This is a genomic window from Pseudomonas sp. MDT1-85, assembly GCF_054898065.1.
The window spans coordinates 5,558,345-5,614,434 of sequence record NZ_CM142715.1; the positions used below are offsets into that span (position 1 = coordinate 5,558,345).

General features: G+C 59.7%; 54 protein-coding genes (2 of these 54 running past the window's edge). 26 read left to right on the forward strand and 28 right to left on the reverse strand.

The window, feature by feature from the left end:
- The 3 genes from amn to ACYZT2_RS25000 form a co-directional block, all read right to left on the reverse strand.
- Window positions 1-277: the beginning of an AMP nucleosidase gene (gene amn / locus ACYZT2_RS24990; RefSeq protein ID WP_161794734.1), read on the reverse strand. Its footprint begins 1,223 nt before the window's first position; the window shows 277 of its 1,500 coding nt (coding positions 1-277); the start codon lies at window positions 275-277; the stop codon falls past the left edge of the window.
- Window positions 278-455: 178 nt separating this feature from the next.
- Window positions 456-2,105 (reverse strand): acyl-CoA dehydrogenase family protein, encoded by a 1,650-nt coding sequence (locus ACYZT2_RS24995; RefSeq protein ID WP_461968224.1) that lies wholly within the window; start codon window positions 2,103-2,105, stop codon window positions 456-458.
- 74 nt (window positions 2,106-2,179) lie between these two features.
- Window positions 2,180-4,558, reverse strand: a complete 2,379-nt coding sequence (locus ACYZT2_RS25000) for a hybrid sensor histidine kinase/response regulator (protein ID WP_461968226.1) — start codon at window positions 4,556-4,558, stop codon at window positions 2,180-2,182.
- A gap of 368 nt (window positions 4,559-4,926) precedes the next feature.
- Between ACYZT2_RS25000 and ACYZT2_RS25005 the strand changes: the two genes are divergently transcribed.
- From ACYZT2_RS25005 to ACYZT2_RS25020, 4 genes are all read left to right on the forward strand, one after another.
- Window positions 4,927-5,724, forward strand: coding sequence for a hydroxymethylpyrimidine/phosphomethylpyrimidine kinase (locus tag ACYZT2_RS25005; protein ID WP_461968228.1), 798 nt, complete (start codon window positions 4,927-4,929; stop codon window positions 5,722-5,724).
- A 32-nt stretch (window positions 5,725-5,756) separates the two neighbouring features.
- Window positions 5,757-6,380, forward strand: coding sequence for a thiamine phosphate synthase (thiE, locus tag ACYZT2_RS25010; RefSeq protein WP_461968230.1), 624 nt, complete (start codon window positions 5,757-5,759; stop codon window positions 6,378-6,380).
- A 17-nt stretch (window positions 6,381-6,397) separates the two neighbouring features.
- On the forward strand, window positions 6,398-7,681 hold the full coding sequence (gene hemL / locus ACYZT2_RS25015; RefSeq protein ID WP_461968232.1) for a glutamate-1-semialdehyde 2,1-aminomutase: 1,284 nt from the start codon (window positions 6,398-6,400) through the stop codon (window positions 7,679-7,681).
- 224 nt (window positions 7,682-7,905) lie between these two features.
- Window positions 7,906-8,460, forward strand: a complete 555-nt coding sequence (locus ACYZT2_RS25020; protein WP_008070087.1) for a tetratricopeptide repeat protein — start codon at window positions 7,906-7,908, stop codon at window positions 8,458-8,460.
- A 140-nt stretch (window positions 8,461-8,600) separates the two neighbouring features.
- On the opposite strand, the gene ACYZT2_RS25025 is transcribed toward ACYZT2_RS25020, so the two are convergent.
- Window positions 8,601-8,930: a DUF1820 family protein gene (locus tag ACYZT2_RS25025; protein ID WP_007894425.1), complete on the reverse strand. Its 330-nt coding sequence runs from the start codon at window positions 8,928-8,930 to the stop codon at window positions 8,601-8,603.
- A 134-nt stretch (window positions 8,931-9,064) separates the two neighbouring features.
- Here ACYZT2_RS25025 and miaB point away from each other — a divergent pair, with 134 nt between their 5' ends.
- The 5 genes from miaB (at window position 9,065) to lnt (ending at window position 14,464) form a co-directional block, all read left to right on the forward strand.
- Window positions 9,065-10,390 carry a tRNA (N6-isopentenyl adenosine(37)-C2)-methylthiotransferase MiaB gene (miaB, locus tag ACYZT2_RS25030; RefSeq protein WP_461973261.1) on the forward strand — a complete coding sequence of 442 codons (1,326 nt, stop codon included), beginning with the start codon at window positions 9,065-9,067 and terminating at the stop codon, window positions 10,388-10,390.
- Window positions 10,391-10,577: 187 nt separating this feature from the next.
- Complete coding sequence (locus tag ACYZT2_RS25035; protein WP_461968235.1) at window positions 10,578-11,594, forward strand: PhoH family protein; 1,017 nt, start codon at window positions 10,578-10,580, stop codon at window positions 11,592-11,594.
- Window positions 11,587-12,081 (forward strand): rRNA maturation RNase YbeY, encoded by a 495-nt coding sequence (ybeY, locus tag ACYZT2_RS25040; protein WP_052967417.1) that lies wholly within the window; start codon window positions 11,587-11,589, stop codon window positions 12,079-12,081. Before ACYZT2_RS25035 ends, ybeY begins: the two co-directional genes overlap by 8 nt.
- Window positions 12,082-12,086: 5 nt before the next feature.
- On the forward strand, window positions 12,087-12,926 hold the full coding sequence (locus ACYZT2_RS25045; RefSeq protein WP_030129528.1) for an HlyC/CorC family transporter: 840 nt from the start codon (window positions 12,087-12,089) through the stop codon (window positions 12,924-12,926).
- A gap of 14 nt (window positions 12,927-12,940) precedes the next feature.
- Window positions 12,941-14,464, forward strand: coding sequence for an apolipoprotein N-acyltransferase (gene lnt / locus ACYZT2_RS25050; protein ID WP_461968238.1), 1,524 nt, complete (start codon window positions 12,941-12,943; stop codon window positions 14,462-14,464).
- Between the two features lie 118 nt (window positions 14,465-14,582).
- On the opposite strand, the gene ACYZT2_RS25055 is transcribed toward lnt, so the two are convergent.
- A complete protein-coding gene (locus tag ACYZT2_RS25055; protein ID WP_461968240.1) occupies window positions 14,583-15,362 on the reverse strand; it encodes a YdcF family protein in 780 nt (259 codons plus the stop codon).
- A gap of 106 nt (window positions 15,363-15,468) precedes the next feature.
- Window positions 15,469-15,789 (reverse strand): hypothetical protein, encoded by a 321-nt coding sequence (locus ACYZT2_RS25060; protein ID WP_461968242.1) that lies wholly within the window; start codon window positions 15,787-15,789, stop codon window positions 15,469-15,471.
- 280 nt (window positions 15,790-16,069) lie between these two features.
- Here ACYZT2_RS25060 and leuS point away from each other — a divergent pair, with 280 nt between their 5' ends.
- The 4 genes from leuS (at window position 16,070) to arfA (ending at window position 20,802) form a co-directional block, all read left to right on the forward strand.
- Window positions 16,070-18,676 carry a leucine--tRNA ligase gene (gene leuS, locus ACYZT2_RS25065; protein WP_461968244.1) on the forward strand — a complete coding sequence of 869 codons (2,607 nt, stop codon included), beginning with the start codon at window positions 16,070-16,072 and terminating at the stop codon, window positions 18,674-18,676.
- Window positions 18,677-18,765: 89 nt separating this feature from the next.
- Window positions 18,766-19,371 (forward strand): LPS-assembly lipoprotein LptE, encoded by a 606-nt coding sequence (locus ACYZT2_RS25070; protein ID WP_461968246.1) that lies wholly within the window; start codon window positions 18,766-18,768, stop codon window positions 19,369-19,371.
- A gap of 39 nt (window positions 19,372-19,410) precedes the next feature.
- On the forward strand, window positions 19,411-20,448 hold the full coding sequence (gene holA / locus ACYZT2_RS25075; protein WP_461968248.1) for a DNA polymerase III subunit delta: 1,038 nt from the start codon (window positions 19,411-19,413) through the stop codon (window positions 20,446-20,448).
- A gap of 189 nt (window positions 20,449-20,637) precedes the next feature.
- Complete coding sequence (gene arfA / locus ACYZT2_RS25080) at window positions 20,638-20,802, forward strand: alternative ribosome rescue factor ArfA (RefSeq protein ID WP_003176285.1); 165 nt, start codon at window positions 20,638-20,640, stop codon at window positions 20,800-20,802.
- 59 nt (window positions 20,803-20,861) lie between these two features.
- On the opposite strand, the gene ACYZT2_RS25085 is transcribed toward arfA, so the two are convergent.
- Window positions 20,862-21,803 carry a halovibrin HvnA gene (locus ACYZT2_RS25085; protein ID WP_461968250.1) on the reverse strand — a complete coding sequence of 314 codons (942 nt, stop codon included), beginning with the start codon at window positions 21,801-21,803 and terminating at the stop codon, window positions 20,862-20,864.
- Window positions 21,804-22,047: 244 nt separating this feature from the next.
- Between ACYZT2_RS25085 and ACYZT2_RS25090 the strand changes: the two genes are divergently transcribed.
- Window positions 22,048-23,370: a lytic murein transglycosylase gene (locus tag ACYZT2_RS25090; protein WP_461968252.1), complete on the forward strand. Its 1,323-nt coding sequence runs from the start codon at window positions 22,048-22,050 to the stop codon at window positions 23,368-23,370.
- 120 nt (window positions 23,371-23,490) lie between these two features.
- Here ACYZT2_RS25090 and ACYZT2_RS25095 read toward each other — a convergent pair whose 3' ends face one another.
- From ACYZT2_RS25095 to ACYZT2_RS25160, 14 genes are all read right to left on the reverse strand, one after another.
- Window positions 23,491-24,441, reverse strand: a complete 951-nt coding sequence (locus ACYZT2_RS25095; protein ID WP_461968254.1) for a S66 peptidase family protein — start codon at window positions 24,439-24,441, stop codon at window positions 23,491-23,493.
- Between the two features lie 64 nt (window positions 24,442-24,505).
- Entirely contained in the window at window positions 24,506-24,667 is a 162-nt protein-coding gene (locus tag ACYZT2_RS25100; RefSeq protein WP_461968256.1) for a hypothetical protein, read from the reverse strand.
- A gap of 37 nt (window positions 24,668-24,704) precedes the next feature.
- Window positions 24,705-25,727 (reverse strand): lipoyl synthase, encoded by a 1,023-nt coding sequence (gene lipA / locus ACYZT2_RS25105; RefSeq protein ID WP_059402097.1) that lies wholly within the window; start codon window positions 25,725-25,727, stop codon window positions 24,705-24,707.
- Window position 25,728: 1 nt separating this feature from the next.
- Complete coding sequence (gene lipB, locus ACYZT2_RS25110; RefSeq protein WP_461968259.1) at window positions 25,729-26,376, reverse strand: lipoyl(octanoyl) transferase LipB; 648 nt, start codon at window positions 26,374-26,376, stop codon at window positions 25,729-25,731.
- Window positions 26,376-26,651 carry a DUF493 domain-containing protein gene (locus ACYZT2_RS25115; protein WP_461968261.1) on the reverse strand — a complete coding sequence of 92 codons (276 nt, stop codon included), beginning with the start codon at window positions 26,649-26,651 and terminating at the stop codon, window positions 26,376-26,378. Before ACYZT2_RS25115 ends, lipB begins: the two co-directional genes overlap by 1 nt.
- Before the next feature lie 80 nt (window positions 26,652-26,731).
- Window positions 26,732-27,889: a D-alanyl-D-alanine carboxypeptidase family protein gene (locus ACYZT2_RS25120; RefSeq protein WP_052967108.1), complete on the reverse strand. Its 1,158-nt coding sequence runs from the start codon at window positions 27,887-27,889 to the stop codon at window positions 26,732-26,734.
- Between the two features lie 182 nt (window positions 27,890-28,071).
- Window positions 28,072-29,082 (reverse strand): septal ring lytic transglycosylase RlpA family protein, encoded by a 1,011-nt coding sequence (locus tag ACYZT2_RS25125; RefSeq protein WP_461968263.1) that lies wholly within the window; start codon window positions 29,080-29,082, stop codon window positions 28,072-28,074.
- Window positions 29,082-30,092 carry a lytic murein transglycosylase B gene (mltB, locus tag ACYZT2_RS25130; protein WP_461968265.1) on the reverse strand — a complete coding sequence of 337 codons (1,011 nt, stop codon included), beginning with the start codon at window positions 30,090-30,092 and terminating at the stop codon, window positions 29,082-29,084. Before mltB ends, ACYZT2_RS25125 begins: the two co-directional genes overlap by 1 nt.
- A gap of 17 nt (window positions 30,093-30,109) precedes the next feature.
- On the reverse strand, window positions 30,110-31,213 hold the full coding sequence (rodA, locus tag ACYZT2_RS25135) for a rod shape-determining protein RodA (protein WP_050549258.1): 1,104 nt from the start codon (window positions 31,211-31,213) through the stop codon (window positions 30,110-30,112).
- A gap of 31 nt (window positions 31,214-31,244) precedes the next feature.
- Complete coding sequence (gene mrdA / locus ACYZT2_RS25140; RefSeq protein WP_461968267.1) at window positions 31,245-33,140, reverse strand: penicillin-binding protein 2; 1,896 nt, start codon at window positions 33,138-33,140, stop codon at window positions 31,245-31,247.
- 10 nt (window positions 33,141-33,150) lie between these two features.
- Window positions 33,151-33,618, reverse strand: a complete 468-nt coding sequence (gene rlmH, locus ACYZT2_RS25145; protein ID WP_003185785.1) for a 23S rRNA (pseudouridine(1915)-N(3))-methyltransferase RlmH — start codon at window positions 33,616-33,618, stop codon at window positions 33,151-33,153.
- 9 nt (window positions 33,619-33,627) lie between these two features.
- Window positions 33,628-34,122 (reverse strand): ribosome silencing factor, encoded by a 495-nt coding sequence (gene rsfS / locus ACYZT2_RS25150; RefSeq protein ID WP_038981377.1) that lies wholly within the window; start codon window positions 34,120-34,122, stop codon window positions 33,628-33,630.
- Window positions 34,123-34,194: 72 nt separating this feature from the next.
- Window positions 34,195-34,839 carry a nicotinate-nucleotide adenylyltransferase gene (gene nadD / locus ACYZT2_RS25155; protein WP_161794745.1) on the reverse strand — a complete coding sequence of 215 codons (645 nt, stop codon included), beginning with the start codon at window positions 34,837-34,839 and terminating at the stop codon, window positions 34,195-34,197.
- Window positions 34,840-34,885: 46 nt separating this feature from the next.
- Window positions 34,886-36,157 carry a glutamate-5-semialdehyde dehydrogenase gene (locus ACYZT2_RS25160; protein ID WP_461968273.1) on the reverse strand — a complete coding sequence of 424 codons (1,272 nt, stop codon included), beginning with the start codon at window positions 36,155-36,157 and terminating at the stop codon, window positions 34,886-34,888.
- Window positions 36,158-36,346: 189 nt separating this feature from the next.
- On the opposite strand from ACYZT2_RS25160, the gene ACYZT2_RS25165 reads away from it, so the two are divergent.
- Together ACYZT2_RS25165 and ACYZT2_RS25170 are read left to right on the forward strand one after the other, a co-directional pair.
- On the forward strand, window positions 36,347-37,045 hold the full coding sequence (locus ACYZT2_RS25165; protein ID WP_461968275.1) for a DNA-3-methyladenine glycosylase: 699 nt from the start codon (window positions 36,347-36,349) through the stop codon (window positions 37,043-37,045).
- 177 nt (window positions 37,046-37,222) lie between these two features.
- Window positions 37,223-38,539, forward strand: coding sequence for a bifunctional DedA family/phosphatase PAP2 family protein (locus ACYZT2_RS25170; protein WP_461968277.1), 1,317 nt, complete (start codon window positions 37,223-37,225; stop codon window positions 38,537-38,539).
- A 181-nt stretch (window positions 38,540-38,720) separates the two neighbouring features.
- Here ACYZT2_RS25170 and ACYZT2_RS25175 read toward each other — a convergent pair whose 3' ends face one another.
- The 3 genes from ACYZT2_RS25175 to ACYZT2_RS25185 are packed head-to-tail and all read right to left on the reverse strand — an operon-like array spanning window position 38,721 to window position 40,397.
- On the reverse strand, window positions 38,721-39,311 hold the full coding sequence (locus tag ACYZT2_RS25175; RefSeq protein ID WP_461968279.1) for an LON peptidase substrate-binding domain-containing protein: 591 nt from the start codon (window positions 39,309-39,311) through the stop codon (window positions 38,721-38,723).
- 10 nt (window positions 39,312-39,321) lie between these two features.
- Window positions 39,322-40,038, reverse strand: a complete 717-nt coding sequence (locus ACYZT2_RS25180) for an LrgB family protein (protein WP_461968281.1) — start codon at window positions 40,036-40,038, stop codon at window positions 39,322-39,324.
- Window positions 40,035-40,397 carry a CidA/LrgA family protein gene (locus ACYZT2_RS25185; protein ID WP_095633925.1) on the reverse strand — a complete coding sequence of 121 codons (363 nt, stop codon included), beginning with the start codon at window positions 40,395-40,397 and terminating at the stop codon, window positions 40,035-40,037. The genes ACYZT2_RS25180 and ACYZT2_RS25185 overlap by 4 nt, the downstream gene beginning before the upstream one ends.
- A 196-nt stretch (window positions 40,398-40,593) precedes the next feature.
- On the opposite strand from ACYZT2_RS25185, the gene ACYZT2_RS25190 reads away from it, so the two are divergent.
- The 3 genes from ACYZT2_RS25190 (at window position 40,594) to ACYZT2_RS25200 (ending at window position 43,548) form a co-directional block, all read left to right on the forward strand.
- Window positions 40,594-41,049 (forward strand): MaoC family dehydratase, encoded by a 456-nt coding sequence (locus ACYZT2_RS25190; protein WP_461968284.1) that lies wholly within the window; start codon window positions 40,594-40,596, stop codon window positions 41,047-41,049.
- Between the two features lie 114 nt (window positions 41,050-41,163).
- Entirely contained in the window at window positions 41,164-42,879 is a 1,716-nt protein-coding gene (locus tag ACYZT2_RS25195; RefSeq protein ID WP_461968286.1) for a C13 family peptidase, read from the forward strand.
- Window positions 42,880-42,906: 27 nt separating this feature from the next.
- Entirely contained in the window at window positions 42,907-43,548 is a 642-nt protein-coding gene (locus tag ACYZT2_RS25200) for an oxidoreductase (protein ID WP_030129552.1), read from the forward strand.
- Between the two features lie 134 nt (window positions 43,549-43,682).
- On the opposite strand, the gene ACYZT2_RS25205 is transcribed toward ACYZT2_RS25200, so the two are convergent.
- From ACYZT2_RS25205 to mpl, 3 genes are read right to left on the reverse strand one after another with little or no spacing between them, the layout of a single operon-like run.
- Entirely contained in the window at window positions 43,683-43,967 is a 285-nt protein-coding gene (locus tag ACYZT2_RS25205; RefSeq protein WP_461968289.1) for a YceK/YidQ family lipoprotein, read from the reverse strand.
- Window positions 43,960-44,592, reverse strand: a complete 633-nt coding sequence (ubiX, locus tag ACYZT2_RS25210; RefSeq protein WP_461968291.1) for a flavin prenyltransferase UbiX — start codon at window positions 44,590-44,592, stop codon at window positions 43,960-43,962. Before ubiX ends, ACYZT2_RS25205 begins: the two co-directional genes overlap by 8 nt.
- Window positions 44,589-45,938: a UDP-N-acetylmuramate:L-alanyl-gamma-D-glutamyl-meso-diaminopimelate ligase gene (gene mpl, locus ACYZT2_RS25215; protein ID WP_461968293.1), complete on the reverse strand. Its 1,350-nt coding sequence runs from the start codon at window positions 45,936-45,938 to the stop codon at window positions 44,589-44,591. The genes ubiX and mpl overlap by 4 nt, the downstream gene beginning before the upstream one ends.
- A gap of 183 nt (window positions 45,939-46,121) precedes the next feature.
- Here mpl and ACYZT2_RS25220 point away from each other — a divergent pair, with 183 nt between their 5' ends.
- On the forward strand, window positions 46,122-47,237 hold the full coding sequence (locus ACYZT2_RS25220; protein WP_461968295.1) for a molecular chaperone DnaJ: 1,116 nt from the start codon (window positions 46,122-46,124) through the stop codon (window positions 47,235-47,237).
- Between the two features lie 29 nt (window positions 47,238-47,266).
- Here the strand turns inward: ACYZT2_RS25220 and ACYZT2_RS25225 are convergent, their stop codons facing one another.
- Window positions 47,267-49,180, reverse strand: coding sequence for a sigma-54-dependent Fis family transcriptional regulator (locus ACYZT2_RS25225; protein WP_461968297.1), 1,914 nt, complete (start codon window positions 49,178-49,180; stop codon window positions 47,267-47,269).
- 387 nt (window positions 49,181-49,567) lie between these two features.
- Here ACYZT2_RS25225 and exaC point away from each other — a divergent pair, with 387 nt between their 5' ends.
- The 6 genes from exaC to ACYZT2_RS25255 all read left to right on the forward strand — a co-directional run.
- A complete protein-coding gene (gene exaC, locus ACYZT2_RS25230) occupies window positions 49,568-51,088 on the forward strand; it encodes an acetaldehyde dehydrogenase ExaC (protein WP_461968299.1) in 1,521 nt (506 codons plus the stop codon).
- A gap of 132 nt (window positions 51,089-51,220) precedes the next feature.
- Window positions 51,221-52,669 carry an ethanolamine permease gene (gene eat / locus ACYZT2_RS25235; protein WP_038981364.1) on the forward strand — a complete coding sequence of 483 codons (1,449 nt, stop codon included), beginning with the start codon at window positions 51,221-51,223 and terminating at the stop codon, window positions 52,667-52,669.
- 51 nt (window positions 52,670-52,720) lie between these two features.
- Window positions 52,721-54,115, forward strand: a complete 1,395-nt coding sequence (locus tag ACYZT2_RS25240; protein WP_461968301.1) for an ethanolamine ammonia-lyase subunit EutB — start codon at window positions 52,721-52,723, stop codon at window positions 54,113-54,115.
- Window positions 54,116-54,123: 8 nt separating this feature from the next.
- Entirely contained in the window at window positions 54,124-54,948 is an 825-nt protein-coding gene (gene eutC / locus ACYZT2_RS25245; RefSeq protein WP_461968303.1) for an ethanolamine ammonia-lyase subunit EutC, read from the forward strand.
- 112 nt (window positions 54,949-55,060) lie between these two features.
- Window positions 55,061-55,522, forward strand: coding sequence for a GNAT family N-acetyltransferase (locus ACYZT2_RS25250; protein ID WP_461968305.1), 462 nt, complete (start codon window positions 55,061-55,063; stop codon window positions 55,520-55,522).
- A gap of 226 nt (window positions 55,523-55,748) precedes the next feature.
- Window positions 55,749-56,090: the 5' portion of a DedA family protein gene (locus ACYZT2_RS25255; protein ID WP_461968307.1), read on the forward strand. It continues 315 nt past the right edge of the window; 342 of the gene's 657 nt are visible here — the first part of the coding sequence; it begins with the start codon at window positions 55,749-55,751; its stop codon lies off the right edge, out of view.

The following is a 56,090-nucleotide window of genomic DNA, read 5'->3' on the forward strand; positions in this document are numbered from 1 at the left end:
TTCCCGGCAGTTGAACCTTGGCATAGGCGCGAGTGGTCTGTGGGACTTCGCCCTGGCAAAGGTAGGTCAGACGCAACTCGGGATAACGAAACAGAGCACGCTGTTCAGCGTCCGGCTCGACACGATCCTTGAGATAACGCTTGAGCGCCTGATTCAGCGCTGTGGTTGCACGCTCGTGCAAGGCAGCAAGCCGATCCACGGCTTGCTCGGCGGTTTGAACGACAATAAACGCTTCGGTCACGATCAGCTTCCTGTGTTCTGACTTGCAGACCTTCATCTTGCCTGCATCGTCGCTTCACGGGAACAGTGGCGTGTTGGCTGCACACCAATGGCGAAGCGCAGAGGTCCAATGTGGGAGCGAGCCTGCTCGCGATGGCTGAGTAACATCCGACATTGAAGTCGACTGTCACGCCGCTATCGCGAGCAGGCTCGCTCCCACATTGGCTCGGTGTCGATCACAAGCCTTGCGGGGTCGACCGCGCGACAATCGCTTCCACATCCAGCCCGCGCGGCAACGTGCCATACACCCGACCGGCCGAACTGAGGCGACTGGCGATGAAGGCATCACTGACCGCCGCATTCCCCGCCTCCAGCAACAGCTTGGCCTGCAACCCCAACGCGATGTCTTCGGTCAACTGGCGGGCGCGGTATTGAATATCGTCGGTGTCCTTGAACGCGGCCTGCAACTGGCTGATGTGCGTGGCCAGGCGTTTGTCGCCATGACCGTCGCCCAACTCGCTGAACAGCACATCGAGCACACCCGGCTCTTTCGACAATGCGCGCAACACATCGAGGCATTGCACGTTGCCGGAACCTTCCCACGTCGAGTTGACCGGGGCCTCACGGTACAGCCGAGGCAGGATGCTTTCTTCGACATAACCGGCACCGCCCATGCATTCGGCAGCTTCATTGATCATTGCGGGCGCGCGTTTGCAGATCCAGTACTTGCCCACCGCCGTCACCAGTCGGGCGAATTTTGCTTCGTGCTCCTCATCCAGATGATCCAGCGCCCGGCCCATGCGCAAACTCAAGGCCAACGCCGCTTCGCTTTCCAGGGCCAGGTCGGCCAGTACGTTTTGCATCAAGGGCTGCTCGCCGAGCAATTTGCCACCGACCTTGCGATGGGCGCAGTGATGGCTGGCCTGGGTCAGCGCCTGGCGCATCAGCGCGCTGGAGCCGACCATGCAATCGAAGCGGGTCATGGCAACCATTTCGATGATGGTTGGAACACCCCGACCCTCTTCGCCGACCATCCAGGCCAAGGCGCCACGGAACTCCACTTCGCTTGAGGCATTGGACCAGTTGCCGAGTTTGTTCTTCAGCCGCTGTATGTAGAACTGATTGCGCGTGTCGTCCGGGCGATGACGCGGCAGCAGGAAACAGGTCAAGCCTTTGTCGGTCTGGGCCAGGGTCAGGAAGGCATCGCACATCGGCGCCGAGCAGAACCACTTGTGGCCCACCAGTTCATACGCCTGACCGGGACCACTGGCGCCAACCGGATACGCCTTGGTGGTGTTGGCCCGCACGTCGGTGCCGCCCTGCTTCTCGGTCATCGCCATGCCGATGGTGACCCCGGCCTTGTGGGCCATGCCGACGTTACGCGGGTCGTATTCGGTGGAGAGGATTTTCGGCAGCCATTGCTCGGCCAGATTCGGTTGCAGGCGCATCGCCGGGACGCTGGCGAAGGTCATGGTCAGCGGGCAACCGCTGCCGGCTTCAGCCTGACTGTGCAAATAGGTCATGGAGGCGCGGGCAACGTGGGCCCCCGGTTGCGGGTCGGTCCAGGGCAAGCCAGTCAGGCCATGCTCCACCGCCGTGCGCATCAACTCGTGGTAGGCCGGGTGAAATTCCACCAGATCGATGCGATGGCCGTAGCGGTCATGGCTGACGAACACCGGTTTGTTCTGATTGGCCGCAAACCCCGCCTCCATCAACGGCCCTCCGGCCAATGCGCCGTAAGCGTCGATCCGCGACTCGGCCCAACCGGCATCGAAACGCCGCGACCACTCCTGTAAAGGCAGGTCGATGCGATAGAGGTTGGTGCCGTCCAGCGATGGAGGCTGGTTGGTGACTTCGTGGGTTTCGGCGAACTGATGCAGGTTCATGACGGGGCTCCTTTGGTCAGCCAAGGGACTTCAGTTAAGCACCGCCCCGAGGATGAACAAAGTGGCATATCTGCCTAACTGTCGGCGCTTTCGCCTTGCCCTGGACAGAGCACCCGCCGATAGAGCGCCGCCTGCAAGTCTTCGAATTTCACCGGTTTGCTCAGGTAGTCGACCACGGTGTCGCTCGGGCAATAGGCCCGGTCCGCACTCGGGGCAATGATGAACACAGGTAATTCGGCGCAACCCGGCAAGGCGCGGATTCGGCAGCAAATCGAGGCACCGTCCAGTGGCGGCAGCTGACAGTCGAGCAGCACCGCATCAACAGCTTCACGCTGCAAGTGATCGAGCGCAGCGACACCGCTGTCGGCGGTGCGCACGCGGAACCCAAGCTTGAGCAACATGCCGCGCATCACCAATTGATTGATGCTGTTGTCATCGACCAGCAACACCGTGCAGTCCTGAGGTAAACGCAGGCCGGTGGCTTGCCGGGTGATTGAGGGCGCAGATTCCACCACCGGCAACTCGAACTCGACGTCCAGTTGAAAGCGACTGCCGCGACCCGGTTCCGAGCGGTGGCTCAGGCGCCCGCCGAGCAATTCGACCAGTTGCCGACAAATGGCCAGGCCAACGCCCAAACCACCGTACTCACGGGTCATCGAGCCGTCGAGCTGGAAGAAGCGCTGATACAGCGTTGCCTCGTCCAGATCGGTAAAGCCAATGCCGGTGTCGATCACCGCAAAGGACAGCGCCAGCCAATCGGGCGCTACCGGTTTGCCTGTCACCCGCAGCGCCAAACCGCCGACCCGAGTGAATTTGATTGCGTTATCCAGCAGGCATTCCAGGCATTGCGTCAGCTTGCCGCTGTCGCCGTGCAAGCGATCCGGCAGCCCGGATGTCACCTCGACCTTGAAGTCCAGCGACTTGCTCGACACATTGCCATCGAACTGCAGACGCAAAGCCTCGACCACACCGCGCAAACTGAACGTGTCCGGATAGACCTTAAGCTTGCCGGCCTGCAATTCGGTCAGGGTGAGGATGCCGTTGACCATGCGCATCATGTCCCGCGCCGAACCAGCAGCCGTTTGCTGATATTGCTCCAGCTCAGGATTCATCTCGACGGTCTGCATCAGCTCCAGCGAACCGATCACACCGTTCATGGGCGTGCGCAGTTCGTGGGTCAGGGTGGCGAGGAACTCGTCCTTGAGCTTGTTGCTGTGGGCTAGTTGCTGGTTCAGCACTTCGAGCTTCTGGCCTGCATCGAACAGCGTTTGTGCCTGTTGCTCGCGCATGGCGTTGATACGATCGGCCAGGGCCAGGGACAGCAGCGCCACTTCGATCGCCGAGCCGATCTGGCTGGCGTACATGGTAAGGAATACGTTGGGCAAATAACCCAGCACCATCAGGGTGTTGACGATGCCACCGAGCAGGAACGCCGACCAGGCAATGATGAAATACCGCGCAACCCGCAGGCCACGCCACCAGGCGAAAATCCCGGCGGCGAAAATCACTACGGTAAAGACCAACGCCAGCAACGTCGCCAGACGCAGGGCCAGGGCGTAATTGGTCATCAATGACAACCCGACCACCAGCGCACTGAACGCAACCAACCCCAGCAATAATCGGTCAAGCCAGCGACTGAGACTGGCCGTTTGCAAGAAGCTGCGGGCGAACTGGCTGCCGAACAATCCTGAACAGCCGATGAAGAACGGCGTCGCGGCGTTGGCCCACCACGGATTGCTCGGCCAGAAATACTCCACCGCCGCACCATTCACCGACAGCTGATACAAGCCGAACGAGGCGATATAGACGATGTAATAGAGGTAGCTGGTATCGCGCACGCTGAGGAAGATAAACAGGTTGTAGACCAGCATCCCCAGCAACACGCCATAAATCAGCCCCAGCACATAGAGCCGGATCGGCTGCTCTTCAAGGTAAGCGGTGCTCGACCACAAGGTGACGGGCGCCTGAATCGACCCTTGGCTTTGCAGGCGTAAATACACGGTTTGCGCCTGTTCGGGCGCAAAGTTCAGATCAAACAGATAGTTGTTCTGACGGATCTCTCGAGTGGCGAATGGCAATGCATCGCCAGTCTGTCGAACCAATCGATAGTCACCGCCAGCATCGGCCAAGTAGAGATCAAGGTGATCGAGGGGTGGATAGGCCAACTCCAGCAACCAGGTCCGTTGCGCCGACGGGTTGGTCGGGCGGTACTGCAGGTCGATTTTCAGCCAGAACGCCGAACGCGAATAACCGGCGTTCAGGGTGGCTTTATCATGGGATTTGAAGCGCCCGGCCGCCGCTTGCGCACGGACATCGGCGATGGTCGCCTGACCGCCCGCGTCTTCATAAACCTGCATCGTTCGGCCCAGGGGAAGGCTCTGGGTGAACTCGTCGAATTCGACGGCGCTCGCCAGGAGGGGCAAGCACAACAGCAACATCAGCAAATAGCGCATTTAAGCCCCAGCGTGGCCTGTCCGGTTCTGTCAGGAAGCCCCCCATTCCTTTTGAGTAGACGTAAAACCGGTATTACCTGTTATTGATTTGGATCCACTCTAGCATAGCCGTTGATGGCCATTGAACACCATTGAAATTTTTCCTACAAAGGCTCTAGAACAAGCGTTCCAGCGCTATACATTGAGTTAGAGCTGTTGGCTTGGTCAGAAAGATCAAAAGATCGCAGCCTTCGGCAGCTCCTACATTAATCGCCATTCGACGCAAATCCGTAGGAGCTGCCGAAGGCTGCGATCTTTTGATCTTCCCAGCACTTGCACCGATGCGCGCGCGCACCGAAAAAACATGTTTGGTGGTAAGCTCGCGCACCATGAATATCTACAGCTCTCGCCCCGTTGTCCTCTGTCTCTCCGGCCACGACCCAAGTGGTGGCGCCGGCTTGCAGGCAGATATCGAAGCCCTGCTCGCTCAGGGTTGTCATGCGGCTCCGGCCGTCACCGCCCTGACTGTGCAAGATACCGTCAACGTCACTGACTTCCGCGTTCTCGATCGCGAGTGGGTATTGGCCCAAGCCAACGCCGTGCTCAATGACTCCGAAGTCGCCGCCGTCAAACTGGGCATGCTCGGTTCTTTGGAAATGGTCAACACCGTGGTCGAATTGCTTTCAGCGCACCCGCATTTGCCGGTGGTCTGCGACCCGGTGCTGCGCGCTGGCGGCGGCGGACAACTGGGCAAGGACGAAGTCGGCTACGCCATGCGCGAACGCCTGCTGCCGCTGTCGATCATTGCCACCCCCAACCTTCCCGAAGCCCGCATCCTTGCCGAACTGCCCGAAGGCACCGCGGACGAGTGCGCTGAAAAACTCCTGCCGTTCGTCAAACACCTGCTGATCACCGGCGGTCATGGCGACGAACACGAAATACACAATCGCCTGTACAGCCGCGACGGTCGCCGCGAAACTTTTACCTGCCAGCGCTTGCCCGGCAGTTATCACGGTTCCGGTTGCACGTTGGCCAGCGCCCTCGCCGGTCGCCTGGCCCAGGGTGAACACCTCGTCAGTGCCGTACAGAGCGCGCTTGACTACACTTGGCGCACCTTGCGTGACGCGGAGCAACTGGGCAAAGGCCAGTTCGTGCCGCGCCGCTTGCCACTGGACTTCTGTTCGTAACTTTTTATTAGTATTGCGGTGAGGCTTGTCCGATGAAACTACGTGGCCTGTACGCCATTACCGACAGCCAGTTACTGGCCGGTAAATTTCTTTCGTACGTGGAGGCGGCGCTCGAAGGCGGCGTCACCCTGCTGCAATACCGCGACAAGAGCAATGACGAGGCCCGCCGCCTGCGCGAGGCCGAAGCCCTGCGCGATTTGTGCGAACGCTACAAGACTCATTTGATCATCAACGATGACCCCGAACTGGCCGCGCGCCTGAATGTCGGCGTGCACCTGGGCCAGACCGATGGCCCGCTGATGCCGGTTCGCGCACTGCTCGGTCGCCAGGCAATCATTGGCTCGACCTGCCACGCGCAACTCGAACTCGCCGAACAAGCCGCCAAAGAAGGCGCCAGTTACGTCGCCTTCGGCCGCTTCTTCAACTCCAATACCAAACCCGGCGCACCGGCCTGCAGTCTCGAACTGCTTGATCAGGCCCGCAGTAAACTGCACCTGCCGATCTGCGCGATTGGCGGCATCACTCTGGACAACGCTGCGCCGCTGGTGGCCCACGGGGTCGATCTGCTAGCGGTGGTGCATGGTCTGTTTGGCGCCGAGAGCACCGCTGAAGTGACACGCCGTGCCCGCGCCTTTAACGAATTATTCAAATCCTGATTTTTGAGAGCCCGATCATGTCTCGTTCCGAAACCCTGTTTGCCAATGCCCAAAAACACATTCCAGGAGGCGTGAACTCGCCTGTTCGTGCGTTCAAGAGCGTTGGCGGCACGCCGCTGTTCTTCAAACACGCCGAAGGCGCCTACGTCACCGACGAAGACGACAAGCGTTATGTGGATTACGTCGGTTCCTGGGGGCCGATGATTCTCGGCCACAGCCATCCGGACGTGCTGGACGCGGTGCGCAAACAGTTGGAACACGGCCTGTCCTACGGCGCCCCGACCGCGATGGAAACCGAGATGGCCGATCTGGTCTGCTCGATTGTGCCGTCGATGGAAATGGTGCGCATGGTCAGCTCCGGAACCGAAGCGACCATGAGCGCCATCCGTCTGGCTCGTGGCTTCACCGGCCGTGACAGCATCATCAAATTCGAAGGCTGCTACCACGGTCACTCCGACAGCCTGCTGGTCAAGGCCGGTTCCGGCGCCCTGACCCAAGGCGTGCCGAGCTCGGCCGGTGTGCCGGCGGCGTTCGCCAAACACACCCTGACGCTGCCGTTCAACGACATCGATGCGGTAGAAACCATGCTCGCGGACGTCGGCCAGGACGTGGCCTGCATCATCGTCGAGCCGGTGGCCGGCAACATGAACTGCGTACCACCGGCACCAGGTTTCCTCGAAGGCCTGCGGACCCTGTGCGACAAGCATGGCGTGGTGCTGATTTTCGACGAAGTGATGACCGGTTTCCGCGTCGCCCTCGGCGGTGCCCAAGCTCATTACCGCGTCACGCCGGACCTGAGCACCTTCGGCAAGATCATCGGTGGCGGCATGCCGGTTGGCTGCTTCGGCGGCAAACGCAAAATCATGGAGCAAATCGCGCCACTGGGGCCGGTCTACCAGGCGGGTACGTTGTCGGGTAACCCGCTGGCGATGGCGGCGGGCCTGACCACGCTGCGCCTGATCAGTCGTCCTGGTTTCCACGCCGAACTGAGTGATTACACCAGCCGTCTGCTCGATGGTCTGCAACAGCGCGCCGACGCCGCCGGCATTCCGTTCGTGACCACTCAGGCCGGCGGCATGTTCGGCCTGTACTTCAGCGGCGCCGACGACATCGTGACCTTTGAGGATGTGATGGCCAGCGATGCCGGCCTGTTCGGGCGCTTCTTTCACCTGATGCTCGAAGGTGGCGTGTACTTGGCGCCAAGCGCCTTCGAAGCCGGTTTCACCTCGATCGCCCACGGTGAAACCGAGTTGAAATTGACGCTGGACGCCGCCGAGCGTGCGTTCGCCGCATTGAAATAAAGCTGCAACGCTGACGTTGGCCATTGCCAGCGTCAGCTTTCACCTACATCCGCACCCTTTTTCCTACTCATCTGCCAATAATCCCCCGCAAAGTGGGCGATATATTCCCCGCGCAGCAGAAAAACGAGTAAAGACTTTGTAAGGTTGGCCCTGCTTATTTCATAATGCGCGCTTATTGGATCCCTCGATGGGTCCACGCGCCCCTCAGAGGTAAGTCGATTCCCATGAACCGCACCGGCCGCACCCTTGCATTGGGCTGCCTGTTGCTCCTTCAGCCCCTGCTCGCGCTCGCACAAGCAGGCGGCAACTCGTTGTTGATCCCGGCGATGGGTCGCTGCACCCTCAATACTCAGCCGCAAGACCTGACGCAAGCGCTCGCCGCCTGTCAGAAAGCGTCGGATGAAGGGGATGCGCAAGCGCAATACGAGTTGGGTGAGTTCTACTACGACGGCAAAAACGCGCCGCGCGACCTCAATCAAGCCTTGAGCTACTTCGAAAAAGCCTCGCTGCAAGGCCACGCCCAGGCGCAATTCAAACTCGGCACCATGTTTTTCCATGGCGAAGGCGTACCGGCCAATAACGTTCAGGCGTATATCGTGCTGAAAATGGCCGCCGTCAACGGTGCCGAAGAGGCGCTGGACACCGCCGACGAAGTCGCCGAGAAAATGCCCCGCGAAGATCTGGAAGTTGCTACCCAGGTGCTGGGGCAAATTTTCCGTAAATACCTGATGGAATTGCAGAGCGCCGATGGGCGTACGCCGTTTTCGCCCCTTCCCTGATTTCTGCGTTGTTCTGACTGACCCCTTCGCGAGCAGGCTCGCTCCCACAGTTGATCTTTGGCGCACACAAATATTGTGTACGCAGACGATCCGTTGTGGGAGCGAGCCTGCTCGCGAAGGCGGCAACTCGGTCTTGAAGCTTACTTCTCAGGCATCGGCATCGGAAACGGCATGACATTGCCAACCGCACCGCGGGCTTCGCTGATTTTCGGGGTGCCGAGGCGCTCGACCTCGTCGATGCGCACGATCGAATGCATCGGCACAAAACTGCGCACAACGCCTTCGAACTGAGCCTTGAGCTTCTCTTCGCTCGGATCGACGACCACTTGCGTGCGCTCGCCAAAGACGAACTCTTCCACTTCCAGGAAGCCCCACAGATCACTTTGATAGATCTGCTTGGCATACATTTCGTACACCTGGCCTTGGTTGAGGAAAATCACCTTGTAGATTGGAGCTTCACGTTTGGTCATGGTGGGCGGGTAACACATCGGGGATAAAAATGAGGGCGCGAACTATAGCATAGCCGCCGGACGCGCAACGGTAGGAACCTTGGGACATGTTCCCTATAATGCGCGGTTCTTTGAATCACGTGATGACTCTGTCCATGGCCAAGAAGCTTTACATCGAAACCCACGGTTGCCAGATGAACGAGTACGACAGCTCGCGCATGGTCGATCTGCTGGGTGAACATCAGGCCCTGGAAGTCACCGCTCGCGCTGAAGACGCCGACGTGATCCTGCTCAACACCTGCTCGATCCGCGAACGCGCCCAGGACCGGGTGTATTCCCAGCTGGGCCGCTGGCGCGAACTGAAACTGGCTAACCCGGACATGGTCATTGCCGTCGGCGGTTGCGTGGCCAGCCAGGAAGGCGCGGCCATCCGTGATCGCGCGCCGTACGTGGACGTGGTGTTCGGCCCGCAGACCTTGCACCGCCTGCCGGAAATGATTGACGCCGCGCGCCTGACCAAACTGCCGCAAGTTGACGTCTCGTTCCCGGAAATCGAAAAATTCGACCATTTACCCGAGCCGCGCATCGATGGGCCGAGCGCTTACGTGTCGGTGATGGAAGGCTGCAGCAAATACTGCACCTTCTGCGTGGTGCCTTATACACGCGGTGAGGAAGTCAGCCGACCATTCGACGACGTGCTTGCCGAGATCATTCACCTGGCCGAAAACGGCGTGCGCGAAGTGACCTTGCTGGGGCAGAACGTCAATGGTTATCGCGGGACTACTCACGATGGTCGTCTGGCCGATCTGGCCGAACTGATCCGCGTAGTGGCCGCCGTCGATGGCATCGACCGGATTCGCTACACCACCTCGCACCCGCTGGAATTCTCCGACAGCCTGATCCAGGCCCACGCCGACGTGCCGGAGCTGGTGAAACATCTGCATTTGCCGGTGCAATCGGGTTCCGACCGGATCCTCGCGGCGATGAAACGCAATCACACCGCGCTGGAGTACAAATCCAAACTGCGTAAGTTGCGGGCCGCCGTGCCGGGGATCTGCATCAGCTCGGACTTTATCGTCGGTTTCCCGGGCGAGACCGAGAAAGACTTCGAACAGACCATGAAGCTGATCGAAGACGTCGGTTTCGACTTCTCCTACTCGTTCGTCTATAGCCAGCGCCCGGGCACGCCGGCCGCCGATCTGGCCGACGAAACGCCGGAAGCACTGAAAAAAGAACGCCTGAATGCCCTGCAACATCGCCTCAACCAGCAAGGTTTTGAGATCAGCCGACAAATGGTGGGCTCCATTCAGCGGATTCTGGTAACCGATTATTCGAAAAAAGACCCCGGTGAACTGCAAGGTCGGACCGAAAATAATCGTATCGTCAACTTCCGCTGCGACAATCCGACCCTGATCGGCCAGTTCGCCGACGTGCACATCGATGCCGCGCAACCGCACTCGCTGCGGGGCTCGCTGCTGTAGGAGCGATGCTTGCTCGCGAAGGCCACGCCGCTATCTGTCTGACGGATCGCGTTATCGTTCTTCGCGAGCAAGCTTCGCTCCTACAAGGACGGTGTTTGGCCTTGCGATATTTAAGAGCTTTCGCACCCAGGCCACTGGCGTTATCCTTGATTTTATCTTAATTGCCCCAGGGCGGCTAAATACGACCTTGAACGCACCCATAGAACCACATCGTTTCATCCTCGAGCCTTTTGAAGCTCGCCGCTTCGCCAATCTGTGCGGGCAATTCGACGAGCATCTGCGCTTGATCGAACAGCGCCTCTCTATCGAGATCCGCAACCGCGGAAACCAGTTCGAACTGATCGGCGAACCCAAGCACACCACCTCCGCGGAAAACCTGCTGCGTCGCTTGTACCGGGAAACCAAAGGTACCGAGCTGTCGCCGGACATGGTTCACCTGTTCCTGCAGGAATCGGCTGTCGAGGAATTGGACAACCATTCTCCCGCCGAACCGTCCGTCGCCTTGCGCACCAAGAAAGGCATGATTCGCCCTCGCGGCTTGAATCAGCTGCGCTATGTGAAGGAAATCCTCGGTAACGACATCAACTTCGGCATCGGCCCGGCCGGTACCGGCAAGACCTATCTGGCCGTTGCCTGTGCGGTAGATGCGCTGGAGCGTGAGCAGATTCGCCGCATTCTGCTGGTCCGTCCGGCGGTTGAAGCGGGCGAAAAGCTCGGCTTCCTGCCCGGCGACCTGTCCCAGAAAATCGACCCGTACCTGCGCCCGCTCTATGACGCGCTCTACGAAATGCTCGGCTTCGAATACGTCGCCAAGCTGATCGAGCGTCAAGTGATCGAAGTCGCGCCACTGGCTTACATGCGCGGTCGTACGCTGAACAACAGCTTCATCATCCTCGACGAAAGCCAGAACACCACTGTCGAGCAGATGAAAATGTTCCTGACCCGGATCGGCTTTGGCTCGACGGCGGTCATCACCGGTGACATCACCCAGATCGACCTGCCCAAAGGCACCAAATCAGGGCTGATCCACGTGATCGACGTACTCAAGGACGTACCGGGTATCAGCTTCACCCACTTCAAGCCCAAAGACGTGGTGCGCCATCCGTTGGTGCAGCGCATCGTCGAAGCCTATGAACGCTTCGAAAATCGCACAGCCGACGAACCGGCGAAGTTCTCTTCCAAGGACACTCGCCCCGATGCTTGAGCTTGATCTGCAACTGGCTACCGAAGCGTCTGCCCCAAGCGAAGCCGAATTCCGTCAATGGTGCGAACTGGCCCTGCGCCAGCGTACTGCCGACTCCGAAATGACCATCCGTCTGGTCGACGAAGAGGAAGCCCGCGAACTGAACTTCACCTGGCGGCAGAAAGACTACGCCACCAACGTTTTGTCGTTCCCGGCCGATGTCCCCGATGAGTTTCTCGATATTCCCCTGCTCGGCGATCTGGTGATCTGCGTAGCGGTGGTCGAGCGCGAAGCGGCGGAACAAGGCAAGGAATTAAAGGCCCACTGGGCGCATCTGGTCATTCACGGCTGCTTGCATCTGCTTGGTTACGACCATATAGATGACGATGAAGCCGAGGAAATGGAAGCACTGGAACGAACGTTGCTTGCAGAGTTGGGTCATCCAGACCCTTATGCGGACGACGAAACAGACACATCCCCAATCGTAACAACAAAGGATTCAGAGTAATCGCTATGAGCGAAGATCGATCGAGCAACGGGCAGAAGTCATGGCTGGGTAAGCTCACCCAGGCTTTTGCCCACGAGCCGAAAAACCGCCAGGAGCTGCTGGAGCTGCTGCGCGATGCACATCAAAACAAGTTGCTGGACAGCGAAGCACTGGCCATCGTCGAAGGCGCCATCCAGGTTGCAGACCTGCAAGTACGGGACATCATGGTCCCGCGCTCGCAGATGATCAGCATCAAGGCGACCCAGACACCCCGCGAGTTCCTGCCGGCCGTGGTCGACTCGGCCCACTCCCGCTACCCGGTGATCGGCGAAAGCCACGATGACGTGATGGGCGTGTTGCTGGCCAAGGACTTGCTGCCGTTGATCCTCAAGGAAAACGGTGACAGCTTCAACATCAAGGACCTGCTGCGCCCGGCCACGTTCGTGCCCGAGTCCAAGCGCCTGAATGTGCTGCTGCGCGAGTTTCGCGCCAACCATAACCACATGGCCATCGTCATTGACGAATATGGCGGCGTGGCCGGTCTGGTGACCATCGAGGACGTGCTGGAACAGATCGTCGGCGACATCGAAGACGAGCACGACGTCGAAGAAGACAGCTACATCAAGCCACTGCCCAGCGGTGACTTCCTGATCAAGGCCCTGACGCCGATCGATAACTTCAACGAGTTCTTCGACAGCGAATTCTCCGACGACGAATTCGACACCGTCGGCGGCTTGGTGATGAGCGCGTTCGGGCACTTGCCAAAACGCAACGAAATCACTGAAATCGGCGCCTACCGCTTCCGCATCCTCAATGCCGATAGCCGTCGTATTCACTTGCTGCGCCTGTCACCCATTGCCCGGTAATTCTAAGGATTGAAATGCGTCGTCTGACCCGTCCCGGCTGGCCCGGTAATCTGCTGGCCGTGGCGGCTGGCGCACTCACCACTCTCGCTCTGGCGCCGTTCGATATCTGGCCGCTGGCATTGCTGGCGGTCGGTTTCTTTTACGCCGGTTTGCGTGAGCTGAGCCCCCGCCAGGCCTTGGGCCGTGGCTGGTGTTTCGGTTTCGGCCTGTTTGCCGCGGGCACCAGCTGGATCTACTACAGCATTCACAACTTTGGCGGCGCCTCGGTGCTGTTGGCCGGGTTCTTGATGCTGCTTTTCACGGCGGCGATCGCCTGGTTCTTCGCCCTGCCCGCGTGGATTTGGGCGCGCTGGCTGCGCCGTAACGAAGCGCCACTGGCCGATGCCTTGGCATTTGCGGCGTTGTGGGTGGGTCAGGAAGCCTTTCGCGGCTGGTTCCTTACCGGTTTCCCATGGCTCTATTCCGGTTATAGCCAGCTTGATGGTCCACTGACCGGGCTCGCGCCTGTCGGCGGAATGTGGCTGATTTCCTTCACCATGGCCCTGACGGCTGCGCTGATTTACAACGCTGCACGCCTGGTGCGCACTGGCCGTAAAGGCTTCATCGCTGTCGGCGTGTTGCTGCTGGCGGGTCCATGGGTGGCCGGCATGTCGCTCAAGGAACATGCCTGGACCAGCCCGGCGGGCGCGCCACTGAGCGTCGCGGCGATTCAGGGCAACATCGAACAAAGCATGAAGTGGGACCCCTCGCAGCTCAATGCGCAGCTGGCGCTGTACCGCGACATGAGCTTCAGCTCCAAACGCGTCGACCTGCTGATCTGGCCGGAAACCGCGGTCCCGGTGCTCAAGGAGTCCGCCGAGGGCTACCTGAACATGATGGGCAGCTTCGCCGCCGAGCGTAAATCCGCGTTGATCACAGGTGTGCCGATTCGCCAGGAACTCCATCACGAGAAGCGCTTTTTCAATGGCATTACCGTGGTCGGTGAAGGCGATGGCACTTACCTGAAGCAGAAACTGGTGCCGTTCGGCGAATACGTTCCATTGCAGGAAGTCTTGCGCGGTCTGATCGCCTTCTTCGACCTGCCGATGTCTGATTTTGCCCGCGGGCCGGCCGATCAAGCGCTGCTGCAAGCCAAGGGTTATCAGATTGCGCCGTTCATCTGCTACGAAGTGGTCTACCCGGAATTCGCCGCCAGCCTCGCTGCCCGTAGCGATTTGCTGCTGACTATCAGCAACGACACCTGGTTCGGCACCTCGATCGGCCCTTTGCAACATTTGCAGATGGCACAGATGCGCGCACTGGAGGCCGGCCGCTGGATGATCCGCGCCACCAACAACGGCGTGACGGGTCTGATCAACCCGTTTGGCCAGATCACTGCGCAGATCCCGCAGTTCGAACAAGGCATTCTGTATGGCGAAGTGGTGCCGATGCACAACCTGACCCCCTATCTGGAATGGCGCTCGTGGCCGTTGATCATCATTTGCGTGTTGTTGTTTGGGTGGGCGTTGGTTGCGAACAGAATGGCGAAAACCGTTTAAAAGCTTCGCGAGCAAGCCCGCTCCCACATTTGATCTCAGGCGTACACAAATAGTGTGTTCACCGAAGATCCCCTGTGGGAGCGGGCTTGCTCGCGAAGACGGCATCACAAGCACAACATCAATCCGCGTCGACATCACCTCGATAGAACATCCAATACCCGATCTGTCCCACCGCCTCATTCATCAATTGTCCGCTCTGCCAGATCGATTTGAACTCCGGCATCCAGCCGCCCAGCGGCCGGGCATTGTCCACGCCTAAAAACCCCACTGGCGCGGGCACTACTTCAAATCCGGCCTGCTGGAAACTCCAGACCGCTCGCGGCATGTGCCAGGCCTGAGTCACCACCACCACGCGCTTGACCCCCTCTGGCAACAACACCTGGGCGCTGAGTTGCGCGTTTTCCCAGGTCGTACGGCTGCGCCCCTCCTGCCAGCGCACCGTCACGCCAAAATCATCGAGCAATGAGTCCGCCATCAGCTTCGCTTCCGTCGGCGGTGTGCCGTAATGCAGACCACCGCTGGTCAGAATTGGCAAGCCGGACGCCTTGGCCAAGCGCGCGGCATAACGCTCGCGCCCCAGGCCCACGCCGGTCGGCTGGTCGACGCCCCATGCCGGGTCGCCACGCTCACGCCCTGAGCCCAATACAACGATCGCATCGGCGCGACGGCTCAGGGTTGCCCATTCTTCGCGCGCCAGCGGCGGCGATCGCTCCAGGGCCTTGGCACTCCACTCCACCACCACCGGCAGGCTCATCAACCAGAAGCCGCCCACACCCAGAATGAAACACAACCCCGACAGCCTCGGCCGTGAGCGGCGCCACCACCAGGCAAGCACCAGCAGCAGCAATAAAATGCCGGGTGGCAGTAGAAGTTGTTTAATGAAATAACGAAAAGGCATCGGGCATCTCCATAGATGCCCGAAGCCTAGGTGGGTTGTCGCAAGGCGACAACAAATGTGGAAGGACTTTGATTCAAAAAACCATATTCCATGGCTTCAAGTGCCCTTACTTGAATTGCAAAGACCGGACCTTTACCGCGCCTTTGCCGGGTGCCTTATCCTTGAGCCAGATGATCTTGGCCGAACGTGGTGCTTCGAGTTGCTTCACTGCTTCTGACAAGCATCCGTGCGTTTCACGTTCACTACGATCCAGATAGGCCTTGACCAGGTCAAACTCTGCGGGGCTCAAACCACGCAGTTCCAGCTCCAGGGGACGCTCATCACGCAGCCGTCCGGCTGTTTTGGCCGTATCCAGGGCCATTGCGAGACGGTCTATCAGCTTTTCGTACAGCTCCGGTTTTGTAACTTTTTGCTGTGACTCAACCATCCATCACCTCATTGAAGATAAGACTCACTCCCCTTTTAGAGCTTAGCCTCGCTGACAAAACCGGCTGAGTGCCGCGACCAACGGCCCTCGGAGCGGGTATTGACCACGTCCGTGCGTGTAATCAGGGTTTCCCTCGGTAGAGTGCGGTCATGTATGCTACGGCGCTTCCTGTAACTCCACTTCCAGCTCGTCTGGGCACCGAAACGTCGATTTGGCGTTAATCACCGTCCAGCGTGCATTGAAGAGGATTAGGCCACCCCTATTCAGTTCAAAAGTAGCCATGCACGAACAATACCAACCCCGTGAAATCGAAGCCGCCGCCCAGTCGTTCTGGGACGAGCAAAAGTCCTTTGAAGTCAGTGAACAGCCAGGCAAGGAGACGTTCTACTGCCTGTCGATGTTCCCTTACCCCAGCGGCAAGCTACACATGGGGCACGTGCGCAACTACACCATCGGCGACGTGATCTCCCGCTACCAGCGCATGCAAGGCAAGAACGTCCTGCAACCCATGGGTTGGGATGCCTTCGGCATGCCGGCGGAAAACGCCGCGATGAAGAACAACGTAGCGCCCGCCAAGTGGACCTACGAAAACATCGCCTATATGAAAACCCAACTGCGCAGCCTGGGCCTGGCGGTGGACTGGTCCCGTGAAGTGACCACTTGCAAGCCGGATTACTACCGCTGGGAACAATGGCTGTTCACTCGCCTGTTCGAAAAAGGCGTGATCTATCGAAAAAACGGCACCGTGAACTGGGACCCGGTCGACCAGACCGTTCTGGCCAACGAGCAAGTGATCGACGGTCGTGGCTGGCGTTCCGGCGCGCTGATCGAAAAGCGCGAAATCCCGATGTACTACTTCAAGATCACCGCCTACGCGGATGAGCTGCTGGAAAGCCTCGACGAACTGACGGGCTGGCCTGAGCAGGTCAAGACCATGCAGCGCAACTGGATCGGCAAATCCCGCGGCATGGAAGTGCAGTTCCCGTATAACGTCGATTCCATCGGCGAAACCGGCGCACTGAAAGTATTCACTACCCGTCCGGACACCCTGATGGGCGCAACCTACGTTGCGGTGGCCGCCGAACACCATTTGGCTACCCTGGCCGCGCAGAACAACCCTGAGCTGCAAGCGTTCATCGCTGAATGCAAGGGCGGCAGCGTCGCCGAAGCCGACGTCGCCACTCAAGAGAAAAAAGGTCTGCCGACCTCGCTGTTCGTTGAACACCCGCTGACCGGTGAGATACTCCCGGTGTGGGTCGCCAACTACGTGCTGATGCATTACGGCGATGGCGCGGTCATGGCTGTTCCGGCTCACGATGAACGTGATTTCGAGTTCGCCACCAAGTACAACCTGCCGATCAAATCCGTGGTGCGCACAAGTTCCGGAGACACCAATCCGGCCCCTTGGCAGGATGCGTACGGCGAGCACGGCACGCTGATCAACTCCGGCGAATTCGACGGCCTCGACTTCGCAGGCGCCTTCGACGCCATTGAAGTGGCGCTGATCAAGAAAAACCTCGGTGCCTCGCGCACCCAGTTCCGCCTGCGTGACTGGGGCATCAGCCGCCAGCGCTATTGGGGCTGCCCGATCCCGATCATCCACTGCGACACCTGCGGTGATGTGCCGGTCCCGGAAGATCAACTGCCTGTGGTATTGCCGGAAGACGTCGTACCGGACGGCGCCGGTTCGCCGCTGGCGCGCATGCCCGAGTTCTACGAGTGCACCTGCCCGAAATGCGGCGCTGCGGCCAAGCGTGAAACCGACACCATGGACACCTTCGTCGAGTCCTCGTGGTATTACGCCCGCTACGCCTCGCCACATTATGAAGGTGGTCTGGTGGAAAAATCGGCTGCCGACCATTGGTTGCCGGTGGATCAGTACATCGGCGGCATCGAACACGCCATTCTTCACCTGCTTTATGCGCGTTTCTTCCACAAACTGATGCGCGACGAAGGCCTGGTGAGCTCTAACGAGCCGTTCAAGAACCTGCTGACCCAGGGCATGGTAATCGCCGAGACCTACTATCGCCGCGAAGCCAACGGTGCCTATACGTGGTTCAACCCGGCGGACGTCGAACTCGAACGCGACAGCAAGGCCAAGGTCATTAGCGCCAAGCTGATCGCAGACGGCCTGCCGGTGGAAATCGGTGGCACCGAGAAGATGGCCAAGTCCAAGAACAACGGCGTTGACCCACAGTCGATGATTGACCAGTTCGGGGCAGACACCTGCCGCCTGTTCATGATGTTCGCCTCGCCACCTGACATGAGCGCGGAATGGTCCGACTCCGGAGTAGAAGGCTCGCACCGCTTCCTCAAGCGCGTCTGGCGTCTGGCTCAAGCGCACGTCATCCAGAGCCTGCCGGGCAAGCTGGACGTCGCCAGCCTGAACGACGAGCAGAAAGCCATTCGTCGTTCGATCCACCAGGCCATCAAGCAGGCCAGCCACGACATCGGCCAGAACCACAAATTCAACACCGCCATCGCCCAAGTGATGACGCTGATGAACGTGCTGGAAAAAGCCGCGCAAGGCACCGAACAGGATCGCGCACTGATTCACGAAGGTCTGGAAACCGTAGTCCTGCTGCTGGCCCCGATCACCCCCCACATCAGCCACGAACTGTGGCATCGACTGGGCCATGCTGACCCGGTCATCGATGCCGGTTGGCCGGTACTGGACGAAAACGCCCTGGTGCAGGACAGCCTGCAACTGGTCATCCAGGTGAACGGCAAACTGCGCGGCCACATCGAAATGCCGGCCAGCGCCAGCCGCGAAGAAGTCGAAGCTGCCGCACGGACCAACGAAAACGTCCTGCGCTTCGTCGATGGCCTGACTATTCGCAAAGTGATCGTAGTGCCCGGGAAACTGGTCAATATCGTCGCCAGCTAAATTGGATCGGGCGCCAGGTCATGCCTGGCGCCGAGTAAAACCTTTCGGGCCGCTTGACCGGCCCACATGGTTTCAAGGGGAGCAACAAGATGATCAAACGCAATTTGCTGGTGATGGGCCTTGCAGTCCTGCTGAGCGCCTGTGGTTTTCAGCTGCGCGGCACCGGCACCACCGAACTGGCGATCAAGGAACTCGACCTGAGCGCCCGCAATGCCTACGGCGAAACCGTGACGCAATTGCGTCAGGTGCTGGAAAGCAGCGGCGTCAAGGTCTACAGCGGCGCACCTCACAAACTGGTGCTGACCGATGAGCAGGAAAGCCAGCGTATCCTCAGTTACGCAGGCGCCGGTCGTACTGGCGAGTACCAGATGACCATGGTGCTGAACTACGACATCCGGGGCCAGGGCAACCTGCCACTGCTGAGCGACAAGCTCGAAGTGCAGAAAGTCTTCATCAATGACGGCAACAACCTGGTGGGTTCCGACCAGGAAGCCAACGATGCCCGCAAGGAAATGCGTCGTGAACTGGTTCAACGCATGATGCTGCGCCTGCAACAGCTGACCCCGACGCAGTTGGAACAGCTGCAACAGACCGCTGACGCCAGGGCCAAGGCTGAGACCGACGCACTGGAAGCGGCGCAGAAGGCTGAAGCGCAGACTCCGCGTCAGTCGCCTATCGAATTGCCGCAGCAATAAGCCTTACGGGGCGCTCAGGCGCCCCGTTCGCCTCTTCTTATGAAACTCGCCCCCGCCCAACTCGGTAAACACCTGCAAGGCGCCCTCGCGCCGGTCTACGTCATCAGTGGCGACGACCCACTGCTATGTCAGGAAGCCGCCGACGCCATTCGCGCAGCCGCCCGCCAACAAGGTTTCGATGAACGCCAGGTCTTTGCCGCCGACGCCAGTTTCGACTGGGGTACGCTGCTGCAGGCCGGCGCCAGCATGTCGCTGTTCGCCGAAAAGCGTCTTCTGGAACTGCGTCTGCCCTCCGGCAAACCCGGAGACAAAGGCGCTGCGGCATTCATTGAGTATTGCTCCCGCCCGGCCGAAGACACGGTTTTGCTGATCAGCCTGCCCAAGCTTGACGGCAGTGCGCAGAAGACCAAGTGGGGCAAGGCACTGATCGAAGGTCCGCAAACCCAGTTCGTGCAGATCTGGCCAGTGGACACCAACCAGTTGCCGAGCTGGATCCGTCAACGCCTGTCCCAGGCTGGGCTTTCCGCCACTCAGGACGCCATCGAACTGATCGCCGCCAGGGTCGAGGGCAACCTGTTAGCCGCCGCCCAGGAAATCGAAAAGCTCAAGCTGATGGCCGAGGGTGGCCAGATCACCGTCGAAACCGTGCAAGCGGCAGTAGCCGATAGTGCGCGTTTCGATGTCTTCGGCCTGACCGATGCGATCCTTAATGGCGAGGCTGCCCACGCCCTGCGCATGCTCGAAGGGTTGCGCGGCGAAGGCGTCGAACCGCCGGTGATTCTCTGGGCGCTGGCCCGGGAACTGCGTCTGCTGGCCAACCTGTCGCTGCAATACAGCCAGGGCGTGCCGCTGGACAAAGCCTTCAGCCAGGCCCGACCGCCGATCTGGGACAAACGCAAACCGCTGATGAGCAAGGCCCTGCAACGTTACTCGGCGCAACGCTGGGCACAGTTGCTGCTCGAAGCGCAGCGCATCGATGCGCAAATCAAGGGCCAGGCGGCGGGCTCGCCGTGGATGAGCCTGAGTCGGTTGACGCTGTTGATGGCCGGTCAGAGATTGTCGTTGCCTGCCGAGTAATATTTTTGACCGCATAACGGCCATTCGCGGGCAAGCCTCGCTCCTACAGGAGTCACACGATCTCCTGTAGGAGCGAGGCTTGCCCGCGAAGGCGTCCGAAAGGTCCTACACAATGCGGGGACTAGACAAAACCCCGACTTCGGCCGATGATTTGCCCCGCAAAAAACCACTCACTTGCGAGAAATCATCATGAGCAAAAAGCCATCGAAGCATGGCCCCAACAAGGCCAAATCCATCATCGCCCAGCCACTGTTCCGCAGCCGTCAGGAACGAGCCGGCAAGGGCAAAGGCAGTTACCGCCGCGAAGCCTTCCAGTCTAATAGCTGGGAGGCTTCTTACTTTCTGGCGGCGTGATTACCCCACGCTCTTCGCCCCCTCGCAACACTTCCCCTCTTTTCTGCCGACGATCCTTGTTACCGAGTCTGATCAGCCGCACGAAACGTAAACGCGACTGACTGGTCCAGCGTCTGAGGCAATGGAATCGAAATGATCGGTATGGTTACACCCGTCAACGCGCGGAATCGACGCTGATAAAGTTGTGCACCCGCAAGACCTGTAGCCTTTGTGTAGAAAAACGCTTCCATCGGTAATTGGCCAGGTATGTTCTGTGCCCAAGTTTTAAGCTTCGTGTCATTGGGGGTATTAAAGGCTTCAGGGGAAATGAGCCGTCCGCCGCGCATACCTTCCAGAAATCGCGAAGCTGCAGCATTGTTTGCAGAGTCCCGGACGTTGAATGAACACATGGATTCATACTTATTACCCGTAGAAGCTTCCTTCCGATATTTCGCTTCCCACTTCGCCGCGGTGTCGATAATCGGGCTCTGCTGCTCGCAACTCTTGCTGGCAGTCGGAAAGCGTGGATGTGCTCCACACCCCCCGTTCGGCCGGGCGTTGGAGGAGCCGTCCACCGGAAAAAAGCACAGTATTTCTATGCTCAGTTTCCCGGGCGGGGTGCTCAGGACTGGATAGAAAATAAAACCGCTGTCATAGGTATAAGCAAGTCGCTTCACCTTGTAGTCAGAGCGCAGGTAGGTAAAGGACACACCGCCATTGGCCACCGAAGTCGGGCTCGGGTTCCAGGCATCAAATTGGGCAGAGGGCACCGTCCCGCGTACTAACAAACCAGAGCAAAGGAACGCAGGCATAGAGGCCGATCCACAGTTGTCACGGGTATCTCGATATCGCTTCTCCAACTCTGCGGCAACCTGCGCTCCTGTCATGGCCGCTGAAAAAGGCGCTACAGACTCCGTCGCAGAAGAACTGCTTGTCATCGCTCCTTCTTGGGTATTCGTCGGTTTGTTTGCCGAACAACCGGCCAGCAAAAAAACCATCAGCAAGGGTAGAAATCGTTGCATCTCGGCACCCGCGTTCAAGGAATGATCAGACGCAGGAGCTGTTTGGTTTTTACCTGCGCACGACTATTCAACGCTCCAAACTACAGGCCGAATAGCTGCTAGATCTGACAGTTGAAGAGAGAATAAAATGGGATTAGGTTAGTCAGCCGGCTGACAAGCTTCAGTCCAAATGTTTGCCGAGCAACCGATTCACTCAGCAGGCATGTTAAGGTCTGCACCTGATTCGTATCCTCTGGACCTGTGCATGCCCCTTTGTCTTTCCCGTCGTTGGCACCTTCGCCAACTGATAGCTGCCTCCAGCCTCGTTTTGCTTGTCGCCTGCGCGGAAAAACCCACCGCCGCCGACGCCCAACCGCTTCAGACCCGCACCGTTGCGACGGCCCCTGCGATCATTCCGCCGGTGGTGCCTACCGGTGAAAATCTCGACATCCAGCCTACCCAGACCTTTGCCGAATGGCAGGCGGGTTTCCGTAAAGACGCTCTCGCCGCCGGGATTCGCGCCGACCTGTTCGACCGTGCGTTTGCCAATGTCAGCGTGGACGACAGTGTGATCCGTGCCGACCGTAGCCAACCGGAATTTACTCGCCCGGTGTGGGAGTACCTCGACGGGGCGCTGTCGCCGCTACGGGTGCGCAAAGGTCAGGCGCTGGTCGGCGAGTACGCCGACATCCTGCAAAGCATCGAGCAGCGCTACGGCGTCGACCGTCAGGCATTGGTCGCGGTGTGGGGCATGGAAAGTAACTTTGGTCAGTTCCAGGGCAGCAAGTCGGTGATCAACTCCCTGGCGACCCTGGCTTATGAAGGTCGGCGCCCGGGGTTTGCTCACGCGCAACTGATCGCCGCCTTGCAAATCCTGCAACAGGGCGATATCGCCCCCGAGAAAATGCTCGGTTCCTGGGCTGGCGCCATGGGCCAGACCCAGTTCATTCCGACCACCTACAACACCCACGCCGTGGACTTCGACGGCGATGGTCGCCGCGACATATGGAACAGTTCCGCTGATGCATTGGCTTCGACCGCGCACTATCTGCAAAGCTCCGGCTGGCAGAAAGGCCAGCCTTGGGGCTTCGAAGCGCAATTGCCGAGCGGCTTCAATTACGCCCTAGCCGATGGCTCGATTCGCAAGAGCGTTGCCGAGTGGCGACAACTGGGGGTGACCCTGCCCAATGGCGGCCAGGTTCCAGCAGGTTCCGAACACCTGTCGGCCGCCCTGCTGCTGCCGGCAGGCTATCGCGGTCCGGCGTTCCTGGTCCTCGATAACTTCCGCGCGATTCTCAAGTACAACAACTCTTCGTCCTATGCCTTGGCCGTGAGTCTGTTGTCCGAGCGTTTCAATGGCGGCGGCTTGATCAGTGGTCTATGGCCGAAAGATGACTTGCCGCTGAGCCGTACCGAGCGAATCGAGCTGCAAAACCTGCTGAGCGCCCAGAACTACGACGCAGGGACCGCCGACGGGATTATCGGCGCCAATACCCGCAAAGCGATCCGCGCCGCCCAGCAGTTCTTCGGCTGGCCGGCGGATGGTTATCCGACGCACAAGTTGCTGGAAGGGTTGCGTAGCCGCTAGAAACATCGCGAGCAGGCTCGCTCCCACACTGATCCCTGTCGAACACAAATAGTGTGTTCACTGAAGATCAAATGTGGGAGCGAGCCTGCTCGCGAAGACTGACTATCAGACGACCAAACTCTAAGCCTTGATCACCACATCCTGTTCCAACACCAACGCCTTGTCCCCCGCATCCAGCCTCACCAGCGCGCCCATCGGCAGTGTCAGATTCGGGTCACAATGCCCGCTGCGCCATCCGGCCAGCACGGGTATGCGCAAAGGAGCAAAGGTCTGCTTGAGCAACCTCTCCAGCGCAATCGCATCAACCCCTGCCACATCCCCCACCAGAACCCCACGCAGCTTGTGCAGCGTGCCGGCCAGACGCAAATGAGTCAGCAGCCGGTCAATGCGATACAGCGGCTCGTTAATGTCCTCGATGAACAGGATGGAGCCTTCGGCTTCGATCTCGTAAGGCGTGCCCATGGTCGCGGCGATCATCGACAGATTGCCCCCCAGCAAACGCCCGTGAGCGATGCCAGGCTCGATTGTGGTCAACGGCCAGGCCACCGGGTGAGAAAGCACACTGCCCGCCTTCACCTGCCCGCGCAGCATGTTGAAAAACGAGAACTCGGTGGGTTGCTGCTTGTCACCCAGCAGGTCGGCGTTAAGCATCGGGCCATGGAAGGTCACAAACCCTGCATAACGACTGATGGCCGAGTGAAGTGCAGTGACGTCGCTGTAGCCGATAAACGGCTTGGCGTTGTTGCGCAGTAATTCGAAATCGATGCGATCGAGCAAACGCGGCGTACCGTAACCGCCACGCAGACAGATGATGGCATCGACCTCGCTGTCGGCGAATGCGCCATGCAAGTCATTGAGCCGCACATCATCGCTGCCGGCCAGATAACCCTCTTGCTCATAAACGCCGGGAAACACTCGCAGCGAATAGCCGCGAGCGCGCATCCAGGCAATGGCTTTATCGGTGTCCAGCGCCGCGGGGCCGGCAGGCGCGATCACGCCGATCAACCCTGCAGGCGGCAAGGCCGGAACGGGAGCATGAGGACATAGGGTGTGGGTCGGTCGAGCAGTCATCCATGATTCTCCCTGTGAACGCTTCAGCACACAGTAGTCAGGAACGGGAATAAACAGAAGAGGGTCAGTCGTACCAATACCAGTCAGCCAAGGGTAGATCGGACATGTAGGAGCCAGGCTTGCCGGCGAAGGCGTCCTTGAGAGCGCCTTCGCCGGCAAGTCGGATCGCCGCACCGCTGGCTCCTACGAAAAGCGGTTCACTCAACGCCAATGAAAACGCCCGCAAGGGTAAAAATCCTTGCGGGCGTTTTCTCACAGCAGGATCAGGACGACATCAGCTCGGCCTTGACCAGTTTCGCCTGCTCGTCGGCGTGGTACGAGGAACGTACCAGCGGGCCGGAAGCGACGTTCTTGAAGCCCATCTTGTAACCTTCCTCGGCGAACCAGGCGAACACGTCCGGATGCACGAAGCGCTGGACCGGCAAGTGGCTGCGGGACGGTTGCAGGTACTGGCCCAGGGTCAGCATGTCGATGTCGTGTTCGCGCATGCGCTTCATGACTTCGATGACTTCTTCGTCGGTTTCGCCCAGGCCCAGCATCAAACCGGACTTGGTCGGAATATGCGGCATCATCTGCTTGAAGCGTTGCAGCAAGGTCAGCGACCACTGGTAATCCGAACCCGGACGCGCAGCCTTGTACAGGCGCGGCACGGTTTCCAGGTTGTGGTTGAACACATCCGGCGGCTCGGCGGCGGTGATTTCCAGCGCGACGTCCATGCGGCCACGGTAGTCCGGGACCAGAGTTTCGAGCTGCACGTTCGGCGACAGTTTGCGGATTTCGCGGATGCAGTCGGCAAAGTGCTGGGCACCGCCGTCACGCAGGTCGTCGCGGTCTACCGAGGTGATTACCACGTACTTCAGTTTCAGGTCGGCGATGGCAATGGCCAGGCTTTCCGGCTCGTTGACGTCCAGCGGTTTCGGACGACCATGGCCGACGTCGCAGAACGGGCAGCGACGGGTGCAGATGTCACCCATGATCATGAAGGTCGCGGTGCCACCGGAGAAGCACTCGCCCAGGTTCGGGCAGGACGCTTCTTCGCACACGCTGTGCAGCTTGTGTTTGCGCAGCAGGGCCTTGATGCGGTCGACTTCCGGGGAAACCGGGATGCGCACGCGAATCCAGTCGGGTTTCTTCGGCAGTTCAGTGGTCGGGATGATCTTCACCGGGATGCGTGCAACCTTCTCGGCGCCGCGCAGCTTGACGCCGGCTTCAACCTTGGCACGCGGGGCCGGACGCTCGGTGACATCGAGCGTCGGGATCATGGTTTGCACTGCATCAGTAGTCATATCAGTCGATTCCGCCCGTTAGGGTCGTCTGCTCAGCATAGTCGAGGTGTTTGACGAGCTGCGCGCGCAGCCGGGCACTTACCTCGGCAAATTCAATCGATCCTGCGTGATCGCGCAGCTGGGTCATCGCCAGCCCGGCGTAGCCGCAGGGATTAATCCGTCGAAACGGTTCCAGGTTCATATCCACGTTCAAGGCCAGGCCATGAAAGGAGCAACCGTGGCGGATCCGCAGACCCAGAGAAGCGATTTTTGCGCCGTCGACATAGACACCCGGTGCATCCGGCTTGGCCACCGCGGTCACGCCGTAGCTGGCCAGCAGCTCGATCAGGCATTGCTCCATGCGGCTGACCAGGTCACGCACGCCGAACCCCAGCTTGCGCACATCCAGCAACAGGTAAGCCACCAATTGGCCGGGGCCGTGATAAGTCACCTGACCACCGCGGTCGACCTTCACCACCGCAATATCCCCGGGCAGCAGCAGGTGTTCAGCCTTGCCGGCCTGGCCTTGGGTGAACACCGGCGGGTGTTCCACCAGCCAGATCTCGTCGGCGGCATCGCTGCCGCGTTCGTTGGTGAAGCGCTGCATGGCATGCCAGACCGGCTCGTAAGCCATCTGACCGAGCTCGCGAAAGCCCAGCGTGCCAGGCATCACAGCACCATGTGCACGAAACCGGTAGCCCGCAACTCGCTGTTGATGTCGTACAGCTGTTCCTGGCCGGTGGCGATGATGTGCAACTGGATAGTCGTGTACTTGCCGTTGGTACTCTGGCGCTCGGCCAGGGTCTCGTGGTCAACGGTCGCGTGTTTCTCAAGGATCTCGATGATCTTGTCCTTGAAACCCACGCCAGTGTCGCCGATCACCTTAATAGGGTAATCCGCGCAGGGGAATTCGATCTTTGGCGCCTTTACTTCGGTGTCTGTCATGGCGTAACGGCCTCGTAAGCCGTGGCAACGGACATGACCCCGTTCCGGATTGGAACAGGGCCATGCAAGTCCACACTAATTCAGTTGAACAAGCCGTAGAAGAATAGACGGATGCTATCCCACATGCGACGGAAGATACCACCCTCGTCAACCGCGTCCAGAGCGATCAGATCAGCGCTGTGCACGACCTTGTCGTCCAGTTTCACTTCGACTTTACCGATCACATCGCCCTTGGCGATTGGCGCGACCAGTTGCGGGGTCATGGTCATGCTGGCAGCGAGCTTTTTCAGCTGGCCTTTTGGCAAGGTCATGGTCAGGTCTTGAGCCAGGCCGGCCTTGACTTGATTGGTAGTGCCTTTCCAGACAGGTGCCTGAGCCAGCTCGGCGCCTTTCTGATAGAAGGTCTGGGTTTCGAAGAAGCGGAAACCGTAAGTCAGCAGCTTCTGGGTTTCGGAGGCGCGAGCCACTTCGCTGTTGGTGCCGAACACCACGGCGATCAGGCGCATGCCATCACGTACCGCCGAAGACACCATGCAGTAGCCAGCTTCGTCGGTATGACCGGTTTTCAGACCGTCGACGGTCTTGTCGCGCCACAGCAGCAGGTTGCGGTTAGGCTGCTTGATACCGTTCCAGAAGAACTCTTTCTGCGAATAGATCGCGTAGTGAGCAGGGTCTTCGTGGATGATCGCGCGGGCCAGCACCGCCATGTCGTGAGCCGACGAGTAGTGCTCCGGGTTCGGCAGGCCGGTCGGGTTCATGAAGTGGCTGTTGGTCATGCCCAGGTCGGCCACGGTTTTGTTCATCATGTCGGCGAACGCGTCTTCGCTGCCGGCGATGTGCTCGGCGAGCGCAACACTGGCGTCGTTACCCGACTGGATGATGATGCCGTGCAGCAGATCACTGACGGTAACTTGCGAACCTACCTTGATGAACATCCGCGAACCGCCGGTACGCCAGGCGTTTTCGCTGACGGTCACCGGGTCGTTTTCACCGATCTGGCCACGACGGATTTCCAGGGTCGCGATGTAAGCGGTCATCAGCTTGGTCAGGCTGGCCGGCGGCAGACGCTGGTCACCGTTGTTCTCTACCAGCACGTTGCCGCTGCTGGCGTCCATGAGTACGTAGGCTTTGGCGGCCAGTTGCGGTGGCGACGGCATCATCTCGACCGCGAAAGCGGCAGGCGAGAGGAGCAGCGGGACTAGCAGGCACAGGCGTTTGGCAAAGGTGGTGATGTTCATCCGTCTCTCGAAATCGCTAATGGAAACTGCCCTAGGGCAAAACTAATCAGACAACTCTCTAAAAAGTTGTCGCGTGTTCAGTTGCTCACTCTGCAACCCTTGCCGGGCTTTTGTTCTTCAACGAGCCAACAACCCGGTTCGCCCCCCAAACCGCAAGCGAACCGTCAAACAAGAACCCGGTATTACTCGGCGCTGACCAGGCTCGGCGAACCGAGATTGGCCAGCCGCACGCTGTTTTGCACCTGCTGGATTTCACCCGGCGAGCCGATCGGCCCCAGGCGCACCCGATGCAATGTCTGTTGGTTACGCACGATCGAGCTGATGAACACTGGAGCGCTCACCATCCCGCTGAGCTTCGATCTCAGGAGTTCTGCAGCGTCCGGGTTGGCGAACGCGCCCACCTGCAGATACTGGCCAGAGGCTGGTACAGAAGCGTTTTTTTTTGCATCGATTTGCACGGGCACAACGGCCGCGGCGTGTTGCTGCGGCGGTGGCGTCCATTGTTCAACGGTGCCGGCCGATGCCGTCATCACCGGGGCGCTATTTTGCGCGACTTTCGGCTCGTTAAGCATCAAAGGCGCCGGACGGCCTTTGGCTGCCCACCATTGCTGCGGGTCGATGCCTTCGACCTTGACCCGCGCCGTGCCGGTTTCAGCGTAGCCGAGCTTTTTGGCGGCGGCATAGGACAAGTCGATGATGCGGTCAGAGTAAAACGGTCCGCGGTCGTTGACCCGCAGGATCACGGTTTTGTTGTTGTCCAGATTGGTCACCCGAACGTAGCTGGGCAGTGGCAAGGTCTTGTGCGCGGCACTCATGCCGTACAAGTCGTAAACCTCGCCATTGGCGGTGTTCTGGCCGTGGAATTTGGTGCCGTACCAGGACGCCGTGCCCGACGCGACATAGGTCTTGGATTCCTGCTGAGGGAAATAAGTCTTGCCCAGCACAGTGTATGGGTTGGCTTTATAAGGACCGCTGTGCAGGGTCGGCGTGGCATCCGGGATGCGCGATACGTCGACGTCCCACCAAGGTGCGCCATCCTTGTGAGCCCGGTTGATATCCAGGCCAGGCGCCGAACGAACGGCGGTCGGGGACTTCTGAGCCGGCGCGCGGCTGGTCGAACAACTGGCGACCAGTACCGTCAACGCGGCGAATGCCATGAGCTTCAGGGGTTTATTCATAGGCAATGCCCGCATTACTTGACGCCCCGTGCTTGGACCAGCTGTTCAGACAGTTGATGTACGGCCATGGCGTACATCACGCTGCGGTTATAACGCGTGATTGCGTAAAAATTCGTCAGGCCCATCCAGTATTCAGGGCCATTGTCACCTTCCAGGCGGAAAGCCGTGACCGGCATATCATCGCGCAGCGCATCATGACTCGACCAGCCCAGCGCCCGCAACTCCCCGACGGTTTTCGTCGGTTCGATGCCTGCGGTCAACCCCTCGTTTACCTGATCGCCACGCACATCGGCGCGGCTGACCACAGGTTCGCCGGCGACCCAGCCGTGACGCTTGAAATAACTGGCAACGCTGCCGATGGCATCAATCGGGTTGGTCCAGATATTAATGTGGCCGTCACCGTCGAAATCCACCGCATAGGCGCGAAAACTGCTCGGCATGAACTGCGGCAAGCCCATTGCCCCGGCGTAGGAGCCTTTGAGGGTCAACGGGTCCACCTGCTCCTCGCGGGCCAGCAGCAGGAATTCACGCAATTCCTTGCGGAAGAATTCGGCACGGGGAGGATAATCGAAACCCAAGGTCGACAAGGCATCGATCACCCGGAAATTGCCGGTATTTCGACCAAAAAAGGTCTCGACGCCGATGATCGAGACGATCACCTGCGCCGGCACGCCGTATTCCTGCTCGGCACGAGCCAGGACCGCTTCGTGCTGACGCCAGAAGTCCACACCACGGGCGATGCGCGCATCGGTGATGAACATCGGGCGGTATTCTTTCCACTGTTTAACCCGCTCGGCGGGCTTGGAGATCGCGTCCAGAATCGACTGTTTGCGCTCGGCTTCGCGGAACACGCCCATCAGCTGTTCGCCGGCAAAGCCATAGTCGCGGGTCATTTCACCGACGAACTCGGCCACCTGGGGCGAGCCTTCGTAATCGCCGGCCCACGCTTGCTGCGCGGTACCAAGGATGCTTACCAGGCCGACCCACGGTGCGTATCGAGTCGCCCAGCCACGCATTACTTGCATTGAAATCTTCACCTTATTCAAACCTGTGCGATCCACTTGCGATGGGTATGGATCGACATCAAAACCCCAAACGCTGACAGTAGCGTCACCAGCGAAGTTCCTCCGTAGCTAATGAACGGCAACGGCACCCCCACAACCGGCAACAGGCCACTGACCATACCGATGTTGACGAAAACGTAAACAAAAAACGTCATGGTCAGGCTGCCCGCGAGCAATTTGCCGAACAATGTCTGCGCCTGGGCGGTAATCACCAGCCCGCGACCGATCAACAGCAGGTAAATCAGCAACAGAGCGCAGATGCCCACCAGGCCGAATTCTTCGCCCAGCACCGCAATAATGAAGTCGGTGTGGCTTTCCGGCAGGAAGTCCAGGTGCGACTGAGTGCCAAGCAACCAGCCTTTGCCGAACACGCCGCCGGAACCGATGGCGGCTTTCGACTGAATGATGTTCCAGCCCGTGCCCAGCGGATCGCTCTCTGGGTCGAGGAAGGTCAGGATTCGCTGCTTCTGGTAGTCGTGCATGATGAAGTACCACATGCCGACCGCCACCGGCACAGCCGCGGCAATCACGCTGAGAATCCAGCGCCAGCGCAGGCCGCCCATGAACAGCACGAACGCGCCACCGGCGAGAATCAGCAGCGAAGTGCCGAGGTCGGGCTGGCGCACAATCAGGATGAATGGCAACCCGATCAGAAACAGACTGACGCCCACATGCTTGAGTTGTGGCGGCAAGGAGCGCTTGGCCAGGTACCAGGCGATGGTTGCCGGCATCAGGATCTTCATGAATTCCGAGGGCTGGAAGCGGATCACCCCCGGAATGTTGATCCAGCGCGTGGCACCCATGGCGTTGTGGCCCATGACATCCACCACCACCAGCAACAGCACGCCGATCACATAACCGACGGGCACCCAGCGGGCCATGAAGCGCGGCTCGAACTGGGCGATGACGATCATCGACACCAGGCCGATGCCGAAGGAAGTGGCTTGCTTGGCCAGCAGATCCCAGCTTTTGCCGCTGGCCGAATACAGCACGAACAGACTGCCGGCAGCCAGGGTCAGCAGCAGGATCAGCAACGGGCCGTCGATGTGCATGCGTTGCAGCAGCGTCGCACGGCGACGCATCACATCCTCGCTGGAGAGGATGCGATCGAAATTACTCTTCACGGGCCGTAGCCTCCGCACTGATAGGGCTGGCGTATTCGGCTTTCAGTCGGCCGTCCTGGTCCAGGAGCCAGGCGTCCATGACTTGACGCACCACAGGCGCGGCGACGCCGGAGCCGGACTCGCCGTTCTCGACCATCACCGACACTACGATTTTCGGGTTTTCGGCCGGCGCGAAGCCGACGAACAAGGCGTGGTCGCGGTGGCGTTCCTGAACCTTGGAGCGGTCGTACTTCTCGCCCTGCTTGATCGCGACCACCTGAGCCGTACCACTTTTGCCGGCGATCCGGTATTGCGAACCGATCGCGGCCTTGCGCGCGGTACCGCGGGCACCGTGCATCACCTGCTGCATGCCGTGGTTGACCCTGGTCCAGTCCGACGGGTCGCGCAGGATAATGTCCGGCATCGGATTGTCGTCCACCGGTTTCGCCCCTTCGAGGGTCTTGGCCAAATGCGGACGATTCCACACACCCTTGTTGGCCACCAGCGCCGTGGCCTGGGCCAACTGCAACGGAGTGGACTGCATATAGCCCTGCCCGATCCCCAGAATCAGCGTTTCGCCCGGGTACCAGGCCTGACGACGGGTCGCGCGCTTCCATTCCCGGGTCGGCATCAATCCCGGCGACTCTTCGAACATGTCGAGGGAGACCTTCTGGCCAATGCCGAATTTGCTCATATAGGCCGACAACCGATCAATCCCCAGCTTATGGGCCAAGTCATAGAAGTAGGTGTCGTTGGACCGCATGATTGCCGTATCCAGATCCACATAACCGTCGCCGGTACGGTTCCAGTTACGGTATTTGTGATCGTAGTTGGGCAGTTGGTAGTAACCGGGGTCGTAGACCCGGGACGACGCCGTAACCACGCCCGCATCCAGGCCGGCAATCGCCACCGCCGGTTTAATCGTCGAGCCCGGCGGGTACAGCCCACGCAACACGCGGTTGAACAGCGGCCGGTCGATGGAATCGCGCAGCTCGGCATAGGCCTTGAAGCTGATGCCGGTGACGAACAGGTTCGGGTCGAAACTCGGCTGGCTGACCATCGCCAGCACCTCACCAGTGTTCGGGTCCAGCGCAACGACCGCGCCACGGCGACCACCAAGCGCGGCTTCGGCGGCTTCCTGCAATTTGATGTCCAGGCTCAGGACGATGTCCTTGCCGGGAATCGGATCGGTACGCTTGAGTACGCGTAATACGCGGCCTCGTGCGTTGGTTTCGACTTCCTCGTAACCCACCTGACCGTGCAACTCGGCCTCATAGAAGCGCTCGATGCCGGTCTTGCCGATGTGGTGGGTGCCGCTGTAGTTGACCGGATCGAGCGACTTCAGCTCTTTCTCGTTGATCCGCCCCATGTAACCCACCGAGTGCGCAAAGTGCGCGCCTTGCGGGTAATGACGCACCAATTGCGCGACCACTTCCACACCGGGCAGGCGGAACTGGTTCACCGCGATGCGAGCGATCTGCTCTTCGGTCAGCTCGAACAGGATTGGCACCGGTTCGAACGGCCGGCGCCCCTGACGCATGCGCTTCTCGAAAATCACCCGGTCTTCGGGCGTCAGTTCGAGCACCTCGACGATTACGTCGAGCACTTGCTGCCAGTTGCCGGAGCGCTCGCGGGTCATGCTCAGGCTGAAGCTCGGCCGGTTGTCGGCCACCACCACGCCATTGCGGTCGAAGATCAACCCGCGAGTCGGCGGAATCGGCTGCACATGGACGCGGTTGTTTTCCGACAGGGTCGAGTGGTACTCGTACTGGATCACCTGGAGGAAATACAGCCGCGCGATCAGCACGCCAATCAGCACCACCACGGCAACGGCCCCGAACACGACGCGGCCACGCACCAGACGGGCGTCTTTTTCGTGGTCCTTGATGCGGATCGGCTGGGGCATGAGGGCAGAACTACTTGTGGTAAGGGTGGCCGGACAGGACTGTCCAGGCACGATACAGCTGTTCGCCGATCAGAATCCGCACCAATGGGTGCGGCAGCGTCAACGGTGACAACGACCAGCGTTGATCCGCCCGGGCACAGACTTCCGGCGCCAGCCCCTCGGGGCCGCCGACCATGAAATTCACCGTGCGCGAGTCCAGCCGCCAGCGATCGAGTTCAACCGCCAGTTGCTCGGTGCTCCAGGGCTTGCCGTGGACTTCGAGGGTGACAATGCGCTCGTTCGGCCCGACCTTGGCCAGCATGGCTTCGCCTTCCTGACGGATAAAGCGCGCCACGTCGGCGTTCTTGCCGCGGGTGTTGAGCGGAATTTCCACCAGTTCCAGCGCCAACTCGGACGGAAGACGCTTGGCATATTCATGCCAGCCTTCTTCCACCCATTTGGGCATGCGTGAACCGACGGCGATCAGTCGCAGTCGCACAGCGGTCCCTTATTGCTGGTCTTTGTTGAGCTTGATGAAATGCTCATGGGTGTTTTCCGGGCTGTGGTGCGCGGCGCTGCCGGCACGGCTCTGCTCGGCACCCTGCCACAAACGTTCCAGGTCATAGAACTGGCGAGCGCTGGCAGTCATCATGTGCACGATGACATCGTCCATATCCAGCAACACCCAGTCGCTGTCGCCCTTGCCTTCTTCACCCAACGGCTTGACGCCCTGGGCCTTGACCGCCTCGCGGACCTTATCCAGCATCGCGCCGATCTGGCGGTTGGAAGTACCGGTAGCGATGATCATGAAATCAGTGATGCTCTGCTTTTCACGAACGTCGATCACCAGAACATCCTGGGCCTTGACGTCTTCCAGGGCCGCTACGGCAACCTTGACCAGCTCTTCGCCGCGCAGTTCCGGGCCGGTATTGGCCACTACTGGCAGCGGAGCGCTCTTGAACGTGCCCTTGCGCTTTACTTTGTTTACGTCTTTGTCAGTCATATAAAACTCGTTTTGCTCGTGTGTTCGGGCGCTTCGATACACGCATTCACGTGCCTTGAAGCGCGCCCTTTTTCAGTTCGACGCACGGTAAAGCCCGTGCGCATCGATGTAGGCCAGGACCGCGTCGGGCACCAGGAAACGTACCGACTTACCGCTGGCCAGCAGTTGACGGATCTGGGTGGCGGATACCGCGAGCGGCGTCTGCCAGACGAATGCAATCTGTCCGCTCGGCCCTTTGAGGGCCAGCGGGTCGCTCACCGAGCGCGCTGCCAGCAGGTTGCGCAAGGCATCCGGCGGTTCGCTGTCGGCATCCGGGCGTTGCAGCACCAGGATGTGGCAATGCTGGAGCAACTCTTCCCAGCGATGCCAAGTGGGCAGGCCGCAAAATGCGTCCCAGCCCAAAAGTAGAAAAACCTGGTCTGGGGCGGCCAATTCGGCGCGCATCAGTTCCAGGGTGTCGATGGTGTAGGACGGTTTGTCCCGCTGCAATTCGCGGGCGTCCACCACCAACGGTGGCACACCGGCCACCGCGCACTTGACCATCGCCAGACGGTCCTTCGCCGACACCTGCGGCGTACCGCGATGAGGCGGCCTGGCACTGGGTGTCAAACGTAACTCATCGAGCGCCAGTGATTCGGCGACTTCCAGCGCACCGCGCAAATGGCCGATGTGCACCGGGTCGAAGGTCCCGCCCAGCACGCCAATGCGTCGAGGCAGAGGCTCGCTGGCGGTCACTTGGGCTGACGGGTCGAGGTCGCCCAAGTCAGAGCGACTCCTGGCCGCGCAACTGACCGTCACCGACCACGATGTACTTCTCGCAGGTCAGACCTTCGAGGCCCACCGGGCCGCGGGCGTGCAGCTTATCAGTAGAAATGCCAATCTCGGCACCCAATCCGTATTCGAAGCCATCGGCGAAGCACGTCGGCGTGTTGATCATCACCGAAGATGAATCGACTTCAGCCACGAAACGCCGGGTATCAGCCAGGTTTTCGCTGACGATCGAATCGGTGTGATGGGAGCCGTACTGGTTAATGTGCTCGATGGCCTGATCCAGACCGTCTACCACGCGGATCGAGAGGATCGGCGCCAGGTATTCGGTGTGCCAGTCCTCGATGGTGGCCGCAACGGCCTCGATGATCGCCCGGGTACGCTCGCAACCGCGCAGTTCGACGCCTTTTTCGCGGAACTGGGCAGCCATCGATGGCAGGAACTCCTTGGCGATAGCCTGATCGACCAGCAAGGTTTCCATGGCACCGCAGATGCCATAACGGTAAGTCTTGGCATTGAACGCAATGCGCTGGGCTTTCGGCAGATCGGCGTGGGCACTGACGTAGACGTGACAGATGCCGTCCAGGTGTTTGATGACGGGCACGCGGGCATCGCGACTGACCCGTTCGATCAGGCCACGACCGCCACGGGGCACGATGACGTCGACGTATTCGGGCATGGTGATCAGCGCGCCGACGGCGGCACGGTCGGTGGTTTCGACCACTTGCACCACCGCGGCCGGCAGATTGGCTTCAGCCAGGCCGCGCTGGATGCAGGCGGCAATGGCACGGTTGGAATGAATCGCCTCGGAACCGCCACGCAGGATGGTCGCGTTGCCGGACTTCAGGCACAGGCTGGCGGCATCGATGGTCACGTTCGGCCGTGATTCGTAGATGATCCCGATCACGCCCAATGGCACGCGCATCTTGCCGACCTGGATCCCAGACGGGCGAAAACTCATGTCGCGGATCGCCCCCACCGGGTCCGGCAATGCCGCGACCTGACGCAAACCGACGATCATGCCGTCGATGCGCTCCGGGGTCAGTGCCAGGCGTTCCAGCAGAGCAGGCTCCAGACCATTGGCGCGGCCGGCGGCCAAATCCAGTTCATTGGCTGCGGTCAGCTCCGCGCGTGCAGCGTCCAGCGCATTGGCAGCCGCCTGCAAGGCGCGGTTTTTCTGCGCGGTGCTGGCACGGCCAATTACGCGGGAAGCTTCGCGGGCGGCGCGACCCAATCGGGTCATGTAGTCAAGAACGGACTCAGTCATGGTCTGCAATGGTCTTTGCTAAGGTCTTGGTAAAGAGTAAAGCGGCAGATTATAGCTGTCGCGTCCCGGGACTAACAGCGGTGACAGGCGGATGGTCGAAATGGAGGGCAATTTGCCGACGTTCAGCCGTGATTAAGCTGCATATTGTTATCATCACGACTCAATCAGCCCTGATAAACGCTGTTCATCATGACCAACCTGCCTGTTTCTGCGTCCGCTACGCACCAGCCCGTGGGGTTGCCGGATGCATTTTTCGACCGCGATGCCCAAACGCTGGCCCGGGATTTACTGGGCAAAATCATCCGTCATCGCATCGGTGACCTGTGGCTCAGTGCCCGGATCATCGAGACCGAAGCCTATTACTGCGAAGAAAAAGGCAGTCACGCCTCCCTTGGCTACACAGAAAAGCGTAAGGCTTTGTTTCTGGATGGCGGCCACATCTATATGTATTACGCCCGCGGCGGCGACTCGTTGAACTTCAGCGCTCAGGGACCGGGTAATGCGGTATTGATCAAATCAGCCTATCCGTGGGTCGACGAACTGAGCGGGCCGGCGAGCCTGGCGCAGATGCTATTGAACAATCCCGATGCTCAGGGCCGACCTCGCCCCTCGCAAAAACTGTGTGCCGGGCAGACGCTGCTCTGCAAAGCGCTGGGGCTGAAGGTGCCGGTCTGGGACGCCAAGCGCTTCGACCATGAAGTACTGCTGGTAGAAGATGTCGGGCCGGCGCCCGGGCACATCATCCAGACCACACGCCTGGGGATTCCCCATGGGCGCGACGAACACTTGATGTACCGTTTTGTTGATGCGGCTTACGCACTGTACTGCACGCGCAACCCGCTGCGCCGGGGGCAAGTCGAAGGTCGCGATTATTTTTTGTTGTCCTGAATATTGAAAAAACCCTTGTGGGAGCGAGCCTGCTCGCGATAGCAGAGTGATCGTCGAAGTAGATGTCGTCTGACACTCCGCTATCGCGGGCAGGCTCGCTCCCACATGAGGCCTGTAGTGTTTTGAAGATTGCGTTCGCCCCTCGGGACCGATTGATTATTCGATGGAGTTGTTTTTATGGGCCCATGGCTCGATAGCGTGACCGGTTGGCTGACGGTCAATCCGCAGTGGTTGGCCGCGGCAGTGTTCATAGTGGCTTGTGTGGAATGCCTGGCGATTGCCGGTTTGATCGTGCCCGGCACAGTGTTGTTGTTTGCCGTGGCGATGCTGGCCGGCAGTGGCGCGTTGTCATTGGGTGAAACGCTGCTGCTGGGTTTTCTCGGCGGTGTGTTGGGCGACATCGTTTCGTACTTTTTAGGGCGGCATTTCCACCAGAACATCCGTCGCTTGCCGGGGTTGCGCCATCATCCGGAATGGATGGCCGGAGCCGAGGCGTATTTCCAGCGTTATGGCATCGCCAGCCTGTTGGTCGGACGCTTTATCGGCCCGCTGCGGCCAATGTTGCCGATGGTCGCCGGGATGTTCGACATGCCGTTCCCGCGCTTCGCCGTCGTAAGCCTGTTGGCTGCCGCAGGCTGGAGCGTTGCCTATCTCCTGCCGGGCTGGGCCACCGGGGCGGCGATCCGCTTGCCATTGCCGGAAGGTTTCTGGCCTGAAGCCGGGATTGTCGCTGGCAGCGTTGCGGTGATGGTCGGTCTGAGCGCAAACAGCAGCCTGCGCCGCCATCGCCGGGCGACCATCTGGATCAGCAGCATGAGCCTGTTGATCCTGATCGGTCTGTTCATCGGCTATCCGCACCTCACCGCCCTCGACCAAGGACTGATGACCCTGATACAGGAACACCGTAGCCCGATGCTCGATGAAGTGGCTGTGGTGTTCACGCTGATCGGTGAGTTCCGCAACATGTTTATGTTCAGCACCCTGCTGACAGTCTTGCTGTTGCTGACACGACAATGGCGGCACGCGCTTTTCGCCGGCGGCACCCTGCTGTTCACCGCGCTGGGCAACACCGCGACCAAACACTTTTTCGCCCGTGTGCGCCCGGAAGTGCTGAGCGATCCACTGACCAGCTACAGCATGCCCAGCGGCCATGCGTCAGGCTCTTTCGCGCTGTTCTTGACGCTGGCGGTGCTGGCGGGTCGCGGACAACCGCCGCGCATGCGCCTGACCTGGTTATTGGTGGGCTGCTTGCCAGCGCTGACGATTTCCTTTTCGCGGGTGTACCTGGGCGCGCACTGGCCGACCGATGTGCTGGCCGGGGCGATGCTGGCGGCATGCGTGTGTGCGGCCAGCCTTTGGCTGACTCAACGCCAGACGTCGCTCACCGCCATGCCGCCGAAAATCTGGTGGCTGGTGTTGCCGTCGTTGGTGGCTTTGTTTGGCTTCTTTGTGTTGAGGCACATGCCGCATGCGATGTTGAGGTATGCGTATTGATGCTGTAACACCTGTAGCAGCTGCCGAGCCTGCGAGGCAGCGTTCGGCGGCGAAGCCGTCGCAAAACCGACAACGCAGTCTTTCAGGCAAACCGCATAAGCAGGATTTGCGAGGACTTCGTCCTCGAACGCAGCCTCGCAGGCTCGACAGCTGCTACGGGGCTGCGATCTTCTAGCGGACGTCAGGCAAACAACTCACCCTGCAACTCATCCAGCAATGCCTGAATCGCATCCAGCCGCTGCTGCGGATCATCAAGTTGCAGCAGGTCTATCTTGTCCACCTCGGCAAACGGCAACAGGTACGCCAACTGGTTGGCCAGCGACTGTTGCCCCGTCGCTTCGGCGCCCATGCTCAGCGCTTCGACCATCGGGTGTTCCGCCAAAGCCTTGAGCAGCGCGACCAGGTCGGCGTCGTCATCCTGTAGCGGTTGCTCGGGCTCATCTTTGAGCCACTCGACTTCGGCGACGATCAACTGGTTGCGCTGCACCTCGGTGCGCACAACGTGGAAACGCCGCCCGCCTTTCACCCGAATGCCCAACAGGCCATTGTCTTGCTGATGGAAATCGGTGATCAGCGCCTCGCACCCCACTCGTGCGTAGCCTTCGGGGGCGATGCCGACTTCTTCACCGTCCAGGATGCACACCACGCCGAAGCCGCCGCCCTGTTTCATGCAGCGACCGATCATGTCCAGATAGCGCGCCTCGAAGATCTGCAAGTCGAGGATGCAGTCCGGAAACAGCACCGTGTTCAGCGGAAAAAGCGGCAGACTCATAGACATTTCCTTACACCACCATCGACACCGCCAACGGCAGGAACACCGCCGTGGCTACGCCCATCAGACTCATCGCCAGCGCCGCAAAGGCGCCGCACTCTTCACTCTCCTGCAAGGCCACCGAAGTGCCGACCGCATGAGCGGTCATGCCCAGGGCCATACCGCGAGCCTCTGGGCTGTGGACGCCGAGGCGGGTCAAAAGACTCGGCCCGAAGATCGCCCCGATCACCCCGGTAATCAACACGAACACCGCCGCCAATGCCGCGACGCCACCAATCTGCTCCGCCACCAGCATGGCAATCGGCGAGGTGACCGATTTGGGTGCCATGGTCATCAGGATCATGTGTTCGGCGCCGAAGGACCAGCCCAGCAACACACCCATGCCCGTGGCGACCACGCCACCTATCACCAGCGTAGTAAATATCGGCCAGAACAACTGCCGGATCCGCCGCAGATTGAGGTACAGCGGCACCGCCAACGCAACGGTGGCCGGCCCGAGCAAGATGCTGAGGATCTCGGTGCTCTTGCGATATTCGGCGTAGCTCAGGCCGCAACCCACCAGGACCACGATAACCAGCAACATGGAGACCAGTACCGGTTGCAGAAAAACCCAACGGGTTTTCTCGTATGCCGCCAGCACCAATTGATACGCGCCCAACGTAATCCCGATACCGAACAACGGATGGTGAATCACCGACGCCCAGGCGCCGTGCCAATCGAAAATCATTGGCCGTCCTCGCGATGAGCGTGACGCTTGACCATGCGCTGCATCAATACGCCGGCGAAGGCCATCGACAGCAGCAGCGACAACACCAGCGCACCGGTGATCGCCCAGAAATCCGCGGCGATATCGGCGGCGTAAACCATCACGCCCACCGCCGGCGGCACCAGCAGCAACGGCAGATAACGCAGCAGGCTGCTGGCCGCAAGGTTCAGCGGCTCGCCGACTTGACCGCGAATAATCAGATAGCCCAGCAGCAACAGCAGGCCAATGATCGGCCCCGGCAGTACCGGCAAAAACAAATGGTTGAGGGCGGTGCCGAGCAATTGAAAAAGCACCAGCCAGGTCAGGCCACGTAACAACATCCATCATCTCCCGCGCGTGCTCCCCACAAAGAAGGGGCCCGACATTATAAGCATGCCAACGCTATGAATCGGCATTCGCCAAAAGCATGGATAGTTGACCGGAGCCATTTGCCATGTTGATCTAAAGTGGTTCGCAGGGAGGTCAAATCCCCCCACTCGAAAAACTATAAAACCGATGAACCCAAGGAGAGTCTCAATGCCCTATGTTCCAGTTGCAGAGCTCAAAGATTATGTCGGCAAGGAACTCGGACGTTCCCAGTGGCTCACCATCGACCAGGAACGTATCAACCTGTTCGCAGAAGCCACAGGCGATTATCAGTTCATCCATGTCGACCCGGTCAAAGCCGCGCAAACACCTTTTGGCAGCACCATCGCCCATGGTTTCCTGTCGTTGTCGCTGATCCCCAAACTGATGGAAGACATCCTCATCCTGCCCGAAGGCGCGAAGATGGTGGTCAACTACGGCCTGGATAGCGTGCGTTTCATCCAGCCCGTGAAGGTCAATTCCAGGGTTCGACTCAAGGTCGACATGAACGACGTCATCGAGAAGAAACCCGGCCAATGGTTACTCAAGGCCACCGCCACGCTTGAAATCGAAGGGTCGGACAAACCGGCGTATGTCGCCGAGCCGCTGTCCCTCTGCTTCGTGTAAAGCATCCCGGATGCGAAGCAGCTCACGCTGTTTCGCGCCGTGTCTGTGCCGTGTCTCTATAAATGCGACACATAGCTGCGGCATACTCCGTCGCCTAATTGCCCGGATCCCGCTATGCGCTCACTTGCACTCCTTGCTTTGACCCTGTTGCTCACCGCTTGCGGCGATGGCGAATCGCTGTTGCCCCCCGATGCCCGCCTGCCGGACGGCGGACGCTATCGCGGTGATCTGGTCAACGGCTTGCTGCAAGGCGAGGGCCGCATCGATTATCCGAACGGCAGCTGGTACGCCGGCCGGTTCGATAAAGGCCAATGGCATGGCCAGGGCGAATGGCATGGCAGCAATGGCGAGGTCTATCGCGGGCAATTCCAGCAAGGGCTATTCGACGGCCAAGGCACGCTGACCACCATTGGCAACAGCTATACCGGCGGGTTCAAGGCGGGTCGACGCGACGGTGAAGGCACCCTCAAAGAAAACGCCATGACCTACCGCGGCGAATTCAAGGCCGATCAATATTCAGGGCTCGGTCGTCTGGAACTCGCAGACGGCAGCCAATACCAGGGGCAATTTGCCCACGGCAAACCCAACGGCGAAGGCCAGCGCAGCGATGCCAGCGGCAATCAGTTCACCGGGCATTTCGCCAACGGCCAGCTGGAAGGCAATGGCACCTTCAACAGCGCCGATGGCGATATCTATGTCGGCGGTTTCAAGAACAATCAACTGCATGGCAAGGGCCGCTACGAAAACGCCGATGGCGATGTCTGGCTCGGTCAGTTCAAGGAAGGCGTGCTCAGCGGCAAGGGCGAGTTGATCGGTGCCGACGGCAGTCACTACATCGGCCAGTTCAGCGACTGGCGTTTCACCGGTCAGGGTCGCTTGAACCTGGCCGATGGCAGTTTCTATGTCGGCCAGTTCGACGGCGACAACTATCAGGGCAAAGGTACTTTGGTGCTGACCGATGGCACGGTGCAGAGCGGCACTTGGGTCAATAGTCAGCGCGTGCGCGACGCCGACGGCAAGCTGCTGCCCGACCCTCTCGAACTCGGCTTGCTGGCTCAGGGTCGCTTGCTCGACGATGCACTGGCCAACGTCCCGGCCTCGACCCCGGCGGTCGAACTGTACACCTTGACCCTGGGCGGCGACGGCAAGCAGAGCGTGTTCCTGCGCGAGTCCGATTACGTCGCCAACATGCTCGCCAGCCGTTTCGGCGCCTTCGGCCAGATCCGCCTGGTCAACCATCGCGATCACCTCGGCGACCGGCCGATGGCCACCCGGGAAAACCTGCGCCGCGCCACCCAGACCCTGGCCGAACGCAGCGGCCCGGAAGACTTGCTGTTCATTTACCTGACCAGCCACGGCACCAGCGAACACGAACTGGTACTCGACCAGCCACGCATGGAACTGGCCGACCTGCCGGCCGACGAACTGGCCGCCGTCCTCGCGCCCCTGAAGAAACGCGACAAGATCATTGTGATTTCATCCTGTTATTCCGGCGGCTTCATCCCCGCCCTCAAGGACGAACGCACCCTGATCATGACCGCCTCGCGCGCCGATCGAGTGTCCTTCGGGTGTTCGGAAGAAGCTAACTTCACGTATTTCGGCGATGCGCTGTTCGCCCAGGCGCTGAACCAGACCGACGATCTGGAGCAAGCCTTCAAACTGGCCAGGGCCACCGTGGCCGAGCGTGAACTGGCCGACAATTTCGAAGCCTCCGAGCCGCAAATCTGGGCGCCGAAAACCGTTCTTGCCCACTGGCAATCGTTACGCAAACAGCAGGCACGAAAGGCGCTGCAAAGTGTCTCTATCAGCAAGGATGAAAAGAGCAACTAAGCTGAATAGTATCAAGGGGGAATGACTATGTACTTGACGCCTCAGCACGTATTGCTTGCCGGAGCTACCGGGTTGACCGGTGAACATTTGCTTGACCGTCTACTCAACGAGCCAACGATTACACGGGTATTAGCCCCCTCACGCCGGCCACTGGCAGAGCATCCTCACCTGGAAAACCCGGTCGGCGACCCGGCGGTGTTTTTGCCGCAATTGAACGGTCGCGTCGACATTGCCTACTGCTGCCTCGGCACCACGATCAAACAGGCCGGCTCCGAGCAAGCGTTTCGCGCGGTGGACCTGGACATGGTCGTGGCCTTCGCCAAACGTGCGCGGGAAATGGGCGCACGGCACTTGATCGTGATCAGCGCCTTGGGTGCCGATCGGCGATCCTCGATTTTCTACAACCGGGTCAAAGGCGAGATGGAACACGCATTGCGCGCGCAGAATTGGCCGCAGTTGACCATTTGCCGGCCTTCGCTGTTGCTGGGCGATCGCGTCGAGCCACGACTGGGCGAGAAAGTCGCCGGCCCGTTGTCGCGATTGATTCCGGGCAAATACCATGGCATCGAAGCCTGCCAACTGGCCCGCGCCATGTGGCGCCTGGCGCTGGAAGAGCAGGATGGCGTGCGGATTGTCGAGTCGGATGAGTTGCGCAAGTTGGGCAAATAATCTTGCGGCGTCTGATTGGACGCCATCGCGAGCAGGCTCGCTCCCACATTTGATGGCGGCGTTCACCTATTTTGTGTCCACTGCAGATCTAATGTGGGAGCGAGCCTGCTCGCGATAGAGCGCGAAGCGCTCTCCTACAATCCGCCAGTCGCCTGAAAACTTACGCCAATCACCGTCAACAACGACAGCGGCAACAGCAACGTGTCGAGCAAAACACTGGCCGGCAGATCAACACCCGGATAACTCGGTGCTTCTGCGCCAAATCGGTCCATGGCGCAGCACCCGCCATTCATCGCATACAAATCCAGACGCGTCCCCGAATACACCACCGGCGCTCCAGGCTTGGCGGCATCGAGGGTGCGCGCCGTGGCGCAGCCCGCCAGTTGCAACACCAGCAGAATGATCAGCAGCTTATTCATCGCTGCTCAAATGGTGTTCGCCCCAACGCGGCAGCATGTCTTGCGGGATGTTCAAACAGTTGAGAATTCGCGCCACGACGAAGTCGATCAAGTCATCGATGGTCTGCGGCTGGTGATAGAAGCCCGGCGACGCCGGCAGAATGGTCACGCCCATGTTCGACAGCTTGAGCATGTTCTCCAGATGAATGCTCGAATACGGCGCCTCGCGCGGCACCAGAATCAGCTGGCGGCGCTCCTTCAAGGTCACGTCGGCAGCCCGTTCGATCAAGTTGTTGCAGGCCCCGGTCGCGATAGCCGACAAGGTCCCGGTGGAACACGGCACCACCACCATCGCCGCTGGCGAGCCAGAGCCCGAAGCCACCGGCGACATCCAGTCTTCCTTGCCATACACCCGAATCTGCCCGGCGGCGGCGCCGGTGTATTCCGTGAGGAAGGCTTGCATCATCTGCGGTTTGGACGGCAGCGTGACATCGGTCTCGGTGGCCATCACCAGTTGCGCAGCCTTGGAGATCAGGAAGTGCACCTCGCGGTCTTCACGCACCAGGCAGTCGAGCAGGCGCAAGCCGTACTGGGCGCCCGAAGCGCCGGTCATCGCCAGCGTGATGCGTTCCGGACCGTTGTTCATTGCAGCGCCTCGGCCAGTTTGCCGTGCAAGCCACCGAAGCCGCCGTTGCTCATGATCACCACGTGCGTGCCGGGCTGAGCCTGGCTCTTCACACGCTCGATGATGCCTTCCAGGGAATCGCTGACAATCGAGGGGACGGTGCACAACGCGGCAGTGGCGCCCAGATCCCAACCGAGGTTGGCCGGCGAATACCAGATCACCTGATCGGCATCGACCACACTTTCCGGCAAACCATCGCGGTGAGCGCCGAGCTTCATGGAGTTGGAGCGCGGCTCGATGATCGCGATCAACGGCGCGTCGCCAATGCGCTTGCGCAGACCGTCGAGGGTGGTGGCGATGGCGGTCGGGTGGTGAGCGAAGTCGTCGTAAATGGTGATACCACGGACTTCCGCGACTTTTTCCATCCGCCGCTTCACGCTTTTGAACGCGCTCAGTGCAGCGATGCCCATCGAGGGCACTACGCCGACATGACGTGCGGCGGCCAAGGTGGCCAAGGCATTGGCGACGTTGTGCTGACCGGTCATGTCCCACTCGACCACGCCTTGAGCGACGCCTTCGAACATCACTTCGAATTTCGAACCGTCTTCACTGAGCAGTTTGACCTGCCACTGACCACCGGCACCGGTGGTTTGCACCGGGGTCCAGCAGCCCATTGCGATGACGCGCAGCAATGCCGGTTCGGTGGTCGGATGGATCACCAGGCCTTCGCTCGGAATAGTCCGCACCAAATGATGGAACTGCCGCTCGATGGCCGGCAGATCGGGGAAGATGTCGGCATGATCGAACTCAAGATTGTTCAGGATTGCTGTGCGCGGGCGGTAGTGAACGAATTTCGAGCGCTTGTCGAAGAACGCACTGTCGTATTCGTCGGCTTCGATCACGAAGAACGGCGTGCCGCCCAGACGCGCCGACACCGAGAAATTCTGCGGCACGCCGCCGATCAGGAAACCTGGGCTCATGCCGGAGTGTTCCAGGACCCAGGCGAGCATGCTGCTGGTGGTGGTTTTGCCGTGAGTGCCGGCAACCGCCAGCACCCAGCGGCCTTGCAATACGTGATCGGCCAGCCATTGGGGGCCGGAGACGTACGGCAGGCCTTTGTTCAGCACGTATTCGACGGCCGGGTTGCCGCGGGACATGGCATTGCCGATCACCACCAGATCCGGAGCCGGATCGAGCTGCGCCGGGTCGTAACCTTGGGTCAACTCAATGCCCTGGGCTTGCAGCTGAGTGCTCATTGGCGGATAGACGTTGGCATCGGAGCCAGTCACATGATGGCCCAGCTCTTTGGCCAGAACCGCCATCGAACCCATAAAAGTGCCGCAAATACCAAGAATATGAATGTGCATAGTCGACCTCGTAAAACATGGCCGCAGGTTAGCGTAGGGTAGGAAAATTCGCACCTTGTGTTTGAATGCCTTGACGAAGTGATAGAAAATCACATCCGCTCGACATCCGGCTATCGGCCATCTATAGAAAATCACTCCTCCGATAGCAATGTTTTTACTTCATAGGCCACCGGGGAGCGCGCCATGAAAAAAAAAGATTCTCAGCTCAGCATTGCTCCGGCAACTGGAACCAGGAAACTCTCCGCTGCGCAACGGGAATTCAATGGGCTTATAAAGAAAATTGAAGAAAAACGTCGGGTTCTCCAAGCATGGGAAACCGCCATCCCTCTTTACATGGAGCGTTGGAGTACCGAGTTCCGTCCTCTGCTCGATTCATACCATGAATGCAGCCTTGAATTTCTGCATGTGCTGGACCGCCTCAGTGGAGAAATCAAGCTTTCGAAGGCCGATCGAGCGACATTGAGCCAGGAGATCTGCGAACTGGCTATTTCGCTGATGGAGGAGGATGACGAAACCTTGAAGGTGCTGCACAACAAGCATAGCGGACGTGACTTCGACGCAGACCAGCGTGAAGACGACGAGCTGCTAAAGCAGGGGCTGCATGAGATATTCGGCATTGATCTGGGCGAGATCGATATGCAGTCGCCCGATGCCATTGCCGAAAAACTGCATGAGCAGTTTCAGACCGAACAAATGGCGCATGAACCAAAGGCGCAACAAAAAAACGCCCACCAACTGCGCAAGGAAAAAGAGGCCGTTGAGGCCAGCCAATCAGTGCGCGAGGTCTACCGCAAACTGGCCAGCGCCCTGCATCCGGACCGTGAAAGCGATCCTGCCGAACGCGAACGTAAAACCGCCCTGATGCAGCGCGTCAACCATGCCTACAGCGAACGTAATTTGCTTGACCTGCTGCATCTTCAGCTGGAAGTCGAACATATCGACCCCCTTACCATTGGCACGCTGTCCAAAGACCGACTCAAACATTACAACCGGATACTCCAGGATCAGCTCACAGAGCTAGTGCAAGAACAGCTCAACCTGGAAGAGATGTTCAGGGATCAATTCAACCTCGCGCCATACGAGACGCTCTCGCCTCGAAACCTGAAGGGCAAATATCAACTTCAGGTCGATCTGTTAAACGTCGATATTAAATACCTGAAGCACCTGTGCCAAGCGTTGCCAGGCAATCCCAAGGCTTTGAAAGCCTGGCTCAAGGAACAAAGACAGCATCACCAGGCCTGGGATTTTGAAGACGAAATCTTCGATTTCGACGATATCCCGGATGAGCTCTTTCGTTAGGTCGCTGCCAGGGCTATAGCCGCAAAAGCTCAGCGGGCAATGGCGTGCTTGCGCAGTTTTCGATAAAGGGTGTTGCGGCTGATACCCAACTGTTCGGCGGTGTGGGTCATGTGCCAGCGCTGTTGCTCCAGCACCGTCAGCAATGCCAACCGCTCGGCATCGTCCAGCGGATACTCGGACGGCTCTTCAACCGCCGACGCCGTCACCGGCCGAGCCTGGCGAATCATCGCCGGCAAATCCTCCAGCCCGATCCGGCCGCCATCACACAACGCGGCCAGGGTCCTCAGCACATTGCGCAACTGCCGCACGTTCCCCGGCCAGGCAAAATCCAGCAAGGCCTGCCGCGCAGGCCCGTCGATCAATACCGTTTCCCCACCCGCCTCTTCGGCCAGCAAAAAGTCGAGCAACTGTGATTTGTCAGCGCGTTCACGCAGTGCCGGCAATGCGACGTCCAGCCCACTGAGCCGGTAATACAAATCCTCGCGGAAACTGCCGTCCTGCACCCGCTCAAGCAAATTGCGGTGGGTGGCGCTGATGATCCGCACATTGACCGATTCCGGCTCGCCGCCAATCGGCACCACCTGACGGTCTTCCAGCACCCTTAATAGCCGGGTTTGCATGCTCAGCGGCATGTCACCGATTTCATCGAGGAACAGAGTCCCGCCATCGGCCTGTTGCAACTTGCCGCGCATGCCTTCCTTGCGGGCACCGGTGAAGCTGCCGCCGCGATAGCCGAACAGTTCGCTTTCGATCAGGCTTTCGGGAATCGCCGCGCAATTGAGGGCGACGAATGATTTTTCTGCCCGTTGACTGGCCTGATGCACGGCTTTGGCGAAGGCCTCCTTGCCTGAGCCGGTTTCGCCATTGATCAGCAACGGCACATCCCGTTCAAACACGCGCAAGGCCTTGCGAAAATCCTCCTGCAACGCGGCATCGCCCAGGCAAATGCCTGACAAGCGCGGACGCTCGGCAACCGTCGGGCTTTGCACCACCGGCACCGGAATACTGCGCGGCTGCCCGCGCAACACGGCAAACAACCGCCGCCCGTCACGGGTGCGCAATGGCCAACTGGCGCTGGCATTGGCGCTCGCGCGGCCGAGCAATTCATCCAGCGAGCAGTCGAAAAACGCCTCCACCGGTTTGCCCAACAGCCCACCACGAATATGCCCCAGCAAATTCAGCGCACTCTGGTTGACCGCGCAGATCCGCCCTTCCCCGTCGAACGCCAGCAGCCCTTCGCTGAACAGCCCGACGGATTCGGCCTGCAGGTGAAAACGCAGCAACCATTGATTGTCGAAGTAACGCAGGAAATAGCAGCTCTCGATCATCTTCGCCGACAGATTGACCAGGGCCATGGTGTGGAACTGGCTCTGACGCGAAACCTCGTGACGCGCCGAAGACACGTCGAGCACCGCCAGCAGCTCCCCGTGAGGATCGAACACCGGGCTCGCCGAGCAGGTCAGGCCGGTGTGACGACCACGAAAATGTTCGTCTTGATGGATGGTCAGGGACTGGCGCTCCACCAGGCAGGTGCCGATGCCATTGGTGCCTTCGCAGGCTTCGCTCCAGTCGGCGCCCAGCCAAAGGCCGGCGCGCTCGAAAATCTTTCGTTCGGTGGGCGCGGTGACACAGTTGAGGATCACCCCGCGGGCGTCGGTCAGCAGCACCGCGTGGCCGGCGCCGGACAGTTGCTGGTGGAGGCTGGTCATTTCGGTGCCGGCGATCTGCAGCACTTGCTGCAAACGTTCGCGGCTTTCCAGCACGCGGCCATGTTCCAGCACCGTCGGCGCCATGGTCAGGGCCGGGTCGAGGTGATAGTCCTCAAGACAACGCAGCCAGGAACGGGCAATGGACGGATCGCTGCCGGGACCGTGCAGGTGGGATTTACCCTGGGTCACGGTCAGCACTTGCTGGGCATGGCGACTCAAATGGTTGTCGTGCATTTCTTATTATTCTCCCCAAGAGGTTTACATCCCCCTGTAGGAGCGAGGCTTGCCCGCGAAGAACGATAACGCGGTGCATCAGGCAAACCGCATCATGGCCTTCGCGGGCAAGCCTCGCTCCTACAGGGAGGTTCGAGCATCCTCCAGCCTAGCCTGCAATGCAATGCTGGCAAGACCGATGAGTCACAGCCTGCGCCACAAACGGTACAAAGTGTCACAGGGGCTGTACCGCAATCGTCACAACCGCTGCCCATCCGTCCGACAAAAAATACGCAAGGCCTTGATTTACCTGACCTGCAAGGCGCTGGCCCGACCTTTGCTCTACGCTTAATGCAGCGCTTTAGCGCGTCCTCCCTTATAAGCACAAAAGCCAAGGAGAAACCCATCATGCGTTACGCTCACCCCGGTACTGAAGGCGCTATCGTTTCGTTCAAGAGCAAATACGGTAACTACATCGGCGGCGAGTTCGTCGCGCCTGTCAAAGGTCAGTACTTCACCAATACATCGCCGGTCAACGGCCAACCTATTGCCGAATTCCCGCGTTCCACCGCCGAAGACATCGAAAAGGCCCTGGACGCTGCCCATGCCGCCGCCGATGCCTGGGGCGCCACGTCCGCCCAGGCACGCTCGCTGGTCCTGCTGAAAATCGCCGATCGCATCGAACAGAATCTGGAAGTGCTGGCGATCACCGAATCCTGGGACAACGGCAAGGCCGTTCGCGAAACCCTCAACGCCGACATCCCGCTGGCCGCCGACCATTTCCGCTACTTTGCCGGTTGCATCCGCGCCCAGGAAGGCAGCGCCGCCGAGATCGACGGCAACACCGTGGCGTATCACATTCATGAACCGCTGGGCGTGGTCGGGCAGATCATTCCGTGGAACTTCCCGATTCTGATGGCCGCCTGGAAACTCGCCCCGGCCCTGGCCGCCGGCAACTGCGTGGTCCTTAAACCGGCCGAGCAAACCCCGCTGGGCATCACCGTGCTGATGGAACTGATCGGCGACCTGCTGCCGCCCGGCGTACTCAACGTGGTGCAAGGCTTCGGCAAAGAAGCCGGGGAAGCCCTGGCCACCAGCAAGCGCATTGCCAAGATCGCTTTCACCGGCTCGACCCCGGTCGGCTCGCACATCATGAAATGCGCCGCCGAAAACATCATTCCGTCCACCGTGGAGCTGGGTGGCAAGTCGCCGAACATCTTCTTCGCCGACATCATGCAAGCCGAACCGACCTTCATCGAGAAAGCCGCCGAAGGCCTGGTGCTGGCATTCTTCAACCAGGGCGAAGTCTGCACCTGCCCATCCCGCGCCTTGGTTCAAGAGTCGATCTACGACGACTTCATGAAAGTCGTGATGAAAAAAGTACTGTCGATCAAACGTGGCGACCCGCTGGACACCGACACCATGGTCGGCGCCCAGGCGTCCGAGCAGCAATTCGACAAAATCCTTTCGTACCTGGAAATCGCCAAGGGCGAAGGCGCCGAACTGCTGACTGGTGGCAAGGTAGAAAAACTCGAGGGCAGCCTGGCGACCGGGTATTACATCCAGCCGACCCTGCTCAAGGGCACCAACAAAATGCGCGTGTTCCAGGAAGAAATCTTTGGCCCGGTGGTGAGCATCACCACCTTCAAGGACGAAGCCGAAGCCCTGGCCATCGCCAACGACACCGAGTTCGGCCTGGGTGCCGGTCTCTGGACCCGCGACATCAACCGCGCCTACCGCATGGGCCGCGCCATCAAGGCCGGCCGTGTCTGGACCAACTGCTACCACCTGTACCCGGCGCATGCTGCGTTCGGTGGTTACAAAAAGTCCGGCGTCGGTCGTGAAACCCACAAAATGATGCTCGATCACTATCAGCAGACCAAAAACCTGCTGGTGAGCTACGACATCAATCCGTTGGGTTTCTTCTAAAAGCCTGTCGCGAGCAAGCCACTTCCCTGTGGGAACTGGCTTGCTCGCGAAGCGGTTGAACATTCAGTAGAAATATCTAGCACCACCCCGGCAAAAACGCCGACTAAAAAACAATAAAAACAGGTGAACCCTATGCCTAGCGATCAAGCCAGCGCGCAGCCGGCAATCTCCTCGGTCGACTTCGAAAAAGTCGGCTCCGATTATTTCCAACAACGTGAACTGAAAAAAGGTGCGGCGGGCTGGGTCCTGCTGGTGGGCCTGGGTGTGGCTTATGTCATCTCAGGTGATTACGCCGGCTGGAACTTCGGTTTGGCCCAAGGCGGATGGGGCGGCATGTTTCTCGCCACGTTGCTGATGGCCACCATGTACTTGTGCATGTGCTTCTCCCTGGCCGAATTGTCTTCCATGATCCCGACCGCCGGCGGTGGCTACGGATTTGCCCGTAGCGCATTCGGGCCGTGGGGCGGGTTCCTCACCGGAACCGCGATCCTGATCGAGTACGCCATCGCCCCAGCGGCCATCGCGGTGTTTATCGGGGCGTACTGCGAATCGCTGTTCGGCATTGGCGGCTGGATGATTTACCTGGCGTTCTACATCATCTTTATCGCCATTCACATTTTCGGTGTCGGCGAAGCCCTGAAGCTGATGTTCGTCATCACCGCCGTCGCGGCATTGGCATTGGCAGTATTTCTGATCGCGATGGTGCCGCACTTCAACGTCGCCAATTTGCTGGACATCCCGGTGACCGAGGCCAAGGGCGCCAGCAGCTTCCTGCCCTTCGGCTATGTCGGCGTCTGGGCAGCCATTCCTTACGCAATCTGGTTCTTCCTGGCCGTCGAAGGTGTGCCACTGGCGGCGGAAGAAACCAAAAATCCGAAACGCGATCTGCCCCGCGGGTTGATCGGCGCCATGCTGGTGCTGGTGAGCTTTGCCTTGCTGATTCTGGTTATCGGTCCTGGCGGTGCCGGCTCAAACGCCCTGCTGACCTCCGGTAACCCGTTGGTCGAAGCGCTGACCAAAGCCTATGGCGGCTCGACCTGGATGGGCAGTTTCGTCAACCTTGTGGGTCTGGCCGGGCTGATCGCCAGTTTCTTCTCGATCATCTATGCCTATTCGCGGCAGATCTTTGCCTTGTCCCGTGCCGGCTATCTGCCGCGCAAACTGTCCGAAACCAACAAGAGCAAGGCTCCGGTACTGGCGTTGATCATTCCCGGCATCATCGGCTTTGGTCTGTCACTGACCGGCCAGGGCGACCTGCTGATTCTGGTGGCAGTGTTCGGCGCGACCATCTCCTATGTGCTGATGATGGCCGCGCACATCACCTTGCGTATCCGTCGCCCTAAAATGGATCGTCCGTACCGCACGCCGGGCGGTATCTTCACCTCAGGCGTGGCACTGGTGTTGGCTTGCATCGCCGTGGTGGCGGGTTTTCTGGTGGATCCGCGGGTGGTGATTGGCGCCGCGATCATCTATGGAGTGTTAATTGCTTACTTTGCCTTCTACAGTCGGCATCACTTGGTAGCAGGCACGCCCGAAGAAGAGTTCGCGGCCATTCAGAAAGCTGAAGAAGCCTTGCACTAACGGCCGCAAATCCCGGCGCAGACCCTGTCTGCGCCGTCACGGAGAATCTGTATGGCGAGTTTTGCTCACACTGTCGGCGCCCAGACCTACCGCTTCGACAGCCTCAAGGACGTCATGGCCAAAGCCAGCCCGGCGCGCTCCGGGGACTTTCTGGCTGGCATTGCCGCCCTTAACGATGGCGAGCGAGTGGCCGCGCAAATGGCCTTGGCTGACATCCCTCTGACTCACTTCCTGCAGGAAGTACTGATTCCTTACGAGACCGATGAAGTCACCCGGTTGATCATCGACACTCATGATAAACAGGCTTTCAAAGCGGTCAGCCACCTCACTGTTGGCGGCTTTCGCGACTGGCTGCTCAGCGACGCCGCCGACGAACAGAGCCTGCGCGCCCTCGCTCCGGGCCTGATCCCGGAAATGGCCGCCGCCGTGTCGAAGATCATGCGCGTGCAGGACTTGGTGCTGGTGGCGCAGAAAATCCGCGTGGTCACGAAATTCCGCGGCACTCTGGGCCTGCACGGCCGACTCTCGACACGCCTGCAACCCAATCACCCCACCGATGAACCGGCCGGTATCGCCGCGAGCATTCTCGACGGCCTGCTGTACGGCAACGGTGATGCGATGATCGGCATCAACCCGGCCACCGACAGCATCGCTTCGATATGCGCCATGCTGGAAATGCTCGATGCAATCATCCAGCGCTACGAAATTCCTACACAGGCCTGCGTGCTGACCCACGTCACCACTTCCATCGAGGCGGTGAATCGCGGGGTTCCCCTGGATCTGGTGTTCCAGTCGATCGCCGGCACGGAAGCGGCCAACGCCAGTTTCGGTATTAACCTCAACGTCTTGCAGGAAGGCTATGACGCGGGCTTGAGCCTGAATCGCGGCACATTGGGCCAGAATCTGATGTATTTCGAGACAGGCCAGGGCAGCGCCTTGTCGGCCAACGCCCACCACGGCATTGATCAACAGACCTGCGAAACCCGCGCCTACGCCGTGGCACGCCATTTCAAACCGTTTCTGGTAAACACCGTTGTGGGCTTCATCGGCCCGGAATACCTCTACAACGGCAAACAGATCATCCGCGCCGGCCTCGAAGACCACTTCTGCGGCAAGCTGCTGGGCGTGCCCATGGGTTGCGACATCTGTTACACCAATCACGCCGAAGCCGATCAGGACGACATGGACACCCTGCTGACCCTGCTGGGCGTGGCCGGGATCAACTTCATCATGGGCATTCCCGGTTCCGACGACATCATGCTCAATTACCAGACCACGTCGTTCCACGACGCCCTCTACGCCCGGAAAACCTTGGGCCTGAAACCGGCGCCGGAGTTTGAACAGTGGCTGGCGAACATGGGCATCTTCACCCAGGCAGACGGCAAAATTCACTTCGGCGACAACCTGCCGCCGGCCTTCCGTCAGGCCATGGCGCAACTGGGATGAGTATTGAGATGGATAAACCACCTGTCGATCCGAAAAACCCATTGCTGGAACTGCGTCGCCTGACCCCGGCACGTATTGCCCTCGGTCGCACCGGCACCAGTATGCCGACCAGCGCGCAACTGGATTTTCAGTACGCCCATGCACAGGCCCGGGATGCGGTGCACCTGCCGTTCGACCACATGGGGCTCAGCTCGCAACTGGCCGAACGTGGACGTGGAAGTCTGCTGCTGCACAGCGCCGCCACGGACCGGAACAGCTATCTGCAGCGCCCCGATCTGGGGCGCAAGCTGAGTGATGAGTCGGCGCAAACCCTGCGCGATTACGCGTTGACCCATCCTGGCGGGGTGGATCTGGCCGTCGTGGTGGCCGATGGCCTGTCGGCATTGGCCGTTCATCGCCACACCTTGGCGTTTCTGGCGCGCATGGAAGAACAGACAGCCGCCGAGGGCTGGTCCCTGTCGCCGGTGATCCTTGTGGAACAGGGCCGAGTCGCGGTGGCCGACGAGATTGGCGAGCTGCTGGGCGCGAAGATGGTGGTCATTTTGATCGGCGAACGCCCTGGCTTGAGCTCGCCAGACAGCCTGGGCTTGTATTTCACCTATAATCCCAAGGTCGGACTGACGGATGCCTATCGCAACTGCATCTCGAATGTCCGCCTCGAAGGCTTGAGTTACGGATTGGCGGCACACCGTTTGCTGTATTTGATGCGCGAAGCCTGTCGGCGGCAGTTATCCGGGGTCAGTCTGAAGGACGAAGCCCAGGTTCAGACGCTGGAGTCGGACAAAGGTGCGGACATGAAAGGTAATTTCCTACTGAGCCCGTCGGATGCCTGAACCGTTTCCGCATTGCGTTTCTATTCAGGTTTGAGGCAGGATCGATGCACGGCCGCCAGGGTTTCCCGTCGCCGTCACCACGTAAGACAGCCACTTGAAGACGAGACCTACCATGCGGATTATTCAAGCGACCCTCGAACACCTCGACCTGCTGACCCCGTTGTTCGTCAAGTATCGTGAGTTTTACGGTTCCCTGCCGTATCCGGACTCATCCCGGGCGTTCCTCGAGAAACGCCTGCGGCGCAAGGAATCGGTGATCTACCTGGCCCTGCCCGATGACGACAACAACAAACTGATGGGTTTCTGTCAGTTGTACCCGAGCTTTTCGTCTCTTTCGCTTAAACGTGTGTGGATCCTCAACGATATCTACGTCGCCGAAGACGCCCGCCGCCAATTGGTGGCCGACAACCTGATCCGCACCGCGAAAAAAATGGCCAAGGAAACCAATGCCGTGCGCATGCGCGTTTCCACCAGCAGCAATAACGAAGTCGCGCAGAAAACCTACGAGTCCATCGGGTTCAAGGAAGACACCGAGTTCAAGAACTACGTATTACCGATCAGTGACGGGATTTAAGTCCCAGAAAGATCGTCCGAAGGCTCGGGCCGCGTTCGGACGATTTTTTCCCACAAACACCGCAACCCATCGACATCCCCCGCTACAAACTCGAGGCGTTTTTCGCTTCTCTCCCCGTATAATGCTCATTCTTCCGGCTCGTAAGAAAAATCACATTCCGCTGTAGTCTTACGCCAAGCCATCCGCACAGGCCTGCAGAGTCGGGCCATCACCACAGGTGCTATCCATGGATTTCAACCCGATCGACCTTATCCTGCATCTCGATGTTTACCTCGACCTGCTGGTGACTAACTACGGGGCATGGATTTACGCCATTCTGTTTCTGGTGATTTTCTGCGAAACCGGTCTGGTGGTGATGCCATTTCTGCCGGGCGATTCCCTGTTGTTCATCGCGGGCGCCGTGGCGGCCGGTGGCGGCATGGACCCGGTGCTGCTGGGCGGCCTGCTGATGCTGGCGGCGATTCTCGGTGACAGCACCAACTACGTGATTGGCCGCACCGCTGGCGAAAGGCTGTTCAGCAACCCGAACTCGAAAATTTTCCGCCGCGACTACCTGCAACAAACCCAC

Excerpts from the sequence above, each read along its gene's own strand:
- ACYZT2_RS25055 (WP_461968240.1), bottom strand. The coding sequence starts at position 15,362 with ATGCCTTTTCGTTATTTCATTAAACAACTTCTACTGCCACCCGGCATT.
- ACYZT2_RS25005 (WP_461968228.1), top strand. The coding sequence starts at position 4,927 with ATGAATATCTACAGCTCTCGCCCCGTTGTCCTCTGTCTCTCCGGCCAC.
- lipA (WP_059402097.1), bottom strand. The coding sequence starts at position 25,727 with ATGACTACTGATGCAGTGCAAACCATGATCCCGACGCTCGATGTCACC.
- rsfS (WP_038981377.1), bottom strand. The coding sequence starts at position 34,122 with ATGACTGACAAAGACGTAAACAAAGTAAAGCGCAAGGGCACGTTCAAG.
- mpl (WP_461968293.1), bottom strand. The coding sequence starts at position 45,938 with ATGCACATTCATATTCTTGGTATTTGCGGCACTTTTATGGGTTCGATG.
- ACYZT2_RS25070 (WP_461968246.1), top strand. The coding sequence starts at position 18,766 with ATGATCAAACGCAATTTGCTGGTGATGGGCCTTGCAGTCCTGCTGAGC.
- ACYZT2_RS24995 (WP_461968224.1), bottom strand. The coding sequence starts at position 2,105 with ATGAACCTGCATCAGTTCGCCGAAACCCACGAAGTCACCAACCAGCCT.
- ACYZT2_RS25095 (WP_461968254.1), bottom strand. The coding sequence starts at position 24,441 with ATGACTGCTCGACCGACCCACACCCTATGTCCTCATGCTCCCGTTCCG.
- ACYZT2_RS25125 (WP_461968263.1), bottom strand. The coding sequence starts at position 29,082 with ATGCGGGCATTGCCTATGAATAAACCCCTGAAGCTCATGGCATTCGCC.
- exaC (WP_461968299.1), top strand. The coding sequence starts at position 49,568 with ATGCGTTACGCTCACCCCGGTACTGAAGGCGCTATCGTTTCGTTCAAG.
- rodA (WP_050549258.1), bottom strand. The coding sequence starts at position 31,213 with ATGCGTCGCCGTGCGACGCTGCTGCAACGCATGCACATCGACGGCCCG.
- ACYZT2_RS25165 (WP_461968275.1), top strand. The coding sequence starts at position 36,347 with ATGACCAACCTGCCTGTTTCTGCGTCCGCTACGCACCAGCCCGTGGGG.
- hemL (WP_461968232.1), top strand. The coding sequence starts at position 6,398 with ATGTCTCGTTCCGAAACCCTGTTTGCCAATGCCCAAAAACACATTCCA.
- lipB (WP_461968259.1), bottom strand. The coding sequence starts at position 26,376 with ATGCCTGGCACGCTGGGCTTTCGCGAGCTCGGTCAGATGGCTTACGAG.
- ybeY (WP_052967417.1), top strand. The coding sequence starts at position 11,587 with ATGCTTGAGCTTGATCTGCAACTGGCTACCGAAGCGTCTGCCCCAAGC.
- ACYZT2_RS25250 (WP_461968305.1), top strand. The coding sequence starts at position 55,061 with ATGCGGATTATTCAAGCGACCCTCGAACACCTCGACCTGCTGACCCCG.
- miaB (WP_461973261.1), top strand. The coding sequence starts at position 9,065 with ATGGCCAAGAAGCTTTACATCGAAACCCACGGTTGCCAGATGAACGAG.
- thiE (WP_461968230.1), top strand. The coding sequence starts at position 5,757 with ATGAAACTACGTGGCCTGTACGCCATTACCGACAGCCAGTTACTGGCC.
- arfA (WP_003176285.1), top strand. The coding sequence starts at position 20,638 with ATGAGCAAAAAGCCATCGAAGCATGGCCCCAACAAGGCCAAATCCATC.
- eutC (WP_461968303.1), top strand. The coding sequence starts at position 54,124 with ATGGATAAACCACCTGTCGATCCGAAAAACCCATTGCTGGAACTGCGT.
- ACYZT2_RS25180 (WP_461968281.1), bottom strand. The coding sequence starts at position 40,038 with ATGATTTTCGATTGGCACGGCGCCTGGGCGTCGGTGATTCACCATCCG.
- ACYZT2_RS25000 (WP_461968226.1), bottom strand. The coding sequence starts at position 4,558 with ATGCGCTATTTGCTGATGTTGCTGTTGTGCTTGCCCCTCCTGGCGAGC.
- ACYZT2_RS25170 (WP_461968277.1), top strand. The coding sequence starts at position 37,223 with ATGGGCCCATGGCTCGATAGCGTGACCGGTTGGCTGACGGTCAATCCG.
- ACYZT2_RS25205 (WP_461968289.1), bottom strand. The coding sequence starts at position 43,967 with ATGAATAAGCTGCTGATCATTCTGCTGGTGTTGCAACTGGCGGGCTGC.
- ACYZT2_RS25185 (WP_095633925.1), bottom strand. The coding sequence starts at position 40,397 with ATGTTGTTACGTGGCCTGACCTGGCTGGTGCTTTTTCAATTGCTCGGC.
- ACYZT2_RS25060 (WP_461968242.1), bottom strand. The coding sequence starts at position 15,789 with ATGGTTGAGTCACAGCAAAAAGTTACAAAACCGGAGCTGTACGAAAAG.
- ubiX (WP_461968291.1), bottom strand. The coding sequence starts at position 44,592 with ATGAACAACGGTCCGGAACGCATCACGCTGGCGATGACCGGCGCTTCG.
- mltB (WP_461968265.1), bottom strand. The coding sequence starts at position 30,092 with ATGCAAGTAATGCGTGGCTGGGCGACTCGATACGCACCGTGGGTCGGC.
- ACYZT2_RS25045 (WP_030129528.1), top strand. The coding sequence starts at position 12,087 with ATGAGCGAAGATCGATCGAGCAACGGGCAGAAGTCATGGCTGGGTAAG.
- ACYZT2_RS25225 (WP_461968297.1), bottom strand. The coding sequence starts at position 49,180 with ATGCACGACAACCATTTGAGTCGCCATGCCCAGCAAGTGCTGACCGTG.
- ACYZT2_RS25160 (WP_461968273.1), bottom strand. The coding sequence starts at position 36,157 with ATGACTGAGTCCGTTCTTGACTACATGACCCGATTGGGTCGCGCCGCC.
- ACYZT2_RS25200 (WP_030129552.1), top strand. The coding sequence starts at position 42,907 with ATGTACTTGACGCCTCAGCACGTATTGCTTGCCGGAGCTACCGGGTTG.
- leuS (WP_461968244.1), top strand. The coding sequence starts at position 16,070 with ATGCACGAACAATACCAACCCCGTGAAATCGAAGCCGCCGCCCAGTCG.
- ACYZT2_RS25120 (WP_052967108.1), bottom strand. The coding sequence starts at position 27,889 with ATGAACATCACCACCTTTGCCAAACGCCTGTGCCTGCTAGTCCCGCTG.
- ACYZT2_RS25190 (WP_461968284.1), top strand. The coding sequence starts at position 40,594 with ATGCCCTATGTTCCAGTTGCAGAGCTCAAAGATTATGTCGGCAAGGAA.
- ACYZT2_RS25175 (WP_461968279.1), bottom strand. The coding sequence starts at position 39,311 with ATGAGTCTGCCGCTTTTTCCGCTGAACACGGTGCTGTTTCCGGACTGC.
- ACYZT2_RS25240 (WP_461968301.1), top strand. The coding sequence starts at position 52,721 with ATGGCGAGTTTTGCTCACACTGTCGGCGCCCAGACCTACCGCTTCGAC.
- ACYZT2_RS25220 (WP_461968295.1), top strand. The coding sequence starts at position 46,122 with ATGAAAAAAAAAGATTCTCAGCTCAGCATTGCTCCGGCAACTGGAACC.
- mrdA (WP_461968267.1), bottom strand. The coding sequence starts at position 33,140 with ATGCCCCAGCCGATCCGCATCAAGGACCACGAAAAAGACGCCCGTCTG.
- ACYZT2_RS25020 (WP_008070087.1), top strand. The coding sequence starts at position 7,906 with ATGAACCGCACCGGCCGCACCCTTGCATTGGGCTGCCTGTTGCTCCTT.
- ACYZT2_RS25085 (WP_461968250.1), bottom strand. The coding sequence starts at position 21,803 with ATGCAACGATTTCTACCCTTGCTGATGGTTTTTTTGCTGGCCGGTTGT.
- lnt (WP_461968238.1), top strand. The coding sequence starts at position 12,941 with ATGCGTCGTCTGACCCGTCCCGGCTGGCCCGGTAATCTGCTGGCCGTG.
- ACYZT2_RS25115 (WP_461968261.1), bottom strand. The coding sequence starts at position 26,651 with ATGACAGACACCGAAGTAAAGGCGCCAAAGATCGAATTCCCCTGCGCG.
- eat (WP_038981364.1), top strand. The coding sequence starts at position 51,221 with ATGCCTAGCGATCAAGCCAGCGCGCAGCCGGCAATCTCCTCGGTCGAC.
- ACYZT2_RS25090 (WP_461968252.1), top strand. The coding sequence starts at position 22,048 with ATGCCCCTTTGTCTTTCCCGTCGTTGGCACCTTCGCCAACTGATAGCT.
- holA (WP_461968248.1), top strand. The coding sequence starts at position 19,411 with ATGAAACTCGCCCCCGCCCAACTCGGTAAACACCTGCAAGGCGCCCTC.
- ACYZT2_RS25195 (WP_461968286.1), top strand. The coding sequence starts at position 41,164 with ATGCGCTCACTTGCACTCCTTGCTTTGACCCTGTTGCTCACCGCTTGC.
- ACYZT2_RS25025 (WP_007894425.1), bottom strand. The coding sequence starts at position 8,930 with ATGACCAAACGTGAAGCTCCAATCTACAAGGTGATTTTCCTCAACCAA.